The sequence below is a fragment of the Bradyrhizobium sp. 21 genome (genome assembly GCF_023073335.1).
Classification (GTDB): Bacteria; Pseudomonadota; Alphaproteobacteria; order Rhizobiales; family Xanthobacteraceae; genus Bradyrhizobium.
In genome coordinates, this window is sequence record NZ_JADPJG010000004.1 from 56,659 (window position 1) to 111,237 (window position 54,579).

At 65.3% G+C, this 54,579-nt stretch carries 52 protein-coding genes (1 of these 52 only partly in view); 28 read left to right on the top strand and 24 right to left on the bottom strand.

Going from position 1 to position 54,579, the window contains the following annotated elements; genetic code table 11:
- From IVB31_RS07700 to mdlC, 3 genes are all read left to right on the top strand, one after another.
- Window positions 1-381 carry the end of a CaiB/BaiF CoA-transferase family protein gene (locus IVB31_RS07700; protein WP_247320475.1) on the top strand. The gene continues 723 nt to the left of window position 1, outside the view, so 381 of the gene's 1,104 nt are visible here — the last part of the coding sequence; the start codon falls outside the window, past its left edge; it ends in the stop codon at window positions 379-381.
- Between the two features lie 12 nt (window positions 382-393).
- The gene (locus tag IVB31_RS07705; protein ID WP_247320477.1) at window positions 394-1,239 is read left to right on the top strand and encodes a MaoC family dehydratase N-terminal domain-containing protein; all 846 of its coding nucleotides are present in this window, start codon (window positions 394-396) and stop codon (window positions 1,237-1,239) included.
- 181 nt (window positions 1,240-1,420) lie between these two features.
- Window positions 1,421-3,043: a benzoylformate decarboxylase gene (gene mdlC / locus IVB31_RS07710; protein WP_247320479.1), complete on the top strand. Its 1,623-nt coding sequence runs from the start codon at window positions 1,421-1,423 to the stop codon at window positions 3,041-3,043.
- A gap of 153 nt (window positions 3,044-3,196) precedes the next feature.
- On the opposite strand, the gene IVB31_RS07715 is transcribed toward mdlC, so the two are convergent.
- On the bottom strand, window positions 3,197-3,973 hold the full coding sequence (locus IVB31_RS07715; RefSeq protein ID WP_247320482.1) for a glucose 1-dehydrogenase: 777 nt from the start codon (window positions 3,971-3,973) through the stop codon (window positions 3,197-3,199).
- Between the two features lie 72 nt (window positions 3,974-4,045).
- On the opposite strand from IVB31_RS07715, the gene IVB31_RS07720 reads away from it, so the two are divergent.
- Window positions 4,046-4,501, top strand: a complete 456-nt coding sequence (locus tag IVB31_RS07720; protein WP_247320484.1) for a MarR family transcriptional regulator — start codon at window positions 4,046-4,048, stop codon at window positions 4,499-4,501.
- A gap of 141 nt (window positions 4,502-4,642) precedes the next feature.
- Here the strand turns inward: IVB31_RS07720 and IVB31_RS07725 are convergent, their stop codons facing one another.
- Window positions 4,643-5,437 carry an SDR family oxidoreductase gene (locus IVB31_RS07725; protein ID WP_247320485.1) on the bottom strand — a complete coding sequence of 265 codons (795 nt, stop codon included), beginning with the start codon at window positions 5,435-5,437 and terminating at the stop codon, window positions 4,643-4,645.
- 73 nt (window positions 5,438-5,510) lie between these two features.
- Entirely contained in the window at window positions 5,511-6,206 is a 696-nt protein-coding gene (locus IVB31_RS07730; RefSeq protein ID WP_247320487.1) for a hemolysin III family protein, read from the bottom strand.
- A 179-nt stretch (window positions 6,207-6,385) separates the two neighbouring features.
- Between IVB31_RS07730 and IVB31_RS07735 the strand changes: the two genes are divergently transcribed.
- The gene (locus IVB31_RS07735) at window positions 6,386-7,855 is read left to right on the top strand and encodes a YcjX family protein (protein ID WP_247320489.1); all 1,470 of its coding nucleotides are present in this window, start codon (window positions 6,386-6,388) and stop codon (window positions 7,853-7,855) included.
- Complete coding sequence (locus IVB31_RS07740) at window positions 7,852-8,880, top strand: TIGR01620 family protein (protein ID WP_247320491.1); 1,029 nt, start codon at window positions 7,852-7,854, stop codon at window positions 8,878-8,880. The genes IVB31_RS07735 and IVB31_RS07740 overlap by 4 nt, the downstream gene beginning before the upstream one ends.
- 11 nt (window positions 8,881-8,891) lie before the next feature.
- On the opposite strand, the gene IVB31_RS07745 is transcribed toward IVB31_RS07740, so the two are convergent.
- The gene (locus tag IVB31_RS07745; RefSeq protein WP_247320886.1) at window positions 8,892-10,421 is read right to left on the bottom strand and encodes a glycosyltransferase family 39 protein; all 1,530 of its coding nucleotides are present in this window, start codon (window positions 10,419-10,421) and stop codon (window positions 8,892-8,894) included.
- A 371-nt stretch (window positions 10,422-10,792) separates the two neighbouring features.
- Between IVB31_RS07745 and IVB31_RS07750 the strand changes: the two genes are divergently transcribed.
- From IVB31_RS07750 to IVB31_RS07765, 4 genes are all read left to right on the top strand, one after another.
- On the top strand, window positions 10,793-12,529 hold the full coding sequence (locus IVB31_RS07750) for an adenylate/guanylate cyclase domain-containing protein (protein ID WP_247320493.1): 1,737 nt from the start codon (window positions 10,793-10,795) through the stop codon (window positions 12,527-12,529).
- A 325-nt stretch (window positions 12,530-12,854) separates the two neighbouring features.
- Window positions 12,855-14,054 (top strand): molybdopterin-dependent oxidoreductase, encoded by a 1,200-nt coding sequence (locus tag IVB31_RS07755; RefSeq protein ID WP_247320494.1) that lies wholly within the window; start codon window positions 12,855-12,857, stop codon window positions 14,052-14,054.
- An 11-nt stretch (window positions 14,055-14,065) separates the two neighbouring features.
- On the top strand, window positions 14,066-14,374 hold the full coding sequence (locus IVB31_RS07760) for a cytochrome c (RefSeq protein ID WP_247320497.1): 309 nt from the start codon (window positions 14,066-14,068) through the stop codon (window positions 14,372-14,374).
- Window positions 14,375-14,581: 207 nt separating this feature from the next.
- Complete coding sequence (locus tag IVB31_RS07765; protein WP_007596519.1) at window positions 14,582-14,782, top strand: cold shock domain-containing protein; 201 nt, start codon at window positions 14,582-14,584, stop codon at window positions 14,780-14,782.
- A gap of 171 nt (window positions 14,783-14,953) precedes the next feature.
- Here the strand turns inward: IVB31_RS07765 and IVB31_RS07770 are convergent, their stop codons facing one another.
- The gene (locus tag IVB31_RS07770; RefSeq protein WP_247320498.1) at window positions 14,954-15,415 is read right to left on the bottom strand and encodes an Lrp/AsnC ligand binding domain-containing protein; all 462 of its coding nucleotides are present in this window, start codon (window positions 15,413-15,415) and stop codon (window positions 14,954-14,956) included.
- A 114-nt stretch (window positions 15,416-15,529) separates the two neighbouring features.
- Between IVB31_RS07770 and putA the strand changes: the two genes are divergently transcribed.
- The 3 genes from putA (at window position 15,530) to IVB31_RS07785 (ending at window position 20,725) form a co-directional block, all read left to right on the top strand.
- Window positions 15,530-18,529: a bifunctional proline dehydrogenase/L-glutamate gamma-semialdehyde dehydrogenase PutA gene (gene putA, locus IVB31_RS07775; protein WP_247320501.1), complete on the top strand. Its 3,000-nt coding sequence runs from the start codon at window positions 15,530-15,532 to the stop codon at window positions 18,527-18,529.
- Between the two features lie 111 nt (window positions 18,530-18,640).
- On the top strand, window positions 18,641-19,846 hold the full coding sequence (locus tag IVB31_RS07780; protein ID WP_247320503.1) for a CoA transferase: 1,206 nt from the start codon (window positions 18,641-18,643) through the stop codon (window positions 19,844-19,846).
- A gap of 231 nt (window positions 19,847-20,077) precedes the next feature.
- Entirely contained in the window at window positions 20,078-20,725 is a 648-nt protein-coding gene (locus IVB31_RS07785) for a glutathione S-transferase family protein (RefSeq protein ID WP_247320504.1), read from the top strand.
- Between the two features lie 9 nt (window positions 20,726-20,734).
- On the opposite strand, the gene IVB31_RS07790 is transcribed toward IVB31_RS07785, so the two are convergent.
- The 3 genes from IVB31_RS07790 to IVB31_RS07800 form a co-directional block, all read right to left on the bottom strand.
- Window positions 20,735-20,899, bottom strand: a complete 165-nt coding sequence (locus IVB31_RS07790) for a hypothetical protein (protein ID WP_247320506.1) — start codon at window positions 20,897-20,899, stop codon at window positions 20,735-20,737.
- A gap of 27 nt (window positions 20,900-20,926) precedes the next feature.
- Entirely contained in the window at window positions 20,927-22,486 is a 1,560-nt protein-coding gene (locus tag IVB31_RS07795; RefSeq protein WP_247320507.1) for a hypothetical protein, read from the bottom strand.
- 93 nt (window positions 22,487-22,579) lie between these two features.
- On the bottom strand, window positions 22,580-23,575 hold the full coding sequence (locus IVB31_RS07800) for a hypothetical protein (protein WP_247320888.1): 996 nt from the start codon (window positions 23,573-23,575) through the stop codon (window positions 22,580-22,582).
- Window positions 23,576-23,867: 292 nt separating this feature from the next.
- Here IVB31_RS07800 and IVB31_RS07805 point away from each other — a divergent pair, with 292 nt between their 5' ends.
- Both IVB31_RS07805 and IVB31_RS07810 read left to right on the top strand, forming a co-directional pair.
- Window positions 23,868-24,239 (top strand): Crp/Fnr family transcriptional regulator, encoded by a 372-nt coding sequence (locus IVB31_RS07805; RefSeq protein WP_247320509.1) that lies wholly within the window; start codon window positions 23,868-23,870, stop codon window positions 24,237-24,239.
- Window positions 24,236-25,048, top strand: coding sequence for an MBL fold metallo-hydrolase (locus IVB31_RS07810; protein WP_247320511.1), 813 nt, complete (start codon window positions 24,236-24,238; stop codon window positions 25,046-25,048). The genes IVB31_RS07805 and IVB31_RS07810 overlap by 4 nt, the downstream gene beginning before the upstream one ends.
- A 187-nt stretch (window positions 25,049-25,235) precedes the next feature.
- Here IVB31_RS07810 and IVB31_RS07815 read toward each other — a convergent pair whose 3' ends face one another.
- The 3 genes from IVB31_RS07815 to IVB31_RS07825 all read right to left on the bottom strand — a co-directional run bounded on the left by IVB31_RS07815 (window position 25,236) and on the right by IVB31_RS07825 (window position 27,368).
- Window positions 25,236-25,733: a TPM domain-containing protein gene (locus IVB31_RS07815; RefSeq protein WP_247320513.1), complete on the bottom strand. Its 498-nt coding sequence runs from the start codon at window positions 25,731-25,733 to the stop codon at window positions 25,236-25,238.
- A 3-nt stretch (window positions 25,734-25,736) separates the two neighbouring features.
- Window positions 25,737-26,621 (bottom strand): YgcG family protein, encoded by an 885-nt coding sequence (locus tag IVB31_RS07820; protein WP_247320515.1) that lies wholly within the window; start codon window positions 26,619-26,621, stop codon window positions 25,737-25,739.
- Between the two features lie 138 nt (window positions 26,622-26,759).
- A complete protein-coding gene (locus IVB31_RS07825; protein WP_247320516.1) occupies window positions 26,760-27,368 on the bottom strand; it encodes a LemA family protein in 609 nt (202 codons plus the stop codon).
- Between the two features lie 184 nt (window positions 27,369-27,552).
- Here IVB31_RS07825 and IVB31_RS07830 point away from each other — a divergent pair, with 184 nt between their 5' ends.
- The 3 genes from IVB31_RS07830 to IVB31_RS07840 are packed head-to-tail and all read left to right on the top strand — an operon-like array spanning window position 27,553 to window position 30,770.
- Window positions 27,553-28,407, top strand: a complete 855-nt coding sequence (locus tag IVB31_RS07830) for an enoyl-CoA hydratase (protein ID WP_247320518.1) — start codon at window positions 27,553-27,555, stop codon at window positions 28,405-28,407.
- Window positions 28,408-28,412: 5 nt separating this feature from the next.
- The gene (locus tag IVB31_RS07835; protein ID WP_247320519.1) at window positions 28,413-29,561 is read left to right on the top strand and encodes an acyl-CoA dehydrogenase; all 1,149 of its coding nucleotides are present in this window, start codon (window positions 28,413-28,415) and stop codon (window positions 29,559-29,561) included.
- Between the two features lie 12 nt (window positions 29,562-29,573).
- The gene (locus IVB31_RS07840) at window positions 29,574-30,770 is read left to right on the top strand and encodes an acyl-CoA dehydrogenase family protein (RefSeq protein ID WP_247320521.1); all 1,197 of its coding nucleotides are present in this window, start codon (window positions 29,574-29,576) and stop codon (window positions 30,768-30,770) included.
- 177 nt (window positions 30,771-30,947) lie between these two features.
- Here the strand turns inward: IVB31_RS07840 and IVB31_RS07845 are convergent, their stop codons facing one another.
- Together IVB31_RS07845 and IVB31_RS07850 are read right to left on the bottom strand one after the other, a co-directional pair.
- On the bottom strand, window positions 30,948-33,272 hold the full coding sequence (locus IVB31_RS07845) for a xanthine dehydrogenase family protein molybdopterin-binding subunit (protein WP_247320522.1): 2,325 nt from the start codon (window positions 33,270-33,272) through the stop codon (window positions 30,948-30,950).
- Window positions 33,273-33,386: 114 nt separating this feature from the next.
- On the bottom strand, window positions 33,387-34,262 hold the full coding sequence (locus IVB31_RS07850; RefSeq protein ID WP_247320525.1) for a dihydrodipicolinate synthase family protein: 876 nt from the start codon (window positions 34,260-34,262) through the stop codon (window positions 33,387-33,389).
- A gap of 280 nt (window positions 34,263-34,542) precedes the next feature.
- Between IVB31_RS07850 and IVB31_RS07855 the strand changes: the two genes are divergently transcribed.
- Window positions 34,543-34,818, top strand: coding sequence for a hypothetical protein (locus IVB31_RS07855; RefSeq protein WP_247320530.1), 276 nt, complete (start codon window positions 34,543-34,545; stop codon window positions 34,816-34,818).
- 49 nt (window positions 34,819-34,867) lie between these two features.
- Here IVB31_RS07855 and IVB31_RS07860 read toward each other — a convergent pair whose 3' ends face one another.
- Complete coding sequence (locus tag IVB31_RS07860) at window positions 34,868-35,833, bottom strand: VOC family protein (protein WP_247320532.1); 966 nt, start codon at window positions 35,831-35,833, stop codon at window positions 34,868-34,870.
- Window positions 35,834-36,061: 228 nt separating this feature from the next.
- Here IVB31_RS07860 and IVB31_RS07865 point away from each other — a divergent pair, with 228 nt between their 5' ends.
- A complete protein-coding gene (locus IVB31_RS07865) occupies window positions 36,062-36,928 on the top strand; it encodes a S1C family serine protease (RefSeq protein WP_247320534.1) in 867 nt (288 codons plus the stop codon).
- Window positions 36,925-37,296 (top strand): helix-turn-helix transcriptional regulator, encoded by a 372-nt coding sequence (locus tag IVB31_RS07870; protein ID WP_247320536.1) that lies wholly within the window; start codon window positions 36,925-36,927, stop codon window positions 37,294-37,296. Before IVB31_RS07865 ends, IVB31_RS07870 begins: the two co-directional genes overlap by 4 nt.
- Here the strand turns inward: IVB31_RS07870 and IVB31_RS07875 are convergent.
- The 4 genes from IVB31_RS07875 to IVB31_RS07890 all read right to left on the bottom strand — a co-directional run bounded on the left by IVB31_RS07875 (window position 37,291) and on the right by IVB31_RS07890 (window position 42,111).
- On the bottom strand, window positions 37,291-38,361 hold the full coding sequence (locus IVB31_RS07875; protein ID WP_247320539.1) for an ATP-binding protein: 1,071 nt from the start codon (window positions 38,359-38,361) through the stop codon (window positions 37,291-37,293). The two genes, IVB31_RS07870 and IVB31_RS07875, sit on opposite strands and share 6 nt — an antisense overlap.
- The gene (locus IVB31_RS07880) at window positions 38,348-39,040 is read right to left on the bottom strand and encodes a response regulator transcription factor (RefSeq protein WP_247320541.1); all 693 of its coding nucleotides are present in this window, start codon (window positions 39,038-39,040) and stop codon (window positions 38,348-38,350) included. The genes IVB31_RS07875 and IVB31_RS07880 overlap by 14 nt, the downstream gene beginning before the upstream one ends.
- Before the next feature lie 100 nt (window positions 39,041-39,140).
- Window positions 39,141-39,605: a hypothetical protein gene (locus tag IVB31_RS07885; RefSeq protein ID WP_247320543.1), complete on the bottom strand. Its 465-nt coding sequence runs from the start codon at window positions 39,603-39,605 to the stop codon at window positions 39,141-39,143.
- Between the two features lie 169 nt (window positions 39,606-39,774).
- Complete coding sequence (locus tag IVB31_RS07890) at window positions 39,775-42,111, bottom strand: Tex family protein (RefSeq protein WP_247320545.1); 2,337 nt, start codon at window positions 42,109-42,111, stop codon at window positions 39,775-39,777.
- 245 nt (window positions 42,112-42,356) lie between these two features.
- Here IVB31_RS07890 and IVB31_RS07895 point away from each other — a divergent pair, with 245 nt between their 5' ends.
- On the top strand, window positions 42,357-43,469 hold the full coding sequence (locus IVB31_RS07895; protein ID WP_247320547.1) for a ring-opening amidohydrolase: 1,113 nt from the start codon (window positions 42,357-42,359) through the stop codon (window positions 43,467-43,469).
- 125 nt (window positions 43,470-43,594) lie between these two features.
- Window positions 43,595-45,064: an amidase gene (locus IVB31_RS07900; RefSeq protein ID WP_247320549.1), complete on the top strand. Its 1,470-nt coding sequence runs from the start codon at window positions 43,595-43,597 to the stop codon at window positions 45,062-45,064.
- Window positions 45,065-45,224: 160 nt separating this feature from the next.
- Here the strand turns inward: IVB31_RS07900 and IVB31_RS07905 are convergent, their stop codons facing one another.
- Window positions 45,225-45,545, bottom strand: coding sequence for a hypothetical protein (locus IVB31_RS07905; RefSeq protein ID WP_247320551.1), 321 nt, complete (start codon window positions 45,543-45,545; stop codon window positions 45,225-45,227).
- Between the two features lie 145 nt (window positions 45,546-45,690).
- On the opposite strand from IVB31_RS07905, the gene IVB31_RS07910 reads away from it, so the two are divergent.
- Together IVB31_RS07910 and IVB31_RS07915 are read left to right on the top strand one after the other, a co-directional pair.
- The gene (locus IVB31_RS07910; RefSeq protein WP_247320553.1) at window positions 45,691-46,599 is read left to right on the top strand and encodes a PaaI family thioesterase; all 909 of its coding nucleotides are present in this window, start codon (window positions 45,691-45,693) and stop codon (window positions 46,597-46,599) included.
- A 67-nt stretch (window positions 46,600-46,666) separates the two neighbouring features.
- Window positions 46,667-47,032, top strand: coding sequence for a hypothetical protein (locus IVB31_RS07915; RefSeq protein WP_247320555.1), 366 nt, complete (start codon window positions 46,667-46,669; stop codon window positions 47,030-47,032).
- On the opposite strand, the gene poxB is transcribed toward IVB31_RS07915, so the two are convergent.
- The 3 genes from poxB to IVB31_RS07930 all read right to left on the bottom strand — a co-directional run bounded on the left by poxB (window position 47,029) and on the right by IVB31_RS07930 (window position 50,407).
- Complete coding sequence (poxB, locus tag IVB31_RS07920) at window positions 47,029-48,765, bottom strand: ubiquinone-dependent pyruvate dehydrogenase (RefSeq protein ID WP_247320558.1); 1,737 nt, start codon at window positions 48,763-48,765, stop codon at window positions 47,029-47,031. The two genes, IVB31_RS07915 and poxB, sit on opposite strands and share 4 nt — an antisense overlap.
- Window positions 48,766-48,845: 80 nt before the next feature.
- The gene (locus IVB31_RS07925) at window positions 48,846-49,478 is read right to left on the bottom strand and encodes a 2-dehydro-3-deoxy-6-phosphogalactonate aldolase (protein WP_247320559.1); all 633 of its coding nucleotides are present in this window, start codon (window positions 49,476-49,478) and stop codon (window positions 48,846-48,848) included.
- Window positions 49,479-49,492: 14 nt separating this feature from the next.
- Window positions 49,493-50,407 (bottom strand): 2-dehydro-3-deoxygalactonokinase, encoded by a 915-nt coding sequence (locus IVB31_RS07930; RefSeq protein WP_247320561.1) that lies wholly within the window; start codon window positions 50,405-50,407, stop codon window positions 49,493-49,495.
- A 217-nt stretch (window positions 50,408-50,624) separates the two neighbouring features.
- On the opposite strand from IVB31_RS07930, the gene IVB31_RS07935 reads away from it, so the two are divergent.
- A complete protein-coding gene (locus IVB31_RS07935) occupies window positions 50,625-51,722 on the top strand; it encodes an LLM class flavin-dependent oxidoreductase (protein WP_247320890.1) in 1,098 nt (365 codons plus the stop codon).
- Window positions 51,723-51,778: 56 nt separating this feature from the next.
- Complete coding sequence (locus IVB31_RS07940; protein WP_247320562.1) at window positions 51,779-52,333, top strand: flavin reductase family protein; 555 nt, start codon at window positions 51,779-51,781, stop codon at window positions 52,331-52,333.
- A 48-nt stretch (window positions 52,334-52,381) separates the two neighbouring features.
- Here IVB31_RS07940 and IVB31_RS07945 read toward each other — a convergent pair whose 3' ends face one another.
- On the bottom strand, window positions 52,382-52,882 hold the full coding sequence (locus IVB31_RS07945) for a hypothetical protein (protein ID WP_247320565.1): 501 nt from the start codon (window positions 52,880-52,882) through the stop codon (window positions 52,382-52,384).
- A 216-nt stretch (window positions 52,883-53,098) separates the two neighbouring features.
- On the opposite strand from IVB31_RS07945, the gene IVB31_RS07950 reads away from it, so the two are divergent.
- The gene (locus tag IVB31_RS07950; RefSeq protein WP_247320567.1) at window positions 53,099-53,605 is read left to right on the top strand and encodes a PAS domain-containing protein; all 507 of its coding nucleotides are present in this window, start codon (window positions 53,099-53,101) and stop codon (window positions 53,603-53,605) included.
- A gap of 17 nt (window positions 53,606-53,622) precedes the next feature.
- Here IVB31_RS07950 and IVB31_RS07955 read toward each other — a convergent pair.
- Window positions 53,623-54,579: sigma 54-interacting transcriptional regulator (locus tag IVB31_RS07955; protein WP_247320569.1), on the bottom strand; the 957-nt coding region annotated here is incomplete at its 5' end.

A 54,579-nucleotide genomic window follows, 5' to 3' on the forward strand; every position in this document is an offset into this window, starting at 1 on the left:
CTGATCTCGATCCAGAGCGAGCGCGAGTGGAAGACACTTTGCGCAAAAGTGCTGGACCAGCCGGATCTGCCCGCCGATCCCCGCGTCGCCAACATGGTGGAGCGCGTGCGCAACCGCGACTTCACCGACAAGACGGTCGCCGATAGTTTTGGCGGCATGACGCGGGACGAACTGCTCAAGCGGCTGTCCGATGCCGATATCGCCTTTGCCGAGGTCAACACCATGGCCGACCTCACCAACCATCCGCATCTGCGCCGGATCGAGGTCGACACGCCGCGGGGACGCGTCAGCTATCCCGCGCCGGCGCCGATCATCGTCGGCGAGACGCGCAGCTATGGTGCCGTGCCCGGCATCGGCGAGAATCCCCAATCCAGGAAGTAAGAGAGCAAGGTCATGACCGGGAAGCTCGACATCGATCACATGCGACAATGGATCGGCCGCAGCACGGAGGCCACCGACATCGTCACCGCGCAGCTCGTCATGGGCTTGCGCGCAACGCTGTTCCAGGAGATCGGTGAACCCAAGACGGGTGACGCCGCGCCGTTCACCGTGCACTGGTGCCTGGCCCAGCCGGTGTTTCCGATGTCGATGCTCGGCCCCGACGGCCACCCCACCCGCGGCGGCTTCCTGCCGCCGGTGCCGCTGCCGCGCCGGATGTGGGCCGGCGGCGAGATCGAGTTCCTGCAGCCCCTGCGCGTCGGTGATAAATCGACGCGCACCTCGCGCATCGCCGACGTGCAGGTGAAGACGGGATCGACCGGCACGCTGTGCTTCGTCTCGGTCGAGCACAGCATCTCGTCGCCGCGCGGCATCGCCATCCGCGAGCGCCAGGACATCGTCTATCGCGAGATGACGGGCGGTGCGCCCGCAACAGCAAAGGTCCCGCCGCCGAAGGCGCAGCACCGCGAAACGCATGTGTCGGATCCCGTGCTGCTGTTCCGCTATTCCGCACTGACCTTCAACGGCCACCGCATCCATTACGACCGCGACTATGTCACCAGAGTCGAAGGCTATCCGGGCCTGATCTTCCATGGGCCGTTGCAGGCGACGTTCATCATCGAGATGGCGGCAAAGCTGCACGGCGGCAAGGCGCCGAAGAAGTTTACCTATCGTGGCGTGCAGCCGCTGTTCGAGGGCACGGAGTTCTCCGTCAACGCCAACGAGACCGAGGCCGGCATGGAGCTGTGGACCGCGAATGCGGAGGGACAGCCGACGATGAAGGGCACGGCGGTGTGGTGAGCACCACTGCTGCCTCGTCGTCATTGCGAGCGCAGCAGCAATGTAGGAACCTAGACCCTCACCCTGAGGAGCGCGCCCTTCGCGCGCGTCTCGAAGGGCGAGGCCACTAGCCGGGCCTTCATCCTTCGAGACGCGCGAAGACGCGCTCCTCAGGATGAGGAATTAAAAGGGGACGGAAACCATGGCCAAGAACGGCAAGACCGGCAATAAGTCAGTCACCGTCAAGCAGGCGACCCTCAACCTGCTGCGCTCGTTCGGCATCAAAAAGGTGTTCGGCAATCCCGGCTCGACCGAATTGCCGTTCCTGAGCGACTGGCCCGACGACATCGACTACGTGCTGGCACTGCAGGAGGCAAGCGCCGTCGGCATGGCCGATGGTTACGCGCAGGCAACGCGCAATGCCGGCTTCGTCAATCTGCATTCTGCAGCCGGCGTCGGCAATGCGCTCGGCAATATCTACACCGCGCATCGCAACCAGACGCCGCTGGTGATCACCGCCGGCCAGCAGGCGCGCTCGATCCTGCCGCTGCAGGCGTTCCTCTATGCCGAGCGCGCGTCCGAATTCCCGCGGCCTTATGTGAAGTACAGCGTCGAGCCGGCGCGGTCCGAGGACGTGCCGGCCGCGATCGCGCGCGCCTATTACACCGCGATGCAGCCGCCCTGCGGGCCGACCTTCGTGTCGATCCCCGTCGACGACTGGGCGCATGCGGCTGCTCCAATCGAAGCGCGCAAGGTCAGCCGCGAAATAGGTCCCGAGCCTGACGCGATGAAGGCGCTGGTCGCCGCACTCGGTGCGAGCAAGCACCCCGCCCTCATCGTCGGCCCCGGAATCGACCGCGCCGGCGCGGTCGATCTGATGGTGCGCGTCGCCGAGAAGGCGAAGGCGAGCGTCTGGGTCAGCCCCTTCTCGGCGCGCTGCTCGTTCCCCGAGCGGCATCCGCAATTCGCCGGCTTCCTTCATGCCTCGCCCGCGCAACTCTCGGACGCGCTGCGCGAGCACGATCTCGTCGTCGTCATCGGTGCGCCGGTGTTCACCTTCCATGTCGAAGGCCACGCTGCGATCTTCGACGGCGGCGCCACCATCTTCCAGATCACCGACGACCCCGACGCCGCCGCGGTGACGCCAGTCGGCACCAGCATCATCGCCACGATGAAGCCCGCGCTTAGCGCGCTGCTCGACCTCCTGCCGGAGAGCAAACGCGCGCCACCGAAGGGCCGCACGCTGCCGCCGGCTCCGCAAGCCGCCGAACCGTTGCCGGTCGAATTCCTGCTGCATTCGCTGGCGCAGGCGATGCCGGACGGCGCGTCCCTGGTCGAGGAAGTCCCCTCGCACCGGCCGGCGATGCAAAAATTCATGCCGATGCGCGGCCAGGACAGTTTCTACACCATGGCGAGCGGCGGCCTCGGCTATTCGCTGCCCGCCGCGGTCGGCATGGCGTTGGGTAAGCCGACGAGCCGCACCGTGTGCCTGATCGGCGACGGCTCCGCGATGTATTCGATCCAGGCGCTGTGGACCGCCGCGCAACGCAAGCTGCCGCTGACCATCGTGGTCATCAACAATTCCGGCTACGGCGCGATGCGCTCGTTCAGCCAGGTGATGCAGGTGCGCAACGTGCCGGGGCTCGAGCTGCCGGGGATCGATTTCGTGCGGCTTGCCGAGGGCATGGGCTGCCATGCGGTGCGTGTGACGAAGGCTGCGGAGTTGGGTGAGGCGCTCGAGCGCGGGCTGGCGTTCGAGGGGACGAGCCTCGTCGAGGTCGCCGTGGATTCGGCGGTGCCGGTATTGTACGGGCAGAAGCATTAGTTAGTCGTCCCGGCGAAGGCCGGGTCTCATTCCCCCAGGGAGAAGTTTGGCGAAGACCCGTGGTGGTGGGCGACTTTGCACCACAACAGCTTCCTGTGGTTATGGGTCCCGGCCTTCGCCGGGACGACATTGAATATGTGGGTCGACCGCACACTACGAAGCCAGAAATCCCCCATCCGCCGCCAGCACATGCCCGACGACGTACGACGACGCGTCGGACGACAGCCACACCACGGCCTCCGCGACCTCCTCCGGGCTCCCCATGCGCCGCAACGGCAGGCCTGCGCTGACGGTCGCGATATCGCCGACGCCGGCGCGCAGCATCATGTCGGTGACGACGCGGCCGGGTGCGATGGCATTGATGCGGATGCCGCGCGGGGCGTTTTCCATTGCCGCCGAACGCATCAGCGAGATCGCGGCGGCCTTCGAGGCCGAGTAGAGCGAGAAGCCGGGATTTGGATTGCGCACGCCGCTGACTGAGGCGTTGACGACGATGCTGCCGCCCCCCTGCGCCAGCATCACCGGCAGTTGATGGCGCAGGCACAAAAACAGCGCGCGGACATTGGTGTCGAACACGCTGTCGTAGACGTCCATGCCCTGCTCTTCCAGCGGCGCGCGACGTTCCTGGAAACCGGCATTGTTGAAGGCGACATCGAGCCGGCCGCAACGCTCAATGGCCGTGCACACGAGACGTTCGACCTCGTCTTCCCGCGTGATGTCGGCCTTGAGCGCGATCGCGTTCGCACCGAGTTCGCGGCAGGCAACAGCGGCAGCCTCGATCTCCGCTCCGCGCCGGCCAGCCACGACAATCGCTTCCGCACCTTCGGATGCCATCCGCAGCGCCGTGGCGCGGCCGATGCCGCTGCCGCCGCCCGTCACCAGGCAGACCTTGCCCTTCATCCGCATCCCGGCCGGCAAAGTTCCGCTCATGGTCCACTCCGAGACGCTTGCGCGCGCCGCTGCGCGCATATAGTTGTATGGTACAACTATACTGGAGTCAAGATGGCCGAGCTTTCGCTGATCGACGACATCCGCGCCGCCTCGCGCCAGATGGTGCGCGAGCTCGGCTTTATGGAGGCGACGGTGGCGGCGACGAACTATCCGCCATCGGCGGTGCACACCATTCTGGAGATCGGCATCCGCGGCCCGATGACTTCAGGCGAACTCGGCGATTTCCTGCGGCTGGAGAAATCCAGCGTCAGCCGCCTGGTGCGCAAGCTGATCGATTGCGGCGAGCTGCGGGAGACGCAGGATGAGCTTGATGCACGCAGCAAGCGGTTGTCGCTGACGGCAAAGGGCCGGCGCACACTGGAGGCGCTGCATGCCTTTGGCCGGCAGCAGGTGAGTGGCGCACTGGCGGCGCTGACTGAGGCCGAGCAGCACACGGTGCGCGAGGGGATGATGCTGTATGCGCAGGCGTTGCGGCAGAGCCGGGTGGAGGATGAGGGGGCTGCGTAGCTCCACTCTCGGTGTCATCGCCCGGCTTGACCGGGCGATCCAGTACTCCGAGACAGTCGTGGTTCGATCGACAGGCCGCGGCGCACTGGATGCCCCGACTTCGCGGGGCTTGACAGCGTCAATTGAGGCAACAGCCTCGCCCTACGTCCCGAATTCGTCCCGCATCCTGGCCTGGATCTTGGCCATGCCGCCGATCCAGCGGTCGTAATTCTCGGTCTTCTTGCGCATGTAGCCGAGCACCTGGGGGTGGGGCAGGATCAGAAACGTTTCCTGATCGAGGCCGGCGAGCACGTCTTTCGCGACCTGCTCCGGCGTCAGATCGCCGTCGCCGGATTGCGGACCCTTCGGGATCGCGCGCAGCATGTTGGTGTCGACGCCCTGCGGGCAGAGGATCGAGACACGGATGTTGTGCGCCTTGTGCGAGATCGCGAGGTTTTCGGCAAAGCCGACCGCGGCATGCTTGGTGGTGGAGTAAGCCGGGCTGCCGACCTGCGACAACAGGCCCGCGGCCGAGATCGTGTTGAGGAAATAGCCGCCGCCGCGCGCCTTCATGCGCGGGATCAAATGCCGCGCCGCATAGACATGCGCCATGACGTGGATCGCCCAGCTCCGCTGCCACGGCTCATCCGAGGCGCCGCCGGCGTTGACCGACATCGGATCGAAGCCGCCGCCGATGCCGGCATTGGAGCAGAACAATTCGATCGGGCCGAACTGCCGCTCGGTCTCCTCGATAACGTGCGAGACGTCCTTTTCCTGCGCGACGTCGCATTTGAAGGCTGCGCCATCCACCGTGGCGGCGACCGTCCTCGCGTTGTCGGCGTCCATGTCCGCGACGACGACCTTCGTCGCGCCGGCCTTGTGAAACGCCTCGCACAGCGCCTTGCCGATGCCGTTGGCGCCGCCCGTGACGACCACGACCTTGCCGGTCACCTGCATGCGACGTCTCCTCTCTTTTTGTACAGCGCTTCGCTTGTATGCCGCGCCGCTTATACCGCCTCGCGGAGCTTGCTCAGCTCAACACGAGGTCGAGCACCGCGGTATAATGGCACGCCGCGCCGGCCAAGACAAAGCTGTGCCAGATCGCGTTCTGGAAGCGCAGCCGTCGCCAGGCGTGGAAGATCACGCCGAGGCTGTAGAGTACGCCACCCGCAAGGATGAAGCCCAGCACCAGCGCAGGCAGCGCCTTGACCACGGCATCGTAGAGCATCACGCCGCTCCAGCCCATGGCGAGGTAGATGCCGACCGCGACGCGGTCGAACCGGCCGGGGTAGAGAAGTTTCAGCACGATGCCGAGGATCGCGACGCACCAGACGCCGGCGAGCAGCACAAGCGCGAACACGCTGTCCTTCACCTCGAGGATGAACGGCGTGTAGGTCGCCGCGATTAGCAGATAGATCGCGGAATGGTCGAACCGCCGCAGCAGCCATTTGGCTGGCGAGACCGGCCAGAGATTATACGTCGCCGACAACACCAGCATCGAGAGCAGGCCGGCGACATAGATCGAGACCCCGACGATGTCGGTGGCGTCGGCATAGAGCGCCGTCAGCACCACCAGCACGGTCGCGGCGATGATGCCGCAGAGCACTCCGATCGCGTGGATGATGCCGTCGGCGATCAACTCGGCGCGGTCGTAATTCCAGCCGACCGCATCGGCGGCGGCGTGGACGGAAGTGGATGCGAGCTGTTTGAGCTGGAAGACGGTCATGGCAATCCGCAAAAGTGAGACAATGTCCTCTTGTATGGGTCTTTCGGGCTCGGCGCGTCGTTCAAACGGCTGATTTGCCGACAAAGGCGGTGGAAGTATGAAGCTTGATTTTTTTCACACAATTGCCATTTCTGTGAACGATCGCACATTTCCGGCCGCCCGGGATTCCCAACGTTCATATGGCATTTAGTTTCCAGGATATGGTCGAAGAGGCGCGCCTGTCGGCGAGGGCGCTGATCGACTATGGCGAGCACTTCTTCAACCCGACGGTGCGGTTAGGCGTTACCGGCCTTTCGCGGGCCGGCAAGACCGTGTTCATCACCGCGCTGATCCATGGTCTCACCCGCGGCGGGCGGTTTCCGGTGTTCGAGGCCTATGCCTCGGGGCGGATCGCGCGGGCGCATCTGGCGCCGCAGCCCGACGACGCCGTGCCGCGCTTTGCCTATGAGAGCCATCTGCGCGCGCTGATCGAGGAGCGGCTCTGGCCGAGCTCGACGGTCGACATCAGCGAGCTCAGGCTCGTCATCGACTACCAGCGCCACAACGGCGCGGATCGCACGCTGACGCTCGACATCGTCGACTATCCCGGCGAATGGCTGCTCGATCTGCCGCTGCTGCAGAAGAGTTTCGAGCAATGGTCGGCCGAAAGCCTCGCGCTGTCGCGCGAGGCGCCGCGGGCGCATCTGGCCGCGGACTGGCACGCCCATCTTGCAACGCTCAAGCCCGAGGCGAGCGAGGACGAGCAGGCGACGCTGACGGCCGCAAAGCTCTTCAGGGGCTATTTGCAAGGCTGCCGCGACGAACGCTTTGCGATGAGCCTGCTGCCACCCGGCCGCTTCCTGATGCCCGGCAATCTCGCCGACACACCGGCGCTGACCTTCGCGCCGCTCGACCTGCCCGCAGGCAGAGAGGCGCCGGAGGGATCGCTGTGGGCGATGATGGTGCGCCGCTATGAGGCCTACAAGGACGTCGTGGTGCGCCCGTTCTTTCGCGATCACTTTGCCCGGCTCGATCGCCAGATCGTGCTGGCCGATGCGCTCGCCGCGTTCAACTCCGGGCCGGAAGCGCTGCACGATCTCGAAGCCGCCCTCGCCGGCATTCTCGATTGCTTCCGCATCGGCCGCAGCACGTTCCTGTCCGGCCTGTTCCGGCCGCGCATCGACCGCATTCTGTTCGCGGCAACCAAGGCCGATCATCTGCATCATTCCAGCCACGACCGGCTCGAGGCCGTGCTGCGCCGCGCGGTCACCCGCGCCGTGGCGCGCGCGGAAAACACCGGCGCGCAGATCGACGTCGTCGCGCTCGCCGCCGTCCGCGCCACCCGCGAAGCGCAGGTCGCGCATGGCCGTGACAAATTGCCGTCGATTTTGGGAACGCCGGCCGCGGGCGAAAGCGCGGGCGGCGAATTCTTCGACGGTAACACGGAAGTGGCGACCTTTCCGGGCGACCTGCCGCTCGATCCCGAGCCGTTGTTCAACGGCATCGATGCGTTCCGCGGGCTCTCGACCGAGGCCGCCGAGAAAAGCGATTTCCGTTTCCTGCGTTTCCGTCCGCCGAAGCTCGAGCGCGAGGGTTCCGACGCGCCGGCGCTGCCTCACATCCGCCTCGACCGTGCCTTGCAGTTCCTGATCGGAGACAAGCTGTCATGAACGACCGATCGAAGCCACGGCGGCCGGCGACGTTCCGGCTCGACGATCCCGGCGTCGTCGTGACCGAAGCGGACGAGACGGCGCGGCTCGGCCGCACCACCATCCAGATCACGCCGGAGCCCGATCCGGCGACATTGCCGGTGCCGATCGAAGTCGCGCTTCCGGCGCGACGCGGCTTTCCCTGGGGCACACTGTTCTGGTCGGGCGTTGCCGGGCTGACGCTGCTCGGCGCCGGGCTCGGCGTGGTCCATCTGATCGAGGATTTGTTTGCGCGCAGCGAAAGCCTCGGCTTTGTCGGACTGGCTCTTGCCTTCGTCACCGCGCTTGCGCTCGCGGTGGTGATCGGACGCGAGGCGTTCGGGCTTGCCCGTCTGGCAACGATCGAGAAGCTGCATCAGCGCGCGGCCGCTGTCCTTGCCAGCGACGATCGCAAGGAGAGCCGAATCATCGTGCAGGATCTACTCAAGATCGCGCACCAGAACCCGCAGCTCGCGCGCGCCCGCGCCACGCTGGAAAGCCATTCCGGCGAGATCATCGACGGCGCCGACATGATCCGGCTCGCCGAGCGCGAATTGATGTCGCCGCTGGACATTGAGGCGCGGCGGCTGGTGTCGTCAGCCGCGCAAAAAGTCTCGATCGTCACGGCGGTCTCGCCGCGCGCGCTGATCGACGTGCTGTTCGTGTTCGTGGCGTCGCTGCGCCTGATCCGCCAGCTTGCCCGGCTCTATGGCGGCCGTCCCGGCGCGCTCGGCATGATCCGCCTGCTCCGCCACGTCATCGCCCATCTCGCCATCACCGGCGGCATGGCCGCGAGCGACAGCTTGGTGCAGCAGATGCTCGGCCACGGCATTGCGGCGAAGCTGTCGCAGCGACTCGGCGAAGGCATGCTGAACGGACTGCTGACGGCGCGGCTGGGCTTGGCCGCGATCGACGTGACAAGGCCGCTGCCGTTTGCGGCGCTGCCGCCACCGAAGTTGTCGGACCTCGCGACGGATCTGCTGCGGAAGAAGGACGAGGAAGAATAACGCGCGCCACGTTAGCCGAAGACGCGCTTTTCGAATTCCCCGGCCAGCACGCGCCACTGGAATAGCGGCGAATCCTTTGGCGGCGAGAGCTCAGGAGTCCAGCCGGTGAGCTTTTCAAGCACATAGGTGTCAGTCAGAACGCCGCGCCAGCGGCGCGCGACCTGACCGAGCTGCTCGCGCTTGGCCGGGATCGAATCCCACAGCGATGCGCGGTTGTCCGGCTCTCGCCCGACATAGATGCCCGCGTGTCCTATGATCCGGTCCATGCCGGGATCGCGGAAATCCTGGAAGCGGCCGCGCTCGTTGATCTCGACCACGGGCACGCGGCCCCTGAACATCCAGCGCATCATGGCATAGGTGCGGTAGTCCGTGGTTGCGATCCAGGTCGCGCCGGTCTCATCCAGCGCGGCCTGCGCGCGTGCCGCGACCTGCTCATAGCCAAACTCGGCACCGTTCGGATCGATCTTGCCGAGAAAATTCCAGGGCGCGGCAACATAATATAAGAACACGATGACGACGAAAGCGATGCCCGAGACCACCGCCGCGTTGGCCCAGAACAGCGACGATCTGATCATCCGCGCCGACCATTTCTCACGCGACAGCATGGTGAGGTTGACAGCGGCGGCGGCGAAGCCGACCGGCCACAGGAACATCGGCCAGGTGTCGCCGACCCGGAGGGTCAGCGATTTTGCGAAAAAATAGAGAAACGGCACCAGTACCGCGGTCGACAGCAGAATCGCGACCGGCTCGCGCGTGCGATAACCGCGCCATGCCGTCAGCACCACCCCCGTCAGCACCACCGGCAGCATGACGAAGCCGACGAGGCCGAATTGCAGGCCGATGTAATCGCCGACAGTGCGCCATGAGACGCCGTAATTGGTGGTAGCGCGCACGCCCTGGAAGCGGATCGAGGCCCAATCGTGCTGCACATTCCAGATCAGAACCGGCGAGAACACCGCGATTGCGATCAGGACCGCGAGATAGGGATAGGGACTGCGCAGCCAGCGCCAACGCCAATCAGGCACCAGGACAAACGCGGCAACCGCCGGCGCGAACATGATCACGGTGAATTTCGACAGCATCGCCAGCCCGGCGAACAGGCCGGCCGCAAGCCACCAGCGGCCGTCGCCGCCCTGCGCAAGCCGCACCAGGGACCACATCATCGCCACCGCAAACGGGATCATGGCGACGTCGGGCGCGACCTTGGCCATCAGCAGGCCGTAATAGAGTGCGGCCTCCGGCATCAGCACCGCGAGCACGACGGCGCGCAAATCATGGGTGAGGCGGCGGACGATATCGGCGAGCAGACACTGCGTCACCAGCATCGCGACGATGCCGCCGAAGCGCACACCGAGCGTGGTGTCGCCGAAGATCGCGGTGCCGAACCGGATCAGCCAGGCAATGCCGGGGGGATGATCGAGGAAGCTGAGCGCTGCCTCCTGCGACCAGGTCCAGTAATAGGCCTCATCCGTGCGCAGCTCGATTGCGAAGGCGTAGACGATGCGCAGCAGCGTCATCGCGGCGATGATCGCCGCGGCCATGACGAGGGGCCGGCGCGCGGCGCCATGGAGGGGCACGGTGATGTCTGGGGCTGTCGTCACGGCCGCGCTTTTCGCCAACCTGGGAGGGGGAGTCAATGTTGGAGGCGGGCCACAAATGCCGGTGTCGTCCCGGGCAAGCGAAGCGCAGACCCGGGATCCATAATCCCAGGGAGGGGTGTAGCGCGGAGCTGGCAACTCTGAGGCTTCGCCAAATATCTTCCTGGGGGTATGGATCCCGTCTCGGCGCGCGCTTGGGGCGCGCTTGTGCGGGACGACGGAAAGTTGCCGCGTATGTGATCCCGCAAGCTGTCGTCCCCCGGAATTAAACGCGACACTGGCTGTTCTCCTTCAGGAACTGATACAACCGAATCATGGCCGCGACCGCACCCTCACGATTTTCCGGGCTTTCCCGCAGCATCAGCGCGCGGCAGGTGCGGCTGGTTTGCGGCGTCATCCTGTTCGCCTACGTCGTCAGCCATCTCCTCAACCATGCGCTCGGCAACATCTCGGTCGATGCCATGGAGGTCGGGGTCTACTACCACATGGCGTTCTGGCAGTTCCTCCCCGTAGCGATCGTGTTCTACACAGCGGCGTTTACGCATATGGGGCTCGGCATCTACGCGCTATATCAGCGCCGACAGTTCCGCTGGCGGACGATCGAGCCACTGCAACTCGTGCTGGGCTTGAGCATCCCCGCTCTGGTCATGGCGCATGTGATCGGCGTGCGGCTCGGCCAGACACTGTACGGCCATGAGAAGCTCTATCCGCAGGAGCTCTATTTGTTCTTCGTCGGATCGCCGGAGCGGATCTGGACGATGACGATCCTGCTCATCATCGCCTGGATACACGGCTGCATCGGCATCTTTTTCTGGCTCCGCCTCAAGCCGTTATTCACACGCGCCGCGCCCTATCTGCTCGCGGCAGCCGTACTGATCCCGACGCTGGCGCTGCTCGGCGTCTATCAGGGCGGCCGCAGCATCGTGGTCGAGGCTGACGACGGGGAATGGCGCACGCACAATCTTGCCCGCCGCCAGCTTGGCACGATCGCCGAAGCCGCGACGCTCGACCGCATCACCGGCGGCCTCACCGCCGGTTATCTCGGACTGCTGGGGCTGGCGCTGCTGGCGCGCGGCGTGCGCGCGGTGCGCGAACGGCGCCGTGGCATGATCGCGCTGTCCTATGGCAACGGCAAGACGGTGCGCGTGCCCAAGGGTCTTTCCGTGCTGGAAGCGAGCCTGCGCCACAGCGTGCCGCATGCCAGCGTCTGCGGCGGCCGCGCCCGCTGTTCGACCTGCCGCATCCGCATCATCGGCGACCACGCTGTCTTGCCTGAGCCATCGCAGCGCGAAGCTTTCGTCCTCGCCCGCGTCGGCACCACCGATCCGTCGATCCGCCTCGCCTGCCAGTTGCGACCGATCTCCGATCTGTCTTTCTTCCAGCTCTTCACGCCGCACACGCTGTCGGCCAACGCGCACACCTCGACGCCCGCCAGAATCGGCCAGGAGCGCTATCTCGTCAGCCTGTTCGTGGACATGCGCGGCTCGACGCAACTCGCCGAGAAGCGGCTGCCGTTCGACACGGTCTTCATCGTCAACCGCTTCCTCGGCGCGGTCTCGCAGGCCGTGATCGAGAATGGCGGCCAACCGAACCAGTTCGTCGGCGACGGCATGCTGGCGCTGTTCGGGCTGACCGCCGATCCGCAAGAAGCCTGCCGGCAGGCGCTGAAGGCCGCCGCCGGGATCGCGACGAATATCGACGAACTGAACCAACTCTTGAGCCACGATCTGCGCCAGCCGATCCGCTTCGGCATCGGCATCCACGGCGGCGAGGTCATCATCGGCGACATCGGCTATCGCGATCACATCGTCTTCACCGCGTTGGGTGATGCCGTCAACGTCGCGGCCCGCCTCCAGGACATGACCAAGACACTGGCCTGCGAAGCGATCGTCTCGGAGGAAGTCCGCCGCGCCGCCGGCCTTGCCGACGATGCACTGCCGCAGCAGGAGGTCGCGATCCGCGGCCGCGACGAGCCGATGGCCGTACGCGTCGTCGCGGACGCAAGGGGGCTGTCGGCGCTCGTCGATCGAAGCGAGCGCGTGGCGGCGTGAGGCAGCCACGAAGGCGGTGCGCTCCCTCTCCCGCTTGCGGGAGAGGGTTGGGGAGAGGGTGCTTCCGCAATGGGACAATCCCCAAGAGGAGAAAACCCTCACCCGCGCCTTCGGCGCGACCTCTCCCGCAAGCGGGCGAGGTGCACCGTCGTCGCGGCTACGGCTCGGCTCAATCTCTTTACAAGCGTAACACCGGTCTGCTGCAACGCAGCGGCATGGGCCTGCTGCGAAAGCACGAATTGACTTCATCCGAGTCGTCGCGACAGATGAGCCCGGGATCGCGGTGATGACCGCGGTCCAACGAAAAGCTCCGGGAGGAGACCACATGTTCGATCGACGCGACCTGCTCAAGGGAGCGGGACTTGCCGCTCTTGCGGCCACGATGAATTCGACCAAAGCGCTGGCGCTCGAGACCGTCACGCTGCCATTCGTCAATGGCGAACGGCCGCTGGTGAAATATCCGCAGAAGCGGCCGATGATTGGGCTAACCAGCCGGCCGCCACAGCTCGAGACGCCGTTCGCGATCTTCAACGACGGCCCGATCACGCCGAATAACGCGTTCTTCGTGCGCTATCACCTCTCCGACCTGCCCTACAATCTCGACCCCGACAAGTTCACGATCGAGGTCAAGGGCAAGGTCGACAGGCCGCTGAAACTATCGCTCAAGGACATCCGGAAGATGAAGGCGACCGAGATCGTCGCCGTCAACCAGTGCTCGGGCAACAGCCGCGGCCTCGTAGAGCCGCGCGTCGCCGGCGGCCAGCTCGCCAACGGCGCGATGGGCAATGCGCGCTGGCGCGGCGTGCCGCTGAAGGCCGTGCTGGACATGGCGGGCGTGCAGAGCGGCGCCAGGCAGGTCACCTTCAATGGGATGGACGGCCCCGTCAGCGACAAGACGCCCGATTTCGTCAAGGCGCTCGATATCGATCACGCCACCGATGGCGAGGTGATGCTGGCCTATGGCATGAACGGCGAGGATTTGCCGTTCCTCAACGGCTTTCCGCTGCGCCTGATCGTGCCCGGCTATTACGGCACCTACTGGGTCAAGCACCTCAACGAGATCACCGTCATCGACAATGTCTATGACGGCTTCTGGATGAAGTCGGCCTATCGCATCCCGGACACCCCGAACAATGCGATCGAACCGGGCACCGCGCCGAAGGCGACGATCCCGATCAACCGCTTCACCATTCGCTCCTTCATCACCAGCGTCCCCGATGGTGCCAAGCTGAAAGCAGGCGGCACGACGCTGCGCGGCATCGCCTTCGACGGCGGCAAGGGCATCAAGGAGATCCAGGTCTCCACCGACGGCGGCAAGACCTGGACCAGCGCGAAGCTCGGCAAGGATCTTGGCAAATACTCGTTCCGTGAATGGAAGCTGCCGGTGAAGCTCGTGGCCGGCACCGTTGAGCTCAAGGTGCGCGCCACCGGCAATGGCGGCGAAACCCAGCCGGATACGCCGCGCTGGAATCCGGCGGGTTATCTGCGCAACGTCGTCGAAACCGTCCGCGTCACCGTGGCCTGAGGGGAATGATCATGCAGCGCACCGCTCTTCTCGCCATCTCGCTCGCCGTCGCCGCATTGGTGGGTTCGGCACTTGCAGCGCCGGTTAATTACAAGACCCCCGATGAGGTCGCGGCGTTCAAGCCCGGGCCCAATCTCGAAATCGTGCAGGGCAATTGCAGCGCCTGCCACTCGGCGGACTACATCAACACGCAGCCGCCGATGAAGGACAGGAAAGGTTTTTGGCAGGCCGAGGTGACCAAGATGATCAAGGTCTATGGCGCCCCCATCGACGATGCCGATGTCGGCAAGATCGTCGATTATCTGGCTGCGACTTATTGACGGATGGCGCGCGGCGTGCGGACCAATTGACCGCGAAACGGGCAAAACCGGTAAAAACGCCGCGAAGTTGAGCGGAATTCGGCGATAGGCCGATGTGGTTTGAGCTACCAAGCCGGCCACATTCCGCGTATCTTATTAGGACCGAACCGGCCGGTTGGCGGGGACTGGCGGTTCGAGATCTCGGAGGAAGACCCGCGGAGAGACGTGATGGCTAAAGGTACGGTCAAGTGGTTCAACCCGACGAAGGGTTATGGATTTATCCAGCCTGCATCGGGCGGCAAGGATGTGTTCGTGCATATCTCAGCAGTGCAGAAAGCCGGTCTGTCGTCCCTGAACGAAGGACAGACGGTGGAATATGAAGAGATCGCAAACCGAGGCAAAAGCTCCGCAGAGAACCTCAAAGTATAAGCCCGCTAGCTTTTGCTAACTCCCGGACAGATCCGGGAGCCGGGCCAAGAAAATTTCAGAAGACGGTCAGTGCATTCGACGACGGGCGTTGCGATTGCACACGGAGAACTATTTTCCCCGCGAAGGCCGCTCGTTCGACGCCACGGCAATGACAATCGCGACAGCACTTCGTTAGTCCACCGGCAATGGTGCGTCGCGCTTGATCTCTTCCATCACCGCATAGGTCCGCGTCTCGCGCACGCCCGGCATCGACAGCAGGGTTTCGCCGAGGAAGCGTCGATAGGCGGTCATGTCTGCCAGCCGCGCCTTCACAAGATAGTCGAAGCCGCCGGCAACCATGTGACACTCCAGCACTTCGGGCGCGAGTTTCACCGCGCGCGCAAAGCGCTCGAAATTGTCCGGCGTGGTCTTGTCGAGCAGCACCTCGACGAACACCAGGAGCCCGAGGCCGAGCCGGTGCGGGTTGAGCCGCGCGCCATAGCCTTCGATAAAGCCCTCGCGCTGTAACCGCTTCAGCCGCTCGCCGGCCGAGGTCGGAGACAGCCCGATGCGTTCGGCGAGCTCGACATTGGCGATGCGCCCGTCCTGCTGCAAAATCGAGAGGATTTTCCGGTCGATTCGATCGAGTTCCATATTTTCTGAGGTCAAATTACCAAGAGCCTTCAATTTCTAAGGCAAACCGGTTAATTTGTCTATCGAACTACGGTAGCGCGGGGATTATCCTGGATTTCAGCCACAGGACACGCCATGCCGAACATTCCGCCTCCCTTCACCGCTCCCTACGCGCCGGATGATTCCGATATCGCCGCGCGCCTTTTGCCGGCGTCACATCTCGGCCCGCCACAGGAGGCGCGGATCGATCGCACCGCGACGCGGCTGATCGAGGCGATCCGCAAGCGCGACGACCGGCTTGGTGGGGTCGAGGACATGCTGCGGGAGTTCGCGCTCTCGACCAAGGAAGGACTCGCCTTGATGGTGCTGGCCGAGGCGCTGCTGCGCGTGCCCGACGCGCGCACCGCCGACCAGTTCATCGAGGACAAGCTCGGCGAGGGCGACTTCATCCACCACGAGACCAAGTCCACGGCGTTCCTGGTCAACGCCTCGGCCTGGGCGCTCGGCCTGTCGGCACGGGTGATCCAGCCCGGCGAGACGACCGACGGCACCATCGGCCGTCTGGTGAAGCGGCTCGGCGCACCGGCCGTGCGCACCGCCACGCGCCAGGCGATGCGGCTGATGGGCAATCATTTCGTGCTTGGTGAGACCATCGCGCAGGCGCTGGAGCGGGGCCGGCCGCGCTCCGGCCAAAAAACGCGCTACTCCTTCGACATGCTCGGCGAAGGTGCGCGCACGGCCGCGGATGCCAGGCGCTATTTCGACGCCTATGCCAGCGCGATCGAGACCATCGGCAAGGCGGCGGGCCCCCATCCCCTGCCCGACCGCCCCGGCATTTCCGTCAAGCTCTCGGCGCTGCATCCGCGCTTCGAGGCGATCAGCCGCGACCGCGTGATGGCTGAGTTGGTGCCGCAACTCCTGGACCTCGCGCAGCGCGCCAAGGCCCATGATCTCAACTTCACCGTGGACGCCGAGGAAGCCGACCGGCTGGAGCTGTCGCTCGACGTGATCGCGGCGACACTCGCCGATCCCTCGCTTGCCGGTTGGGAGGGGTTCGGGCTGGCGATCCAGGCCTATCAGAAGCGCGCGAGCGCGGTGATCGACTATGTCGATGCGCTCGCCCACGCGCATGACCGCAAGCTGATGGTGCGGCTGGTCAAGGGCGCCTATTGGGACACCGAGATCAAGCGCGCGCAGGAGCGCGGGCTCGACGGCTATCCCGTGTTCACGCGCAAGGCGATGACGGATCTGAACTACGTCACCTGCGCGCAGAAGCTTTTGAGTCTGCGGCCGCGCATCTTCCCGCAATTCGCCACCCACAACGCGCTCAGCGTCGCGGCCGTGCTGGAGCTTGCCGGCGAGAACGGCGGCTTCGAATTCCAGCGCCTGCACGGCATGGGCGAAGCGCTGTACGAGCAATTGGCCAAGGATCACCCTGACATCGCCTACCGCACCTACGCCCCGGTCGGCAGCCATCGCGACCTGCTCGCCTATCTGGTGCGGCGGCTGTTGGAGAACGGTGCCAATTCCTCCTTCGTGGCGCAGGCCGCCGATTATCGCGTGCCGCTCCCGGCGCTGTTGCAGCGTCCGACGGATGCCATCGTGCGGCCGCAGCAGGCGCCCCATTCCAAGATTCCGCTCCCCTGCGATCTCTTCGCCCCCGAGCGGCGGAATTCGCGCGGCGTCGAATTCGGCGCGCGCGCCGCGCTCGATCGGCTGCTGACGGCGGTCAAGGCCGAGACCGCCGATCTCAAGCCGATCGCGGATGCAACGGCAGATCAGGCCAATGTGACGGTGACTGCTGCGCGCGCCGGTTTTGCCGCCTGGAGCCGGACGCCGGCAGGCACGCGCGCGGCGGCGCTGGAGCAGGCCGCGCATCTGCTTGAGAACCGCGCGCCCCATTTCATCGCGCTGCTGCAAGCCGAGGGCGGCAAGACGCTCGACGATGCGCTCTCAGAGCTGCGCGAGGCCGCCGACTTCTGCCGCTACTATGCCGCGCAGGGACGAAAGTCGTTCGGCAACGATGTGGCGATGCCCGGCCCGACCGGCGAGAGCAACGCACTCGTCATGCGCGGCCGCGGGGTCTTCGTGGCGATCTCGCCGTGGAATTTTCCGCTGGCGATCTTCCTCGGCCAGGTCACGGCGGCGCTGGTGGCCGGCAACAGCGTGGTGGCCAAGCCCGCAGAGCAGACGCCGCGCATCGCGCGCGAGGCCGTAGCCCTGCTGCATGAGGCCGGCGTCCCCAAGAGCGCGCTGCACCTCGTCACCGGCGACGGCCGGATCGGCGCGGTGCTGACCGCTCATGCTGATATTGCCGGTGTGGTCTTTACCGGCTCGACCGAGGTTGCACGGCTGATCAACCGGACGCTCGCCGCCAAGGACGGGCCGATCGTGCCGCTGATCGCGGAGACCGGCGGCATCAACGCCATGATCGCGGATGCCACCGCGCTGCCCGAGCAGGTCGCCGACGACGTCGTCACCTCCGCGTTCCGTTCCGCCGGCCAGCGCTGCTCGGCGCTGCGGCTGCTGTTCGTGCAGGAGGATGTTGCCGACCGCATGATCGAGATGATCGCGGGCGCGGCGCGCGAGTTGAAGATCGGCGATCCCTCTGACGTCGCCACCCATATCGGCCCGGTGATCGACGCCGATGCCAAGCAACGCCTCGATGCGCATATCACACGGATGAAGACCGAGGCGCGGCTGCACTTTGCGGGCACCGCGCCAAAAGGCTGCTTCGTCGCGCCGCATATTTTCGAGCTCAAGGACGCCGGCCAGCTCACCGAGGAGGTCTTTGGTCCGATCCTCCACATCGTGCGCTACCCTGCCGAGAAACTCGAACGCGTCCTGCAAGCGATCGAGCGCACCGGCTACGGCCTCACCCTCGGCATCCATTCGCGCATCGACGACACGGTCGAGGCCATCATCGACCGCGTCCAGATCGGCAACATCTACGTCAACCGCAACATGATCGGCGCCGTGGTCGGCGTGCAGCCGTTCGGCGGCCATGGCCTGTCCGGAACCGGCCCCAAGGCCGGTGGCCCGCATTACCTGACGCGCTTTGCGACCGAGCAGACCGTGACGATCAACACGGCGGCGGCCGGCGGCAACGCTGCCCTGCTCGCAGGGGAGGAGTAAGCCCGGAAGCAGCGTTGCATCCCACCGAAACATCGGTCTAATGCTGCCATGACTTGGCCCACGCCAATTCCAGCGCGCGGGAAACAACAAGAGCGAGGGAGCAGCGCCGCGATGGAAAAGGGCATTTTTGCAGGGCTCAAGGTTCTGGACTGCGCGAGCTTCATCGCAGCGCCCGCGGCCGCGACCGTGCTGTCGGATTTCGGCGCCGACGTCGTCAAGATCGAGCCGCCCGGCGCCGGCGATCCCTATCGCAATCTGCCGAACCTGCCGGGCTATCCGAGCAGCGAGCACAATTTCGCCTGGTTGCTGGAGGCCCGCAACAAGAAGAGCCTCGCGCTCGACCTCGTAAAGCCCGAGGCGCAGGCCGTGCTCTACAAGCTCGTCGCGGAGACCGACGTCTTCATCACCAACATGCCGCCGCCGGTGCGTGCCAAGCTCGGCATCACCTATGATCACCTCGCCCATCTCAACGACCGGCTGATCTACGCCTCCTTCACCGGCTATGGCGAGAAAGGCGAGGAGGCCAACAAGCCCGGCTTCGACAGTAACGCCTATTGGGCGCGCTCCGGCCTGATGGACCTGGTCCGCGCCGACACTGACACCACGCCGGCCCGCTCGGTCGCCGGCATGGGCGACCATCCTTGCGCCATGGCGTTGTACAGCGCGATCGTCACCGCGCTCTATCAACGCGAAAAGACCGGCAAGGGCTCGCATGTCGCCTCCAATCTGATGGCGAACGGCGTGTGGGCGGCGAGCGTGCTGGCGCAGGCCAAGCTCTGCGGGGCCAAGTTCAGCGAACGGCGGCCGCGTGAACGCGCGCCGAATGCGGTGGGCAACCACTACCAGTGCAAGGACGGCCGCTGGCTGATCCTATCGCTGCTCAACGAGGATAAGCAGTGGCCGACGCTTGCCCGCTGCATCGGGCGCGAGGACCTGATCGCCGATCCGCGCTTTGCCACCAAGCCCGATCGCCACGCCCGCTCGGCCGAGCTGATCAAGGTCCTGGACGAAACCTTTGCGACCAAAGATCTCGCCGAATGGCGCAAGATCCTGGACGGCAACGGCCTGGTGTTCGGCGTCGTCGGCATTCTCGACGACATCCCGAACGACAAGCAGATGCTCGACAACGAGGTGCTGGTGCCGTTCCAGAACGACACCATGCTGACCATCTCCAGCCCGATCTGGATCGACGGCACCAAGAAAGTGCAGCCACGCAAGCCGCCCGGCGTCGGCGAGCACAGTGACGAGATATTGCGTGGCGCGGGATACGACGAGGCCGCGATCAAGCAGCTGCGCGGGTCGGGGGCGGTGGGGTAGGCCCGACGGCTCGCTGCATCTCCTATGTCGTCCCGGCGAAGGCCGGGACCCATAACCACGGGGAGAGGTTTGGCGAAGACCCGTAGTTCGGTACGCCTACCAACCGCAATCGATGGATTCCGCGGTATGGGTCCCGGCCCTCGCCGGGACGACGTTGGGAAGGTATCGTGCCCCAAGACGCTTCGGTATGATCGATACAACTTCACCAGTACATTCACCTCGTGAGGTCCCATGCCCAACTACCGCCTGCATTACTTCCCCGAATCCGGCAACAGCTACAAGCTGGCGCTGATGCTGACGCTTTGCGGCGAGACATTCGAGCCGGTATGGACTGATTTTGGCGGCGGCGTCACGCGCACGGCGGAATGGCGCAAGGCCGTGAACGAGATGGGCGAGATTCCCGTGCTCGAGGTCGACGGCGTGAAGATGACCCAGACGGCGCCCCTCCTCTTGAGGCTTGCCGAGCAATATGGCCGCTTCGGCGCCGAGACGGCGGAGGAAAAGTTCGAGCTGTTGCGCTGGCTGTTCTGGGACAACCACAAGCTCACCGGCTACATGGCAACCTATCGCTTCATGCGCGCCTTCACCCAAAACAACGATCCGCAGGTGCTGAAGCACTTTCGACGGCGGCTCGAGGACTTCCTCGGCATTCTCGAGGGCCATCTCCAGCACAATGCCTTCGCGATCGGCACGAGGCCAACGGTCGCCGATATCTCGATGATGGCCTATCTGCACTATCCGAGCGACGAGCACGGCTTCGATTTCGCGACCAGCCATCCTGCCATCCACGCCTGGCTTGGCCGCATGGCCGCCCTGCCCGCTTGGAAGCCGGCCTACGAACTTCTGCCCGGCAAGCGGATGACGAATTATGCGAAGTGAGAGCGTCGATTACTTCAGCGCCAGCCAGCCGAGTGTGAACAGGATTCCGCCGATGATGACGACCGCTACGATGGCCGAGATGCTGACGCGAACGCTGCCGGTAACCTGCTTGGCCTCTTCATTCTGCGCGATCTCGCGATTGCGCTCCTTGTTGGCTTCGCTGGAGTCCGTCATAGGTCATCCAAACCGGTTCGAGACAGCTTAACGCGTCTTGATGAAGCACATGCCGATGCGGCGCGATGCCGAAGCAGCCTGGCAGGCCAGTCCTTTAGCACAGCTCCATGACGTAAAACTCCTGTCAGCCGATCCAGATCCCGCAGTTTCCAGGGAACAATGCGCGCCCCAGCCGTCCTGATACTCGGTGCCGGCCAGCTCATCGCTGCCGCGGGTCTGCGGCCGGCTGGCAAATCCGCGTGAGAAATCAGGGCGTTTCCCCGCCGCGAATGCGGTCATGATGTCGCGGCGGCGGACCTGATCGCCGAGAAAATGCGGCGAAGCCGGCACGATGGCGGAGTTGGCCGGCTTATCCCCGAGCCAATCGACGCCCGGGAAATGGAAGCCGCCGATGCCGCGGGTCTGGTGGCAGCCGGCGCAGGTGACGTCGTTGAGGCGGCGCTGGAAACCTGCGACCGAGCGGATGTTCTGCATGTCACCGCGCGCGGCAGCCTGTTTCAACGCACCGACCACGTCGTCGTTGGTGAAGAGGGGATCGCCCTTGTTGTTGTCCTTGTTGTTGTCCTTGCCTTCCCCCTGCATCATGCCGAACTCCGGCAGCAGCGGGGAAGCATCGAGGCCGGCCGGCGTCGGCACCACCGCGGCCATGGCCAGGAATTTTTCCGGGATCAGCACCGTGCCGCGATCGAACGCGCGAAGATGGTCGGGCGCGAGCAGCCAGGTCTTGAAGTCGCGACGGAGATCATCGTCAGCCAGGATCCGATCGCGGTCGATCTGGTTCTCCAGCGTCGATTCCTCGAACGTCTTCATCGCGGCGTCGTATTTGAACACCTTGAGCAGATAGTCCGAGCGGAAATCGTGCAGCGGCGATTTCGCGGCGATGGAGATCTGGATGTTGGTCTCGATGCGGTCGAGCATGGCATCGTAGGGATAGAAGGGGCTGCCGATCAGCCCCTGCCAGTCGCCATTGTCGAGCCACCGCCTCGCGATCTCGGCACAGGTGACCGGCTTGCCGTTCGCATCCATCTGGCGGGCATCGCGCGCCTTCATCACCAGATTGAACGTCATCGGCAGGCGCGTCGCGGTCTTGCTGCCGTCCGGCTTGCTGTCGAAATGTGCGAGACGGTAGATCAGCCTGATCTCGCCGCAAGAGTCGTCCGCGACATAGGCGCGATCCATGCGGTTGACGATGCCGGCCAGCACGAAACGCGTGTCGCGGGACTTTAGATTGGCCCGATCGAACAATTGCACGTCAAAGCCTTCGCCGACGCCGATGGTCTCGGTCGGATATGCCGCCTTCTGCCGGGCGATGTAACGATCAAACTCCGCGTCGATCGCGGGCGGAATGTCCTTGAGCTGCGACAACCACGAAAACATCAGGTCGGTCGTCAGCGGAAAGTTCGCGTTCCGCTCCGGCCACAACAGGCGTGAGATCGTCAGCGCGTCGTGCTGGTCGAGCTCGCGCAGGAGATCCGGATCGGTGATCGCCGTGCCGCGCGTGAATGGCACGGTCTCCGCGGCTGATAACGACAAGACGCCACCGAGAAATACGGCGGCAGCAACGAGAATTCGCAACGCGCGGCTCATGCCTTAGGTAACACCGCGCGGCGAGAGCTATTCAAGCAAAAAGGCGCTTCACATGGTGGTGAAGCGCCTCCTCGGCAGTCAGGTATCGGCCGCTCAGCGCGCGACGATCAGCCCCTTGCTGGTGACGACCACCCAGCGGCCGTCCTGGCGGCGGATCGCATCGACACGGCCGACCCCCGGGATGGGGTCACCGGCATAGACCTCGTAGAGGCCACCGCGGCCCTGGACCAGCGCACCGCCATTGGAGACGTCGCGCAGCACCCAGCCTTCGACCGTCGGAAGCCGGCCGATTTCGGTCTTGGGCACGGCGGGCGCCGGGGCAGTTGCGGCGGGCGCCGGCGCAGCTGCGGCGGTCGCAACCGGGGTCGGCGCGATCGAGCCGGTGGTCTCTTTGGCGGGCACGGCGGCTGCGGCCTGTGCGGGCACCGCGGGCGGGGTGGCACGGAGCTTGTCGACGCTCTCGGACAGCTTGGCGATTTTGGCCATCGGCTCGGCCTGCGCCTTCTCGAGCTTGTCGAGGCGGTCGTTGGTCCGGTTGAACTGACCGAGGCCGGTCTTGGATGTGTGCTCGACATTGGCCTTGAGCGCGACGACATCGGCGTCGATCCGGGCGACCGAGGATTCCAGCGCGCTGGTATCGGCGACCTGCGCCGGCGCGGGGGCTGCGAAGTGCATCATGCCGGCGGTCGCGAGCGCGCCGCTGATGGCGCCGACACTGGCCGCGATCGCCACCACCGCGGCCATCGCCGACAGGCGGCGCTTGCCGCCGGCCTCGCGCGGCTCGTCCGCCTTCACATGCGGCGCAAAGTCCTCGCGGTCCCAGGAATGCGCGGGTGCCATGACAATGAGCTTGCCGGGCTTCGGCTCGGGCTTGCTCTCGGGCTTGGTCTCAGCTTTGGCTTCGAGCTTCGGCATCTCGATCTTCGATGCCTCGATTTTTGGCGGCTCGACCTTGACCGGATCGGGCTTGGGCGGCGTCTCATGGTCGGGGGCAATCGAGGGGGCCTCGATCGCGGCAGCCTTGATGGCCGGCGGCGCGGTCGCTGCGGCTTCAACGGCGCCAGTATCCTGGACGGCCTGCTCGGGCATTGTTTCGCTCACGGCTCAAATACTCCAGTCTTGGTTGACCTTTTGGTAACTTTCATTGCTTGCGAAATCCTTACCTCCTGCCCCGCTTACGGAAATTTTAGGAAGTCATCCGGGGCCGAATTTGGCCGGGAAAGTGGAACCGGTGTGACGGCGTGCAACAAATTGTAATCGGATGCTGCCCTGCGGGAGGCCGCCAGCTGGCCTAACGCCTTGTTGCCGGAATTAATTCCCCGGTTAACATGACCCGACCGTATCCCATCGGCCAGAAGGCCGTGGGTGCCAGGGAGGCACAATGACGATCGAGAAGTGCATCAACGCGTTTGGTGTCGATGACGTCATATTCGAGGAGGGATCGACAGGCCGCGAACTCTTCGTCGTACTCGACGGTGAAGTCGAGATCGCCAAGATCAACGGTGCCAGCAAGACCAGCATCATCAAGCTCGGAAAGGGCGAATTCTTCGGCGAGATGGCCGTGATCGACGGCTCGGCGCGCTCGGCGACCGCGATCGCGGCGGCACCGAACACCAAGGTGATGAGGATCAACCACGCCCGCTTCGTCTATCTCGTCAGCCAGCAGCCGGCGTTCGCACTGATGGTGATGGACGCGCTCTCCAAGCGCCTGCGCGCATCCAACGATGTCACCTACCGGGCGGCACAGTCATGAGCGAGCGCAAGCCGACGGCCTTTCCGATCCTGATGAAAAACGACACCTGTTCGCTGATCCAGGCTGCGGACAACGTCTTCCAACTCCGCTTCTCCAACCGTGCCGCCAACGCTTACCTTGTACGCGGCTCGGCGCGCACCATCCTGATCGATGTCGGCCTGTCCTCGAATTATCCGGCGATGGTGGAATGCCTGAACTTCGCCGAGTGCCCGCCCGAGAAGATCGACATGGTGGTGCTGAGCCACGAGCATCTCGACCACATCGGCGCCGCCTGGCACTTCAACGAGCGCCGCACCTTCGTCGCAGCCCATCGGCTTGCCGCCAACAAGATCATGCTGCGCGACGATTTCTCGATGCTGCGCAAGATGTTCAACGAGCCGAACGTGCCGATCAATGTCGACATCTGGCTCGAGGAAGGCAATCTGATCGACCTCGGCAATTTCCGTCTCAACGTGATGTACACGCCCGGCCACACCTCGGCCTGCATCACGTTGTTCGACCAGGACAAGGGCCTGCTGTTCGCCGCCGATACCCTGATGCCCGGCGGCGTGATGGGCGGCGTGTTCGGTTCTGGCAGCATCTCCGACTACATCCAGTCGCTGGAGCGCATCAAGGGGCTGGATACCAAGATCCTGTTGTCGGGACATGGCCGCTTGTCCGATACGCCGCAGGAGGACGTCCGCATTGCGATCGCGCGGTCGCATGGCCTGCTGGACGATACGGCGCAATTGTTCGACGCGCTGGACGCGCGCTCGAACTTCGAGCCGATCATGCAGTCGGTGAGGGATCTGAACAAGCTGGATGATTAGGGGGGCTTTCGCCAGAACGTGCATTCGCGAGGCAAGCACGACACCACCGCAATGTCGTCCCGGCGAAGGCCGGGACCCATAACCACAGGAAGTGGTTTGGCGAAGACTCGCCGTCTGGGACTCACACCGTCCGCGATCGATAGACCTCGCGGTATGGGTCCCGGCCTTCGCCGGGACGACACTGGAGTCACATCACCACCGGCGCATCCGGCAATTCGTTGCGATGCGGTCCGCCCGGCGGGAAATGCCGCGCCAGCTCCCGCGACACCGCCTCGATGCCGCCGATCACGCCGTGCTCGAACCGGCCAGACCCGAACTCGGCTTCCATCGCACGGCAGATGCTCTCCCAACGCTCTCCACCAACCTTCGAATCGATGCCGCGATCGGCGACGATCTCGACGTCGCGGTCGGCGAGCAGGAGATAGATCAGGACGCCATTGTTGTGCGCGGTATCCCAGATCCGCAAATGCGAGAACACGTCGATCGCGCGCTCGCGCGCTGGCTGGTTGCGAAAAAGTGACGCGCCGTCGAGCGCGCCTTCGACCACGAAGCGGATTTGGCCGGAATGACCGGCTTCGCCGCGCCTGATCGCCTGCTCGATGCGGTCGAGCACGCCTTTCGGAAACACCTGCTTGGCCCGCCAATGGTGCTGGAGCAGATGCCGGGTGATGCGCTTGATGCTCATGACCTACCAGCTCCCCGAGGCGCCGCCGCCGCCAAAACTGCCGCCACCGCCGCTGAAGCCGCCGCTCGACGACGATCCGCCGCTCCAGCCGCCGGATGAGGAGCCGCTCGACCATGAGCCGCCGCGCGACGATCCCGTGCCCGTCCCCGTGAACAGATCGGCGATGAAGGTCAGGATCGAGCCGAGCATGGCGACGCCCAATCCGATGACCGCAGAGCCGATCACCAACCAGGCCAGCCCGCCGACGACCGCGCCGGTCACCAACGAACCGAGCAGCCGCCCGAATAGGCGCCGCAGGATGCCGCCGATGACCAGCGGGCCGAACAGCACGAAGTAAAAAAGCGGCTCGATCTCGTTCCAATTGCCGAAATTCACGCTACGCGAGGGCGTCGGCAACGGCTCGCCGTCGATGACGCGGATCATGCGATCGACGCCAGCGACGATGCCGCCGGCGAAATCGCCGCTCCTGAATTTCGGCGTGATGTCTTCGTCGATGATCCTTCGCGAGGTGACGTCGGTGAGCGCGCCCTCGAGGCCGTAACCGACCTCGATGCGCAAATGCCGGTCGTTCTTGGCGACCACCAGGACCGCGCCGTCGTCGATCTTCTTGCGCCCGATCTTCCAGGCCTCCGCGACGCGGATCGAGAATTGCTCGATCGTCTCCGGATCGGTCGTCGGCACGATCAGGACAGCGACCTGACTACCCTTGCGCGTCTCGAAATCCTGCAGCTTTTGCGACAGCCCGGCGATGTCGCCGCTGGAGAGCGTGCCGGTCTGATCGACCACGCGGCCGGTCAGCTGGGGTATGGCGACGTCTGCCGAGGCGGGGAATGCTGAGCCAAGCAACAGCGAGAATACGACTATCGTGCGCCACAACTTCGCTGTCATCGCCCGGCTCGACCGGGCGATCCAGTATTCCAGAGACGACAGCGGGATACGGTGATGCCGCGGCGTACTGGATTCCCCGCTATCGCGGGGAATGCCGGCGGTGGGTGGGGCGAAACGCATGCGCAAGACGGTGCGCGCTTACTTCGACGGCGCTGGCGCGGGGTTGAAATCGACCTTCGGTGCGGTCGAGATCTCCTTCTCGTTCGCGACCGAGAAGTTCGGCTTCTCCTTGTAGCCGAACATCATCGCGGTAACGTTGCTCGGGAACGAGCGGATGGTGACGTTATAGTCCTGCACCGCCTTGATGTAGCGGTTGCGCGCCACCGTGATCCGGTTTTCGGTGCCTTCGAGCTGTGACATCAAATCCTTGAACAGCGCATCCGACTTGAGCTGCGGGTAATTCTCGGTGACCACGAGCAGCCGCGACAGCGCGCTGGAGAGCTCGCCCTGGGCGGCCTGGAACTTTTGGAACGTGGCGGGATCATTCAACACCTCGGGCGTCGCCTGGATGCTGCCGACCTTGGCGCGGGCATTAGTGACGCCAAGCAGCACGTCCTTCTCCTGCTGCGCAAAACCTTTCACCGAGTTGACGAGGTTGGGCACGAGATCGGCGCGGCGCTGATACTGGTTCACGACCTCGGACCAGTTGGCCTTGATCTGCTCGTCCTCGCTCTGGATCGCGTTATAGCCGCAATTGGTGAGGCTCAACGAGGCCAGCGCCGCCAGCACGGTCAGGATCTTGCGCATCAAATTTCTCCCGGTGGAATCGGGCGCAAGCTACCAGATTGCGCGCGCGAGATGCCAGACATCTTGCGTCCCAGCCGTGGCCTGTGAAAAGCAGCCGATGTACGCAAGCCTCTTGCTTAATCCCGGCTGTAATAGTCAACTTGAGGGAACAATAATGCCAGGTCGGGAACGCCAGGGGAACGCGATGAGCTCGTTCGAGACCATCCTCGTGGAGAGGCCGGAGCCGGCGATTGTCCGGGTCGTGATGAACCGGCCCGACGCGCGCAACGCGCAGAACCTGCAAATGACCTACGATCTCAACGCCGCCTTCGATCAGGCGGTGCAGGACGACGCGGTCAAGGTGATCATTCTCGCCGGCAATGGTCCGCACTTCTCCTCAGGCCATGACCTGCGACCCGGCAGCAAGAATGAAGCGGGCGTGGATTTTCCGCCGATCGGAAATTGGGGCGGCTTCGCCGAAGCAAACGCTCATGGCCGCTACGCGCGCGAGCAGGAGATCTATCTCCAGATCACGCGGCGCTGGCGCAACCTCGCCAAGCCGACCATTGCAGAGGTGCACGGCAAGTGCATCGCCGGCGGGCTGATGCTGGCCTGGGCCTGCGATCTCATCATCGCCAGCGACGATGCGCAGTTCTGCGATCCCGTGGTCACCATGGGTGTCTGCGGCGTCGAATGGTTCGTGCATCCCTGGGAGCTCGGCCCGCGCAAGGCCAAGGAATTTCTGTTCACGGCCGATAGCTGGAGCGCGCAGGAGGCGCATCAACTCGGGATGGTCAACCGGGTCGTGCCGCGCGCAGAGCTGTCATCCGCCGTGCTGGCGCTGGCGCGCAAAATCGCGTCAAAACCGTCCTTTGCGCTGAAGCTGACCAAGGAGGCGGTGAATCGTTCGGTCGACGTCATGGGCCAGCCGGCCGCGATCGACCAGGCCTTTGCGCTGCATCAGCTCTGTCACGCGCATAATCTTCAGGAGTTCGGCATGATCGTCGATCCATCCGGCCTGCATCCCTCCGTGCGCAAGCCGCCTGCGGCCGCGGAGTAGACGCGATGGATCTCAATCCCAGTGACGAGCAACGCCTGCTGCGCGAAAGCGCGGAGCGCTTCGTGGCCGGAAGCTACGATGCCGATCACCGCCGCAAGTTGGCGAACGACCCTCTCGGCTTCAGCCCGGCGGTCTGGAAGCAGTTCGCCGAGCTCGGCTGGCTGGCGTTGCCGATCGCGGAAGAGTTCGGCGGGCTCGGCGGCGGCGCGGTCGAGATCGGCATTTTGATGGAAGCCTTTGGCCGCGGGCTGGTGTCGGAGCCGTATATCGCGACGGTCGTGCTCGGGGCTGCGTTGATCGAGAAATGCGGCAGCGCGCCGCAAAAGCAGGCGAGACTGCCGAAGGTCGCGGACGGATCGCTCAAACTCGCGTTTGCGCATTCCGAGCGCGCGGCGCGGTTCGATCTCGCCAAGGTCGCGACCGTCGCCCACAAGACGGCGCAGGGCTGGCGCCTTGCCGGCAGCAAGATCGCGGTCCTCGACGGCCATGCTGCCGACGAGATCATCGTCTCCGCCCATATCCATGATCATCAGGGACCGTCGGGACGGATCGGCCTGTTCCTGGTGCCGGCGAAAACGCCGGGCGTTGCCGTCAACGACCATGAGCGCCTCGGCGGCGGGCGCGCCTGCAACATCGAGCTGTCCGATGTGCAACTGCCGGAGGATGCCCTCCTCGGGGACCGCAGCGATGCGCTGCCGGCGATCGCATGGGCCGTCGACCGCGCCATGGCCGCGCTCGGCGCGGAGGCCGTCGGCATCATGCAAGTGCTCCTGGACACCACGCTGGAATACACCAAAGTCCGAAAGCAGTTCGGCCGGCCGCTCTCGGCCAACCAGGTGATCCGCCACCGCCTCGCCGACATGGCGATGCAGGTCGACGAGGCGCGCTCGATGGCGCTGCGCGCGGCGCTGAAGGTCGATGCGGAGCCGGTCGAGCGCGCACGGGCCGCCTCAGGGGCGAAGGCGAAGATCGGCAGATGCGCGCGCTTCGTCGGCGAGCAGTCGATCCAGCTTCACGGCGGCATGGGCGTCACCGAGGAGCTCGAGGTCGGCGCCTATTTCAAGCGGCTGGTCGCCTTCGACACGCTCTTCGGCGGCAGCGCGCACCATTATGGCCGTCACGCCCAGCTCGGCCGCACCGCCGTGCCGGCCTGACAAGGAGGCATCATGGATCTGTCGTTCACCACCGCGGAGCGCGCCTTTCAGGACGAGGTGCGCAGCTTCATTGCCAAAAATCTCACCGAGGAGATGAAGCGCGCGACCGCGCTGACGCCCTCGGTATTCTCGGACCCCGATATCGGCATGGCTTGGCAGCGCACCCTGCACAAGCAGGGCTGGGGCGCGCCGGGCTGGCCGATCGAACATGGCGGGCCGGACTGGACGCCGGCGCAGCGCTGGATCTTCGAGACGGAATCCGCGCGCGCCGGTGTACCGAACGTCAACGTGATGGGCGTGAAGATGGTCGGCCCCGTCATTATCGGCTTCGGCAGCCCCGAGCAGAAGAATTTTTACCTGCCACGCATTCTCTCCGGCGAGGATTATTGGTGCCAGGGCTATTCCGAGCCGGGCTCCGGATCCGACCTCTCCTCGCTGAAGACGCGCGCGGTGCGCGATGGCGACGACTACATCATCAACGGCACCAAGATCTGGACCACGCATGCCCATCACGCCAACCGCATGTTCGCGCTGGTGCGCACCAGCGACGGCCCGCGCCAGCAGGATGGCATCAGTTTTGTCCTGATCGACATGAAGACGCCGGGCATCACGACGCGCCCGATTCTCACCATTGGCGGCGACCACGAGGTCAACCAGGTCTTCTTCGACGATGTACGCGTGCCCGTCGCCAACCGCGTCGGCGAGGAAGGCAAGGGCTGGACCTACGGCAAATATCTGCTCGAGTTCGAGCGCGGCTCCGGCATTGCGTCGGCAAAGCTGCGCGAGGGACTGAAGGCGATCGCGGAGCTCGCCGAGTCCGACCTGACGGGACGCGCGATCGACAGTCCCGATATTGCGACACGCATCTCGGAGGTCGAGGTCGATATCGACGCATTGGAAATGACCGAGCTGCGCTTGCTCTCGGCGTTGCAGACCGGACAAAATCCCGGTGCAGTGTCGTCGATCCTGAAGCTGCGCAACAGCGAGATCCGGCAAGCCGTGACGCGGTTAGGCGTCGACGTCATCGGTCACGACGCGCTCGCGGTCGAGCCGATGCGCCCGCTCTACAAGCTCAACCACGCGCCGGCGCTGCCGGAGGAGATGCTGACAATGGTGCCGGAATATCTCAACGGCCGGGCGTATACGATCTTCGGCGGCACCTCGGAGATCCAGCGCGATATCATTGCGAAGATGATGCTGGGGATTTAGCCTGAGCTGCGCAACACTCCGCCGTCGTCCCGGCGCAGGCCGGGACCCATAACCCCAGGGAGGCGTGTGGCGCGAGCTGCTAACCACGAGCCTTCGCCAAACTCCGCTGGGAGGCTATGGGTCCCGGCCTGCGCCGGGACGACGAGTTGAGATTGGCGCTGCAGCCGGTGCAATAAGCTATTCGCCCACCTTCGCGTCCCGGATCGCCTGCCAGATCTTCTGCGGCGTCAGCGGCGTGTTGAGCTGGGTGATGCCGAGCTCGGCGAGCGCGTCCATCACGCCGTTGGTGACGCAAGGGGGGCCGCCGATGGCGCCGGATTCGCCGCAGCCCTTGGCGCCGAGCGGATTGGTGCGGCAGGGCGCGGAATCGTCCAGCGTCACCACGATCGGCGGAACGTCGTCGGCGCGCGGGATGCAGTAGTCCTGATAGCTCGCGGTGAGGAGCTGGCCATCCTCATCGTATGACACGCCTTCATATAGCGCCTGGCCGATGCCCTGCGCGACACCGCCATGGATCTGCCCCGTCACCAGCATCGGATTGACGGCGACGCCGACATCGTCGACGGTGGTGTAGCGCACGACCTTGGAGACGCCGGTCTCCGGATCGATCTCGACCTCGCAGATATGCGTGCCGTTCGGCCAGCTCGGCCCGTCGACCTCGCCTTCGGAATCGACGCTGAGTTTTGCGCCGCCTTCCTTCTCGGCAAGATCGAACAGGCTGATGCGGCGGTCGGTGCCGACCACGGTGAGCATGCCGCCTTGATACTCGATGTCCTCCACCGAGGTCTCCAGCACGTTCGCGGCCTTCTCGCGCGCCTTCTGGATCAGATCGTTGGAGGAGACCGCGACCGCCGTGCCGCCGACGAACAGCGAACGCGAGCCGACGCTGCCGAAGCCGGTCGCCAAGTCGGTGTCGCCCTGGACCACGTCGATCTTGTCCATGGGGATACCGAGCGAGTCGGAGATCATCTGGGTGTAGGTGGTCTGCAACCCCTGCCCCATCGCCATGGTGCCGGAATGCAGGATAACGCGGCCCTGCGAGGTCGCGTGCAGGCTGACTTTCTCGGTATGGGCGCGGCCGCCGGTCCATTCGATGTAGGAGGTGAGCCCGCGGCCGTAGAGCAGGCCCTTCTTCTTCGCGGCCTTCTTGCGCGCGGCAAAACCGTCCCAGTCGGCAAGCTTGACGGCGCGATCGAGCATGTGCGCGAAGGCGCCGGAATCGTAAACCTGCCCGGCTGCGTTGGTGTAGGGCAGCTGCGCCGGCTTGATGTAGTTCGCCTTGCGGATCGCGCGCGGATCCATGCCGATTTTTCGCGCGGCGGCGTCGAACAGGCGCTCGACGATGAAGACCGCCTCGGGACGCCCCGCGCCGCGATAGGCCCCGACCGGCGCGGTGTGGGTCATCACCGACTTCACCTCGAAATGCACCAGCGGCAAATCATAGACACCGGTCTGGACGAACGGTCCGAGCACCAGCGGGATGATGTTCGCCGCACCCGAGGAGTAGGCACCGGTGCAGCCGATCGACTTGACGCGATAGGCCAGCACCTTGCCCTTCTCGTCGAGCGCGAACGAGGCCGTCGAGGTCAGATCGCGGCCGTGGGTGCCGCCGACGAATTCGTCGGTGCGGTCGCCGCGCCAGCGGATTTTCTTGCCCAGCTTGGTCGCGGCATAAGCGACGATGCCGTCCTCCGGATAGAGGTTGGTCTTCTGGCCAAAGCCGCCGCCGATGTCGCCGACCAGCACGCGCACGCTGTCCTTGGGGCGCTTGAGCACGGCTTCCGCCAGCACGTCGCGGGTCGAAGCCGGCGTCTGCGACTGCACATGCAGGAGGAGCCGCCCGGACGTCTTGTCGATCTCGGCGATGGTCGAGCGCGGCTCCATGGCCGACGGCACCAGGCGCTGGCTGACGAGATCGAGCTCGACGGTATGCGCCGCCCTGGCAAAAGCCTCGTCGACCTTGGCCGCATCGCCATAGCTCATGGCGCCGACGATGTTGTCGGGCGCCTCGGGCCACACCAATGGCGCACCGGGCTTGACGGCCTCGACGGGATCGACCACCGCGGGCTGCACGTCGTATTCGACCACGATCGCTTCGGCTGCGCTCTGCGCGTCAGTGCGCGAGGAGGCGACCACGGCGACCACGGCCTCGCCGGCGTAGCGCACGATTTCATGGGCGAGCAGGCGGCGCGGCGGCACCGTCATCGGCTTGCCGTCGGGGCGCTTGAAGATGCTCAGCGTCGGGATGGTGCCGATATCGTCCTTGACGAGATCAGCACCGGTATAGATCGCGGTGACGCCGGGCATCGCGGCGGCGGCGCCGGTGTCGATCGAGACGATCTTCGCGTGGGCATGCGGCGAGCGCAGCAGGTACAACCACAGCGCGCCCTCCTCCGGCTTGTCGTCGATGAACTGTCCCTTCCCGGTGAGCAGCCTGAGGTCTTCCAAACGCTTGACGGGCTGCCCCGCTCCGAAACGCAAATTGCCGGGAAGAATGTTCATTCCGTGGGTCCCTTGATCTCTCAAATGCGGCCGCCTTTTAGCGGATCGAGGCATGCGAGACCAGCCGCGGTTTTGGGCGGCATATCCACGATTTCATCATGCCGGGTATGGCGCCTAGCCAAGCTCCCGCAAGGCCGCTTCCACGACTTTGCGCGCATCAGCGGTGAGCGCGGCCTGCGGCGGGACGGGGTCGCCGACCTCGTAGCCCTGGATGGCCAAGCCGGCCTTGATGCAGGCGGCGAGGTTGAAGCGGGCAAAGGCTTCGTTGATGCGCCACAGCCTGCGCTGCAGCGCCATGGCTTCGTCCCAGCGGCCGGCCTTGCAGAGATCGTAGAGCGCCACACTCTGGCGCGGGATGATGCAGGCAGGGCCCGCCATCCAGCCGAGCCCGCCGATCAGCATCACGGCGGCCGGGATGTGGGCGGAGGCCGAGAACACCCGCAAGGCATCGCCGCAGCGGTTCATGATCGAGAGCAGCCGGCCGGTATTGGTCGAGGCGTCCTTGATGTAGCCGATGCGCGGATGTTCGGCGAGACGCGCGATGACATCGAGCGTGAGATCGGAGCGCTGGAATTGCGGATTGGTGTAGATGACGACGGGGATGTCCACGGCATCCGCGATGCTGCGGAAATAGGATTCGACCTGGGCATCGGCGAGCGGGAAATAGGCTTCCAGGATCGCCAGAATGCCGTCGGCCCCGAGCTTCTGATACGCTTTCGCCTGCGCCATTGCGTCCGCCGTCGAGGTCGAGGCGACGCCCGCGATAACAGGCACACGTCCCTTCGCCGCCTCGATCGTGGTCTGCACGATCGCGGTACGTTGCGCAGCGTTGAGATAGGCGAACTCGCCGGTTGAGCCGAGCGGCGTCAGCCCGTGCACCCCGGCACCGATCAGATCGTCACAGAGCTTTGCAAGCACCTTCGTGCGCACCGCACCGTCGGCATCGACGGGCGAGACGAGATAAGGGAAGACGCCGCGAAAATCGGACATTGCAGGGAGTGTTCCGAAAGGTCGGGCGCCGCGCGCACCGTGATCGGTGCTAACACGCGGAAATATCGCCAGCAAGTTGCGCATTGACGACGTCTGATGGACGCCGCGCAGCCGGGTGTCGCGGGAATGCGCTGAAGTCCTCGCCCACAATCAAAAATATTTGACACGATGATATACATCCTTCCGGTGTGAACGGCTTCACACGGGGCTTTGCCATGCGGGTCTAGCGTCGCGACGCTGCGAAAGCGAGCGCAGCGATCTCTTAGCGAGGAGACAGGCTATGGAAATTTGCATTACCTTCGGTGGCAAAAAGCACTGCTTCTTCCTGCCGCTCTTTCAAATCCCGATCCACTGGGGCAAGCCCGGCCCCGACCCGCACAACTACCCCGCCCTGTTCCAGGATTCCATGATCCTGGCCGCAGTGGCCAATGTTGCAAAACAGATCACCGACGAGAATGTGCGGAAATCAGTCGAGCAAGGGATCACGGCCGGTTTCCAGGCCGCGCAGAAGCACGCTGGTCCGGACGTCACGATCAACGCCGTGGCGCGCGGCTGACCGCACGCTGATCACAATGCGCAAGATGTGAGCCGTTCATGCGAGCGGCTCACGCCTTGAGCAGCCGCACCCGCGTGCCCCAGGGATCGATCGCCTCGACGCCATTCGCAAGCGCCATGACTTGCGCGCCGCCCTTGCGCAGGCGTTCGTCCTGCGCGGCAAGCAGGTCCGGCTTCTCCGTCACCAGCGAGAACCAGGCGAGGCCCGTCGTCTGGTCATCGCGTTGACCGGCGCCCTGGCTCTGCCAGACGTTCATGCCGAGGTGATGGTGATAGCGGCCCGACGACAGGAACGCAGCGCCGTTGCGGCTGCGGGTCGGGTCGAGGCCGATCGTGCCGTGGTAAAAGCTCTGCGCCTGCGCGAGATCGCCGACGCGCAGATGCATGTGGCCGATGCGCATCCCGTCCGGCGCATGGGCATAATCAGGCACGCGCGTATTGGTCAGCGACAGCAGGTCGGGAATGTTGAGCTCGTCGGCCGCCATCTTCACGCTGCCCTCGCTCCACTGCCATTGGGAGGGATCGCGGTCGGCATAGACCTCGATGCCGTTGCCTTCGGGATCGTCGAGATAGACCGACTCGCTGACGAGGTGATCGGCGAAGCCCGACATCGGCACCCGATGCGAGGCCGCGTGCACCAGCCAGCGCGCGAGGTCCTTGCGCGTCGGCATCAGGAAGGCGGTATGGTAGAGGCCAGCGGCGTTGCGCGACTCTATCTCGGCATTAGGACGGGCCTCCAGCACCAGCAGCGTGATGCCGGCCGTGCCGAGCTTCGCGGCCGTGGCCGAACGTTCCATCACGGTGAGCCCGATGACGTCGCGGTAATAGTCCGCGACCTTGTCGAGATTCTTCACCCGCAGCGTCACCATGCCGACCCGCATCGGCGTGCGGGTGGCATAGGTCGGCCCGCCACCCTGCGGTAAGCCCTCCGCGCGCGCCGCGCCTGCGGCCGCCATTGCGAGCGAAGTGGCGCCGGCGAGTTGAAGCAAGGTGCGGCGGGTGAGATGGATGGTCATCTGTCGGGGCTCGCTGAAAATCGTTGAGGCGGCGTAATTCCCGGATTGCTACACGTTCCCGTGAGCGGCTCCCAATCACATGTTCGTCGGCCGTGGTCTTACGGACCAGCTTTCCTTGTCAGCTTTCCCTTGCCAGTTTCCTGGCCATCCGGCCAGTTTCGCAATCGGCCGCGACATCCCAGATTGGAGGCAGCTTACAGGAGCTTTGATACCCTGCAGGAGTCTTGCATGACCGACCCCACCCCCCTGTCCTCACTGTCGTCGGCGCTCGCGGACGTTGTGGCGCGCACTGCGCCGTCCGTCGTCAGCGTCCGTTCGCATCGCTCCCGCGCGACCGGGTTCGTCTGGAAACCCGGCCTGATCGTCACTGCCGACGAGGCCCTGGCCGACGAGGGCGACGTCGAGATCGGCCTCCCTGACGGCAGCACCGCGGCCGCCACGATCGCCGGGCGCGACCATACGACGGATATCGCATTGCTGCGCGCCGATACCGTGATGACGCCGGTCAAGCTGGCCGCCACGGTCCCGCCCCTCGGCGCGCTGTCGGTCGTCATCGCCACCAACCGCGAGACGCCGAGCGCAGCGCTCGGGATGGTGTCGCTGTCCGGCAAGAGCTGGCGCTCCTTGCGCGGCGGCGACATCGACGCGCGGATCGAGCTCGACGTCGGTCTGCGCTCCAGCCAGCAGGGTGGCCTTGCGGTCGATGCGTCGGGCGACGCTTTCGGCATGGCCGTGCTCGGCCCGCGGCGTGTGCTGGTGATCCCGACGACGACGATCGAGCGGGTCGCGGCCCAGTTGGAGGCGCGCGGCCGCATTGCACGCGGATATCTCGGCCTCGGGCTGCAGCCGGTCCGGCTCGACGACGGCGTCGGCGCGATGGTGATGAATGTCGACAAGGCCGGACCTTCCGCCGCGGCCGGCATTCGTCAAGGCGACGTCATCGTCGCGGTCAACGACCAGAAACTGTCCGGCGTGCGCGCGCTGTTGCGGACGCTGGGCCCGGCGAGCGTCGGTGCGGTGATCGACGTGGCCGCCCGCCGCGGCGGCGAGCCGGTGAGCTTCAAGGTCACGGTCGGCGAAAGGCCGGAGGCGTGAGCGAGGACACCACGCCCGAGATCGTGCTCGCCTTGGAGATCGACGATCCTGCGCTTGCCGACCGCCTCGCGACACTGCTCGGCAGTGTCGCGGGGCTTCGCCTTGCTGCGGCCGGCGAGACCGCTGCAGCGACTGTGGTCGCGCGCGACCCGCGCGTCATGCCGGAGGACATCGCGCTGACGCAGCGCGAGCTCGACGTGCTGGCGCTGATGGCGGAAGGCGCCTCCAACAAGATGATTGCGCGCCGGCTCGACATCTCCGTGCACACCGTGAAGTTCCATGTCGGCTCATTGCTCGACAAGCTGGATGCGACCGGCCGCACCGATGCGGTGGCGCATGCGGCACGCCGCGGCGTGATCGAGCTATGATGTCGTCGGGAAGCTGAGCCGGACCGTGAGCCCCGGCGCATTGTCATGCAGCGCAATCCCGGCGCCATGGAGGCCGGCAACGGCAGCGACCAGGCTCAAGCCCAGCCCGTTGCCCGGCGTGTAGCGGCTCTGCTCGAGCCGGTAGAAGCGCTTGAACACGCGATCGCGCTCCTCAGTGGGAATGCCCGGACCATCGTCGGCGATTGCGATCGTCGCACCACCGTCGGCCCGGCGGCAGGTGACCGTCACCCGTCCGCCTTTGCAGCCGTGCTTGATCGCGTTGTCGACGAGATTGGCGATGGCGTCGAACAGCAGGTCGCGATCGCCGGTGATCGCCACCTCGCGATCGCTGCCCAGGCTGAGCCGCGTCGCGACCTGCTCGGCGGCGGCATCGTAGAGCTCGACGACCTCGCCGGCAATTTCAGCAAGGTTCAGCGTGCGAAACGCGCTGCGGCGGGCGCGGGTCTCGATCTCGGAGATGCGGGTGATGGAGGCGAACATGCCGAGCACGGCGTCGAGATCGGAGATGGTGTCGCCGATCAGCGCCGCGTCTGCCTCGCTGTTGCGCGGGGTGTGATAGGCCTTTTCCAGCCGGCCGCGCATGCGCGTCAGCGGCGTGCGCAGATCGTGGGCGACGTTGTCGCTGACCTGCTTGACCTCGCCCATCAGTGTCTCGATGCGGTCGAGCATCTGGTTGAGGTTCTCGGCGACGCGGTCCCACTCGTCGTGGCTGCCGCGCAAGGGAATGCGCTGGTCGAGGCCGGACATCATGATGGCGCGGCTGGTGGCGTTGATCTGTTCGATCCTCCCGACCGTGCGCCGCGTCACCAGTACGGCCGCTAGCCCGGCAAGCACGAGCATGAGCACGGCAACCGCGGCCATCGCGAGCTCGATCATCGCTGTAAAGCCGCTGTGATCGCCGGCATCGCCGGCCCGGCTCTGCACATAGGCGATCGTGCCGAAATAGACATAGGCCATGATCGCCGCGACGATCAGCCCGAATGCCGCAATGGCGATCAGAGCCAAGCGGAAGGTCGAGGAGCGGAGCGTTTTAACCAGGAGCACGGAGACAATATCCGATGCCGCGGATGGTGTGGATCAGCGGATAGGCCTGGGCATCGTCGACCTTGCGGCGGACGCGCCCCACATAGACGTCGATGATGTTGGTGGAGGGATCGAAGTGCAGGTCCCAGACATGCTGGAGCAGCATCGCGCGGGAGACGACGCGCCCCTCGTTGCGGACGAGATATTCGAGCAGCTGGAATTCCCGCGGCAATAGCGGAATCTTCCGGCCGCGGCGACTCGCGTTGCGCGCGATCAGGTCGATGGCGAGGTCGCCGACCCGCAGAAGCGTTTCCTTGGCAACGGTCTCGCTGCGGCGGCCGAGCGCTTCCAGCCGCGCCAGCAACTCTGTGAAGGAGAACGGCTTGACGAGATAGTCGTCGCCGCCGGCGCGCAGGCCACGCACGCGGTCGTCGACCTCGCCGAGCGCGGAGATAATCAGGAACGGCGCGGCGATGCCGCCGTCGCGCAATTGCCGCATCACGCTGATGCCGTCGATGTCGGGCAGCATGCGGTCGATGGTGATCACGGCATAGTCGCGCGCGGCGCCGTGGCTCAGGGCTTCGCGCCCGTTAGCTGCGAGATCGACGTCGTAGCCGGAGGTCGTCAGCTCCTCGACAAGCTGGCCAGCGGTTTCCGGATCGTCCTCGACGACCAGGATGCGGCGGTGACCTCCGGTCATGACAAACTCCGCGCGACGATCGCCACCAGACTATCCCGTTCCGGGGCTGAGCGGAACCGCCCGATGGCGATCGCGACAATGGTGCGGTACGGCGATGCGACTACCAGTAGTCTCCGCACACATTGACCCATTGCCACCCATAGGGCGTCAAGCTCCTGCGCCAGCAACCGTCATTGTAGCCGGCGTAATAGTAGGGCGCGCCGAAGACGGCGAAACGCCGGAAATGATGGTGGTGGAAGAAGGCGTGGTGGCCGTGCCAGCCGGCACCCGCAAAGCGTGGTCCGATCGCGGCATGCGCGAAGCGGGCCCCGCCAAACGCTGGCCCGCCGGCATGGGCGAAGCGCGCGCCGCCCATGCCGCCGACATGCATGCCGCCGAAGCCGCCGGCGTGCATGCCACCGCCGCCAAAATGCCCGCCACCGCCAAAGCCGCCATGACCCCCGCCGCCGAAACCACCACCGTGGCCGCCGCCCCCGCCTCCACCTCGAGCTAGAACCGGTGAAGCGAGCGCCATCGCTGCGGCGATTGTCACCGCGGTGAGGCCCTTGAGAAGCCTGTTGTTCATCGAAGCATCCTCCATGCAGCGCGGCGACACGCCTGCCGCGCCAGGAGGATCAAATGAGAGGAAGGGACAGGCACCTTCAACTTACAAACGCGCCAGATTCTGACGCGGAAGTTAGGGAGGCGGTGCTCTCTCGCTCCCTCGCCCCTTTCTTACGGGGAGAGGTTAAGAGTCACGCGCGCTTGCCGCCGTTCTTCTCCGCTGCGCGGCGCAGCGCTTCGGCGAGGGCGCCGCCGGCGGAGGATTCCTGTTGGCGCGGTGCCGACGAGGTCATGCGGGCGGGTTTGCGCGAGCTGTTGTCGCGCTGCATGCCGGGCGCATCCTTGTTGGAGCCGACCTCGTCGTCGAGGCGCAGGGTCAGGGAGATGCGCTTGCGGGCGACCTCGAAGTCCAGCACCTTCACCTTGACGATGTCGCCGGGCTTCACCACCTCGCGCGGATCCTTGATGTAGGTCTTGGACATCGCCGAGATGTGCACGAGGCCGTCCTGGTGCACGCCGATGTCGACAAAGGCGCCGAAGGCGGCGACGTTGGTCACGGTGCCCTCGAGGATCATGCCCTTTTTGAGATGCTTGATCTCCTCGACGCCGTCCATGAACACCGCGGCCTTGAACGCCGGTCGCGGGTCGCGGCCGGGCTTCTCGAGCTCGCGCAGGATGTCGGTGACGGTCGGCAGACCAAACGTCTCGTCGACGAAATCCTTCGGCTTCAGCGTGCGCACGATCTCGCTGCTGCCGATCAGCGCCTTGATGTCGCTCTTGGTGGCGCTGAGAATCCGCCGCACGACGGGATAAGCTTCCGGATGCACGCCGGAGGCATCGAGCGGATCCTCGCCGCCGAGGATGCGCAGGAAGCCAGCGCACTGCTCGAACGCCTTGGGCCCGAGCCGCGGCACCTCCTTCAGCGCCTTGCGCGACTTGAACGGGCCGTTGGCGTCGCGGTGTGCCACGATGCTCTGGGCAAGGCCGGAGCCCACGCCCGACACGCGCGCCAGCAGCGGTGCGGAAGCGGTGTTGACGTCGACGCCGACGGCGTTCACGCAGTCTTCGACCACGGCGTCAAGCGATTTTGCAAGCTTGGCCTGGCCGAGGTCGTGCTGATACTGGCCGACGCCGATCGCCTTGGGCTCGATCTTGACCAGCTCGGCGAGCGGATCCTGGAGCCTCCGTGCGATCGAGACCGCGCCGCGCAGGGTGACGTCGAGGCCCGGCAATTCCTCCGAGGCGAAAGCCGAGGCCGAATAGACCGAGGCGCCCGCTTCCGACACCACGATCTTGGTCATCTTCAGCTCGGCCAGGCCCTTGACGAGATCGGCCGCGAGCTTGTCGGTCTCGCGCGAGGCGGTGCCGTTGCCGATCGCGATCAGCTCGACGCGATGTTTCAGCGCGAGCTTGCCGAGGATCGCCAGCGCCTCGTTCCACTGCCGCTGCGGCTCGTGCGGATAGATCACGGCGGTATCGACGACCTTGCCGGTCGCGTCGGTGACGGCGACCTTGACGCCGGTGCGGAAGCCGGGATCGAGCCCCATGGTGACGCGGGTGCCAGCGGGCGCGGCGAGCAGGAGGTCGCGCAAATTGGAGGCGAACACGCGCACGGCCTCGGTCTCGGCCGCATTCCACAGCCGCATCCGCAAATCGATGTTGAGATGCACCTGGATCTTGGTGCGCCAGGCCCAGCGCACGGTGTCGATCAGCCAGCGGTCGCCGGCGCGCTTGAGGTCCGCGATGCCGAACCGCTTCATGATCTTCAGTTCATAGGCGCTCGGCACACCGGGCGGCGACACCTCGATCTCGGCCTGCATTTGCAGGTCGAGGATCTCTTCCTTCTCGCCGCGGAACATCGCGAGGATACGGTGCGAGGGCAGCTTGGTCAGCGGCTCGGAGAACTCGAAATAGTCGGCGAACTTTTCGCCCTCGGTCTTCTTTCCCTCGCGCACCTTGGAGGCCATGCGCGCATTGGTCCACATCTCCTCGCGCAGGGCCCCGATCAAATCGGCGTCCTCGTCGAAACGTTCGACCAGGATGGCGCGGGCGCCGTCCAGCGCGGCAGCGGCATCGGCGACGCCTTTCTCGGCGTTGACATAGCTTTCGGCCACGACCTTGGGATCGTTCGTGGGCTCCGCCATGAGCTGATTGGCGAGCGGCTCGAGGCCGGCTTCCTTGGCAATCTCGGCCTTGGTGCGGCGCTTCGGCTTGAACGGCAGATAGATGTCTTCGAGGCGGGCTTTGCTGTCGGCGGCGAGGATGGAGGCTTCGAGTGCGGCATCGAGCTTGCCCTGCTCGCGGACCGATTCGAGGATGGCCTTGCGGCGGTCTTCGAGCTCGCGCAGGTAACCCAGGCGCTCCTCCAGGGTGCGCAATTGCGCGTCGTCGAGCGCACCGGTCGCTTCCTTGCGGTAGCGCGCGATGAAGGGAACCGTGGCGCCGCCGTCGAGCAGCGTCACCGTCGCCTCGACCTGCTCCGCTCGGACCCCAAGCTCCTGCGCAATTTTCTGGTTGATGTTTGCCACGCGAGAATCCCTCTATCCAAGCACGCACCGCGGGGCGAACCACCGGCTGCGGGACGCCGCTTATGGACCAACCGGGGTTGATTCATCAAGGTACCGCGGACGACCGTCGACAGGGGATTTTTTGTTGAAGCGATGTGATCTCGCCACATTCGTGGGGGTGTCGGCGCGTCGCTTGTGGCTTGACAGATGCCGCTGTTCCACGGCTGGTTGAGCCGCCGGACCACCGAACTGCTTATGAGGACTCAATGCGGACGACATCGGTCGGCGTCTTCAAAGTCGCCACCAAGGGCCCCGGCGACGTCTCCGGCCTCATGGCCATGATCGGCTCGGGCACGATCGATCCAAAGACGATTCTGGCCATCCTCGGCAAGACCGAGGGCAATGGCGGCGTCAACGACTTTACCCGGGAATATGCCGTCGCCGCGCTGTGCACGGCGCTGGCGCCGCAGCTCGGCCTGTCGCCGCACGAGGTCGAGCAGCGCATCGCTTTCGTCATGTCGGGCGGCACCGAGGGCGTACTCAGCCCGCACATCACCGTGTTCACGCGCCAGGACGTCCCGCAGCGGCCGGCAGGCATCGCAGGCAAGCGGCTGAGCATCGGCATGGCGCACACCCGCGATTTCCTGCCTGAAGAGCTCGGCCGCTCCGCACAGATCACGGAGACAGCCAGGGCCGTGAAGGCGGCAGTGGAGGATGCCGGTATCACCGACCCCGCCGACGTCCATTTCGTGCAGATCAAGTGCCCACTGCTCACCAGCGATCGCATCGAAGCGGCAAACGCGCGTGGCAACAAGACGGCCACGACCAGCGCTTACAGCTCGATGGCCTATTCGCGCGGCGCCTCCGCGCTCGGAGTTGCGGTCGCGCTCGGCGAGATCGCAACTGACGTCCGCGACGACGACGTATTACGGCGCTACGATTTGTTCTCGAAGGTGGCCTCGACCTCGTCCGGGATCGAGCTGATGCACAACGTCGTCATCGTGCTCGGCAACTCGGCGGCGTCAGCGAGCGAATGCGAGATCGGGCATGCCGTGATGAGCGATGCCATCGATTCCGCCGCAGTCATGTCCGCGCTGAACAGCGTTGGGCTCGGCATCGCGCCGCAGGTAACCGCGGGCCGCGAGCTCGTCAACATCTTCGCCAAGGCCGAGGCCTCGCCTGGTGGCAGCGTGCGCGGCTTCCGCCACACCATGCTGGAAGACACCGACATCAGCTCGACTCGCCACGCCCGCGCGGCGGTCGGTGGCTTGATTGCCGGCCTCGCCGGCACCGGCGCGGTCTACGTCTCCGGCGGCGCCGAGCACCAGGGCCCCGCCGGCGGCGGGCCGATCGCGGCAATCGCAAAGCTCTCGAATTGATGCGTGCGCATGCAATGCGGGATTACCTCTCCATCCGGCGCAACCCTGCCCTTCGCGCCGCCTCAGTTGATTAAAATGTTCCTGTGCGAAACTAAGGTGGCGCCGCACGAAGAGGTTTGGATCGCATGACTTTGCCGATGAGCTGGAATGAATGGGCGCAGCACGACGGCGTTGGCCTCGCGGCCCGCGTCCGCAAGGGCGAGCTGTCGGCAAAGGAATTGGCGCGGCAGGCCGCCGCCGGTGTGGCCAAGGTCAATCCGGCACTGTCGGGCGTGGTCGAGCTGTTCGAGGACGTGATCGCCGATCCGGCCAAGGACGGCGCCAATCTCGCCGGCCCGTTTGCCGGCCTCCCCTTCCTGATGAAGGACCTCGGCCCCACCATGAAGGGCCGGCTCCAGGAAATGGGCTCGCTGCTGATGCGCGGCAATCGCGCCGGCGCCGACACCTTCCTGACCGGCAAATTCCGCCAGGCCGGATTGAACCTGATCGGGCGCACCACGACGCCGGAATTCGGCGTGTGCAGCTCGGCCGACAATCCGGCCGTCTACGTCACGCGCAATCCCTGGGATACCGACTACACCACCTGCGGCTCGTCGGCAGGCAGCGCCGCGATGGTCGCGGCCGGCGTGGTGCCGATCGCACATGCGACCGACGGCGGTGGCTCGATCCGCATTCCCGCCGGCGTCAACGGCAATATCGGGCTGAAAGTCTCGCGCGGCGTGTTCTCGCTCGCGCCGCACATGTCCGACCTCACCGGCCTCGTCTCGATCCAGGGCTGCCAGTCACGCTCGGTGCGCGACACCGCAGCCTTCGTCGATCATGCAAGGGGACCCGCGCCCGGCGAGTTCATGCCGTTCTGGACCACGGCGCAGCCCTATTCCGAGATGATCAAGCGCGATCCGACAAAACTTCGCATCGCATTGTCGCACACATGGGGCGATTACACCGCGACGCCTGAGATCGCAGCCGAACTGGAGAAGGCCGGCCGCTTCCTCGAAGGCCTCGGCCATCACGTCGACTACGCCCTGCCCGAGCTCGACTTCCGCGCCGCGTTCGCGGCGCAGACCACCTGCTACATCAGCAATTTTGCCGTGGTGATCTCCAACATGCTCGCCGCGCGCGGACTGGAAAAGCCGCCGGAAGATTTGATCGAGCCCATGAACATCCGTATCTGGGAAGCCGGCCGGCACACCAGCTTTGCCGAGCGCGCGAAGATGCAAGGCGTGTTCAACACGACCTCACGCGCCTTCGGCGCCTTCTTCGAGCAGTGGGACGTGATCCTGACGCCGATCACCGCGTTGCCGACGCCGAAGGTCGGCACCAGGGAATATCTCACCATCTCCGACAACCCTGACGTGCTCGACTGGTTCGGTAATCTCTGGCGCTTCTTCGCCTTCACGCCGCTGGCCAATCTCTGCGGCATGCCGGCGATCTCGATGCCGATGGCAACCCAGGACCACGGCCTGCCGCTCGGCATCCAGGCCCTTGCCAAGCAGGCCAATGACGGCCTGCTGCTGCAACTCGCCGCCCAAATCGAGCGCGCGCTCGACGGCAAGTGGAATGATGGCAGGAAGCCGAAGGTGCATGTGAGCTAGCGACGGGCCGCACTTGCGGCCATCCTTCGAGACGCCCGCCGATGGCGGGCCCTCAGGATGAGGACTTGTTTCGCGGCAAGACATTAAACCCTCATGGTGAGGAGCGCCGCCTTGCGGCGCGTCTCGAACCATGAAGGCCCGTTCGATTATGCTGGCCGCCTCAGTTCTTCACCGCCGGAATCTCCTCCGGCCTCGGCTGCTGCTGGCCCTGCTGGTACATCGCCAGCGCCTTGTCGAGCGCTTCGCGCAGCGCCAGCGCCGCGGCCACGCTGCAGCGGAGATGCGCGGTCTGGACGACGTCGACCCTGACGGCGGCGCCGACAGGCATCAGCAGGTTCGCGGCGAGCTCGATCTGGATCGCGCCGTTGTGGTGGCCGAAGCAGGATGCACCGTCGAAATAGATGATCGGCGCCCGCTCGGAGCTCGAGCTCGAAATGATGACGGGGCCCTGGCTGGTGGCGGGCGCTTCGGGATCGACCATGGGCACTCCTTGCGGCTAGTCGGACGAACAAGGCGCTCACCATCGTTGCTTCGGCCCGCCCTGTCGAGGCCAAACCGCCCCGGCACGCCGTCCGAAGCGTATTCGGGATTTTGCGCCGCGCCCGACACTGGTCTAGAACGTCGTCATGTCCAGCTCACCGACCACACTTCCGTTCGAGGAACTTGCCGAGGCGATCAGGGGCCGCCGCTCCGATTACGGCCATATCAGCGGGCTCCAGCTCGACCGCTTTGCGCCTGGCGAGGCCTGGTCCAGCCTGCCCTACCGGCCCGTCTTCGTCGGCGACACCGAGACCGGCGTGCTGCATGGCGGCGTCGTCACCGCGATGCTGGACGAGAGCTGCGGCATGGCCGTGCAGCTTGCGCTCGACGGCACGCACGCGATCGCAACGCTCGACCTGCGCATCGACTATCAGAAGCCGGCGACGCCGGGGCTCGACATCAAGGCGCATTCGGTCTGCTACCGCACCACGCGCTCGATCGCCTTCGTGCGCTCCACCGCCTATCAGGACTCCGAGGACGATCCGGTCGCGACCGCGACCGCCTGCTTCATGATCGGCGCCAACCGCACCAACATGCTCGCGGACCGCAGGATGGATGCGCGCAACATCCCGTCGCTGGAGGCGCCGGAGGATCCGGACGGGCCGTTTGCCAACAGTCCGTTCGCGCGCTGCCTCGGCATCCGCGTCAACGCCGACGGCACGCTGACGATGCCGTTCTCGCCGAAGATCATCGGCAATCCGATCCTGCCCGCGATCCATGGCGGCATGACCGGTGCCTTCCTCGAGACCACCGCGATCTTCGGTGTGGCGCGCGAGCTTGGCGCCGCCGCATTGCCCAAGCCGATCGGACTAACCGTCAACTATCTGCGCTCCGGCCGCGCGCTCGACACCGTTGCCAATGTCTCGATCGTGAAGCAGGGCCGGCGCATCGTCGCCTTCGAGGCGCGCGCCTGGCAGGACGATGCGGACAAGCCGATCGCCACCGCCTTTGGCCATTTCATGCTGCGTCCGACGCCAGGAAACGGCGAGGAATAGGCGTATTTTACTTGACGGACACGGGCCCTGGCCACAACGATAGCACGTTCCCGCGAGAGGTATTGGGTTGCGGCATCCGCTCGACATCGTCGCCATGTTCGCCGCGCTCTGGCTGCTGGCATCAATGGTGCTCGACGCGCTGACGCCGAAGGAGCTGACGGCGGTGATGATCGGCATCGCCATCGGACCCGCCATCGTCATCACCGCCGTGTTCTACTATCTGCGCTGCCCGCGCACCGATTTCGCGGTGATGTTCGCCGCGTTGTGGCTGATCTCGGATATCGCCATGGCGTTCATCTCGCCGACACAGCTGCCGCATTTCCTGATCGCGCTCGGCTTCCTGCCGGCGCTGCTGATCGGCATCGTGCTGCACTGGCAGCGTTTCCAGAACCGCCACGAGCGGCTCCCCGCGCCGTCGGTGAAGCGGGGCTAACGCGGCAACAGATTTGTCTTGGCGAGATCGAGCACCTCGTCGCCGCGGCCGTTCATCACCGCGCGCAGGACCCAGAGGCTGAAACCCTTGATCTGCTCGGGCGTGATGGTCGGCGGCATCGACAGCTCCTGCTTGGCGGTGACGACGTCGAGCAGGGCCGGGCCGTTGTGGGCAAGCATCTCCTTCATCGCGCCGGGAAGCTCGCCGGGGTCCTCGACGCGTTTGGCAAAGATGCCCATCGCGCGCGCCATCGCCGCGAAGTCCGGATTCTCCAAATCGACATTGGTGTCGACGAAGCCCGCCGCCTTCATCTCCAGCGCGACGAAGCCGAGCACGCCGTTGTTGAAGACGACGATTTTCACCGGCAGCTTCATTTGCGTCAGCGTGATCAAATCGCCCATCAGCATGGTGAAGCCACCGTCACCGGAGAGCGAAATGATTTGGCGGCCGGGCTGCGCGGCCTGCGCGCCGATCGCTTGCGGCATGGCATTGGCCATCGAGCCGTGCACGAAGGAGCCGATCAGCCGGCGGCGGCCGTTCATGTCGAGATAGCGCGCGGCCCACACCGTCGGCGTGCCGACATCGGCGGTGAACACGGCATCGTCGGACGCATGGTCGCTGATGATCTTTGCAAGATATTGCGGATGGATCGGCTTGCTGCCCGGCTTGCCCTTGGCAAGCGAGTCCAGGCCTTCCCGCGCTTTCTTGTAGTGCGCAATGGCATCGTCGAGATGCTTGCGCTGCGTCTTGGGCTCGAGCAGGGGCAGCAGCGCCTCGATGGTGAGCCTGACGTCGCCGACGAGACCAAGATCGATCTTGCAGCGCCGCCCGAGATTTTCCGGACGGATGTCGATCTGCGCGACCTTGCAATCGGTCGGGAAGAACTGCTTGTAGGGAAAATCCGTGCCGAGCATCACCAGCGCGTCGCAGGCGTGCATGGCGGCATAGCCCGAGGAGAAGCCAATGAAGCCGGTCATGCCCACGTCGTAGGGATTGTCGTATTCGACATGCTCCTTGCCGCCCAGCGCATGCACGATCGGGCTCTTCAAGGCCTCAGCAAGCTGCATCAGCGTCGCATGCGCGCCGGCGCAGCCGCGGCCGCAGAACAGGGTGATGCGTTCGGCCCCGTTGAGCAGGTCCGCGAGCGCCTTCAGCTCACCCGCCTGCGGCACGATTTTTGGCGCCGACAGCGTAAGGCCACGCGCCGTCGACAGCGCGCGCTTGGGTGGGCTACGGAAAGCGACGTCGCCGGGCATGGCAACGACTGCAACGCCGCGCATGCCGACCGCCGCGCGGATGGCGTTTTCCAGCACGTAGGGAAGCTGGCTGGGGTCGGAGACCAACTCGCAATAATGGCTGCACTCGCGGAACAGGTTTTGCGGATGCGTCTCCTGGAAATATCCGCTGCCGATCTCGGCGGTCGGGATTTGCGCGGCGATGGCCAGCACGGGAACGCGGCTGCGATGCGCGTCGAACAGGCCGTTGATCAGATGCAGATTGCCGGGACCGCAGGAGCCCGCGCACACCGCAAGGCTGCCCGTCATCTCCGCTTCGCCGGCAGCGGCGAAGGCCGCCACTTCCTCGTGCCGGACATGGATCCATTCGATCGTGCCGCGCCGCCGCAGCGCTTCGGTCAGCGCATTCAGGCTGTCGCCGACGATGCCGTAGATGCGCTTGACGCCGGCCTGTTCGAGCGTTGCCACGAACAGATCGGCTACATTGTTGATCGCCATGTCGGTCTCCTGATCTCACTGTCGCAGCAAGATAGGACAACGCGCGACCGTGACGGCATCACGGCTTGTTTATTGCAGGCTCAGTCTTTCGCAATCGCCCGATCATAGGCCGCGATCGTCAATTTTGCGCGAGCGGCAACGTCCGTTGCCGTCATGCCGGGCTTGTAGAGGCTGGAACCAAGCCCGAACGCCGTCACGCCGCCCTTGATGTACTCGGCAAAATTCTGGTCGGAGACGCCGCCGACCGCGGCGATCATCACGCCGGCAGGCAGCACCGCCCGGATCGCGGCAATGCCGGACGCGCCGAGCACACCCGCCGGAAAGAACTTTAGGCCCGATGCGCCGGAGCGCGTCGCGAGCAGCGCCTCGGTCGGCGAGAACACGCCCGGCAACGTCACCATGGCATACTGATGTGCACGCGTGAGCACCTGCGTATCCACATTCGGCGAGACCATCAGCTTGCCGCCGACGTCATTGAGACGATCGACATCCGCGGTGGCGAGCACCGTGCCGGCGCCGATCAGCACACCGGCCGGCGCGAGCTTCGCGGCGGTCCCGATCGAACGGAACGGATCGGGTGAGTTCAAGGGGATCTCGATCGCGGTCATGCCGGCTTCGATGAGCACGCCGACGATGGCTTCAGTCTCCTCCGGCTTGACGCCGCGCAGGATCGCGACCAGCGGACGCTTCATCGGTGGAAAGGGAACGGTCATCTCAAAAATCCTTCCTAACTCGTCCAGATCGCGGCCGCCGCCATCGCCAGGCCGCGGCGGACCGCTTCATCGGCATCGACCGGTTGCACGGTGATCGACAGCGCGTCGAAGGCGAGCCGATACAGCATCGCCAGCCGCCCCGAGGCGATCAGCGTGATGCCTGCTTTCGGCACCGCGCCGGCGAGCCCTGCCGCAAGCTCGACGCCGATCAGCGTGCCCGACAGTGTTTCGCGCGCAGCAGCCGGCGTGCCGCCGAACAGCAGTTGTCGCGAGCGCGCGCCGAACAGAAGATTGGCGGCAAAAGCCGGCGCTTCGTACGCAGCCTTCACCGCAGCCTGGAAGCTCGCGACATCTTCGGCGTCATCAGCGCCGGCGACCGCGAGCGACAGGATCGTCTCGCGCGAGACGACGCTGAACAGCTCGCCGGTCATGAAGGTGGAGAAATGTTCGACCGTGCCGTCCTTCACCCGCACCCATTTCGAATGCGTGCCAGGCATGCAGACCAGCGCTTCGCCCGCGGCATCCAGACCGAGCGCGCCGAGCAATTGCGTTTCCTCGCCGCGCATCACGTCCGGCGCCTTGGCGTCACGCTGCGCGATGCCCGGAAGGATGCGGATATCGCGCGTCTCTCCCGGCACACGCGCGGCCTGCTTCAGAACGGCAGAGAGCGGCGCCGGCGTGTCGACATAGCCGGCCTCGACCCAGCCGGTACGCGCACCGGCCATGCCACAGACGAGGACCGGCAGATGACTGGGCGACTCGACCGCCGCAAGGTGCGATTGCAGCACGGCGGGGAAACCGGCCTTGGCCGCCGCCAGCATGCCCTCATCGCTGCGCCGCTCAGTCAGCACCTGGCCGGCGGGGTCGATCAGCCACAGCCGAAAACTGCTGGTGCCCCAGTCCACCGCGACATAGGCGGGTTCGGTCATCTCGAATCGTGTCCTCGTCTCACGGTCAAGACGCCGTCTCGCGACAATGAGACGGCGCTTGGCAAATCTGCCCCGGGATATCGGCTATTGCCACCCCAAACCAGCCTTTTCTCGCAGGTCTGGGGCGCTGTCTGCGCTGGCACACCGCTTGCTAAAACTGTCGTGTTCAAGTCCAGCAACGCGCAACAAGACGCGTCAACATCAGATGAGGAAACCCATGGAGATCGGCTATTTCACGATGCCTTCGCACCCGCCGGAGTGCGGCCTGAAGGAAGGGAACGACTGGGACCTGCAAGTCATGCGCTGGCTCGACGAGCTCGGCTATCAGGAGGCCTGGGTCGGCGAGCACCACACCGCGCCCTGGGAACCCAATCCCACGCCGGATCTATTGATCGCGCAGGCGCTGATGCAGACCAAGAACATCCGCATCGGACCGGGCGGATTCCTGCTGCCCTATCACCACCCGGCCGAGCTCGCCAACCGCGTGGCGATGCTCGACCATCTCTCCGAGGGCCGGCTCAATTTCGGCGTCGCTGCCTCAGGCCTGCCGAGCGACTGGGCGATGTTCAACGTCGACGGCATGAGCGGACAGAACCGCGACATGACCCGCGAGGCGCTGGAGATCATCCTGAAGCTGTGGAGCGATCCAGCGCCCTTCACCTACAAGGGCAAGTTCTGGACGGTGACCAAGCCGGACACGATGTTCGACTTCCTCAAGCCCCATATCAAGCCGCTGCAGGCGCCGCATCCGCCGATCGGCGTCGCCGGGCTGTCGAAGAACTCGGACACGCTGAAGCTCGCGGGCGAGCGCGGCTTCATTCCGATGAGCCTCAACCTCAACCCGGCCTATGTCGGCAGCCATTGGGACTCAGTTGTTGCAGGCGCCGCCAAGACCGGGCGCAAGCCGAACCGCGCGGATTGGCGGCTGGTGCGCGAGGTGTTCGTCGCCGACACCGACGAGGAGGCCTGGAAGCTCTCGACCGGCGACATGATGGGCCGGATGATGGGCGAGTACTTCCTGCCGCTGCTCGGCCATTTCGGCTTCAAGGACTATCTGAAGCACGCGCCCGAGGTGCCCGATAGCGACGTCACCGTCGAATATTGCGCCAAGCGGAACTGGATAGTCGGCTCGCCGGCGACCGTCGCCGAGAAAATCGAGAAGATCTACGACGAGGTCGGCGGCTTCGGCGTGCTGCTGGTGTTCGGCTTCGACTACAAGCACAAGGCGGAGGCCTGGCACCACTCGCTCTCGCTGCTCAGGAACGAGGTGATGCCGCGTTTGAAGCATCTCGGCTCCGCGCAGAAGGCAGCTTGACCTGAGGCGGGTGCGGCGCGAACGTACCGCACCCGCTTTTTTCGGGAGATCATCGCGTGAGCGTGGACGCAAAGGATTTCAAGCAGGCGATGCGACAGTGCGCCGGCGCGGTTGCACTGGTGACGGTGGGCGCCGAGCATGGCAAGCGGACGGGGCTGACGGTGACGTCGGCCTGCTCACTGTCGGACAATCCGCCGTCCCTGATCGTCTGCGTCAACCGCAACGCCAGCGCGCATGCGCGCATCCGCGAGGAAGGCGCCTTCGCGATCAACTTCCTGCACGAGGATCACGCGCTGCTCGCGCTCACCTTCAGCGGCCAGAAGGGCGTCAATGGCGACGACCGTTTCGCGTTCGGTCAATGGACGCGCGGCGTGACCGGCGCGCCGGTGCTGACGGATGCGGTCGCTGCCTTCGACTGCGTGCTGGCGCAGGAGTTCGAGACGAAGACGCATTCGATCTTCGTGGGCGAGGTGCGCGGGGTGTCGCATTCGACCGCGGCCGCGCCGCTGGTGTATCTGCACAGCAGCTTCCACACCCCGCGCGAGATCCGCGACACCGTGACCGTCGGCGATCTCGACTCCCGCCATCTGAGCTGGAGCGACTTTTCGTGATGTGAGCTGGCCGGGAGTTCGCGAAGAGAGGCTCGTTCAACGCGATTTCTAGCGGGGATGCGATCGCTTCGGGCCGTTCCTCCCCGCCGGCCTTGGCAGTCGCGCCTTCTGGGCGACGGACTTGCCCCGCGGCTGGAGGAGATCGTCGGGCCCGGTGACCCCTGCAGCCCGGAGGTCGCGTAGCAGCTTCCGTACCAGCAACATGTTGGTCATCTGGAGTTCGTGATTGTTGCCGAAGCCGTAAGCGTTGCCTTCTGCGACGATCAGCCCGGAGCTGGTCTCGGTTAAAATCTCGAGTCGCTTCAGTCCGGTGACGCGGCGTCGGATCGTCTCCAGGGGCACATTCAGGAATCGCGACAGCGCGGCCCGCGACACGCCGCGCTTGATTGCATCGGGCTCGACAGCATCGATCCCTGAAAACCTTTCATTCAGGTTCACGTCGCTCATGACGTTCGTCACATTGGCGTTGAGGATGCCGTGGATGATGAGCAGGTCCATGGCAGCGAAGTCGCCGTAGTGCCGGAACATCTCGCTGACCGAGCACAGCATGTAGGACAGCGTGTGCCGCGAAACCGCGCGTGTGACGTCTGAGCTCTTTGCCATGGCACCGACACGCTTGGTTTGTGAAGATTTAGCACACTTCCGGCCGCGCGACTGCCTTACCTACCCGGAATGGGTACGTCCAGTCTGGACAATGCAGGGGCTGATCCCTCATCTACCGGGACGCCATGGTTGACATTCGGCCGCGCGCAGGGACCACCGCACATGAAGCATGCCGGTCGCCTCATCGACCAGGGGATGTTGTCGGTCTTCCAGATACGTCTCGCCAGGATGTGGGAGCGCACCAAGGGGACGCAGCCCCTGCCCGAATTCCAGGCGTTCGATTTCGACAGCATTCGGGACCTGCTCGAGAACCTCATGATCTGCGACGTGGACGGATCGAAGCATCCCCTCGAATTCATCGTCAGATCGCAGGGAAAAGTCGTCACCGAACTTTACGGCGGGGATCGTTCCGGCCGCATGATCGACGAGATCACACCAGCTTCGCTGCGGCCCGGCGCTCGGGAAGACTATACGGCCGCCGCCCGACGCATGGTGCCGATGTTCAGGCGGAAGGCGATGACCGACTGCGCCGGGCGGCCCGTGAGCTTCGAGCTGTTGCTGTTGCCATTTACGGTCTCGCGGCAAGGCACCGACCGGATCATCTCGGCGGTCTACCTCTTCGCCGAGGGAAACGGATTCAATCGCCGCATGCTCCTCGCGGAGCGATAGCGTTCGCTCGGCCAGCGTCATCGGTTGGATGAGACGGGGCCGATCCGGAACTGCTTGATCTTCCGATACAACGTCGCGCGGCTGAGCTTCAGCGCGCCCGCAGCTTCAGTCACGCGGCCGCCGTGCTTGCGCAGGGCCTCGACAATCGTCGCACGCTCAGCCGTCGCGAGATCCGGCTCGCCGGTTCTCCCGCCGAACGGCGGCAGATCGAGGTCGGAGTCAGTGATGACGCCGTCCTCCGCCGTGCAGCCGGCAAGCCGCAGCACGTGGCGGAGCTGGCGCATGTTGCCGGGATAGGGATAGGCCGAGAGCAGCGACCAGGCCTCGTCCGTGAGGCGGCAGTTCGGCGCCTCCTCGCGCGCGATCTGGCGGATGACGTCGTCGCGGTCGGCGCGCTCGCGCAAGGCAGGCAGCCGCACCTCCATGCCGCGCAGACGGAAATAGAGATCGGTGCGGAAGGCGCCCTCCTCGGCCATGCGGCCGAGATCGCGATGGGTCGCGCTAATGAGGCGAATGTCAACCGGCACGGGCTTGAGCGCGCCCAGCGGCCAGACTTCGCGGTTCTCCAGCACGCGCAAGAGGCGCGTCTGCAGCGCGATCGGCATGTCGCCAATCTCGTCGAGGAACAGCGTGCCGCCGTCGGCCTGCACGATCAGGCCCTTCGACCCGTCGCGCCGCGCGCCGGTGAAGGCGCCGGCCTCGTAGCCGAACAGCTCGGCGTCGATCAGGCTCTCCGGCATCGCCGCGCAGTTCAGCGCGACATAGTTGTGACGCGCGCGGTTGCCGGCAGCGTGAATGGCGCGGGCGAACACGTCCTTGCCGACGCCGGTCTCGCCATGCAACAGCAGCGGCAGATTGTGATCGCCGATGCTCTCGAGCCGCTTCACGCTTCTGATCAGGCCGGGATCGCGGCCGGCGAGCCGGTACAGCGCGTCGAAGCGATCGGCGGCCGCATCGCGGCGCGGCGCCAGCGG

Excerpts from the sequence above, each read along its gene's own strand:
- IVB31_RS07865 (WP_247320534.1), top strand. The coding sequence starts at position 36,062 with ATGACCGACCCCACCCCCCTGTCCTCACTGTCGTCGGCGCTCGCGGAC.
- IVB31_RS07880 (WP_247320541.1), bottom strand. The coding sequence starts at position 39,040 with ATGACCGGAGGTCACCGCCGCATCCTGGTCGTCGAGGACGATCCGGAA.
- IVB31_RS07945 (WP_247320565.1), bottom strand. The coding sequence starts at position 52,882 with ATGCTGTGCTCGGTCAGCGAGATGTTCCGGCACTACGGCGACTTCGCT.
- IVB31_RS07830 (WP_247320518.1), top strand. The coding sequence starts at position 27,553 with ATGAGCTCGTTCGAGACCATCCTCGTGGAGAGGCCGGAGCCGGCGATT.
- IVB31_RS07930 (WP_247320561.1), bottom strand. The coding sequence starts at position 50,407 with ATGACCGAACCCGCCTATGTCGCGGTGGACTGGGGCACCAGCAGTTTT.
- IVB31_RS07770 (WP_247320498.1), bottom strand. The coding sequence starts at position 15,415 with ATGGAACTCGATCGAATCGACCGGAAAATCCTCTCGATTTTGCAGCAG.
- IVB31_RS07795 (WP_247320507.1), bottom strand. The coding sequence starts at position 22,486 with ATGAGCCGCGCGTTGCGAATTCTCGTTGCTGCCGCCGTATTTCTCGGT.
- IVB31_RS07850 (WP_247320525.1), bottom strand. The coding sequence starts at position 34,262 with ATGTCCGATTTTCGCGGCGTCTTCCCTTATCTCGTCTCGCCCGTCGAT.
- IVB31_RS07855 (WP_247320530.1), top strand. The coding sequence starts at position 34,543 with ATGGAAATTTGCATTACCTTCGGTGGCAAAAAGCACTGCTTCTTCCTG.
- IVB31_RS07725 (WP_247320485.1), bottom strand. The coding sequence starts at position 5,437 with ATGCAGGTGACCGGCAAGGTCGTGGTCGTCACGGGCGGCGCCAACGGC.
- IVB31_RS07810 (WP_247320511.1), top strand. The coding sequence starts at position 24,236 with ATGAGCGAGCGCAAGCCGACGGCCTTTCCGATCCTGATGAAAAACGAC.
- IVB31_RS07730 (WP_247320487.1), bottom strand. The coding sequence starts at position 6,206 with ATGACCGTCTTCCAGCTCAAACAGCTCGCATCCACTTCCGTCCACGCC.
- IVB31_RS07715 (WP_247320482.1), bottom strand. The coding sequence starts at position 3,973 with ATGAGCGGAACTTTGCCGGCCGGGATGCGGATGAAGGGCAAGGTCTGC.
- IVB31_RS07905 (WP_247320551.1), bottom strand. The coding sequence starts at position 45,545 with ATGGTCGATCCCGAAGCGCCCGCCACCAGCCAGGGCCCCGTCATCATT.
- IVB31_RS07705 (WP_247320477.1), top strand. The coding sequence starts at position 394 with ATGACCGGGAAGCTCGACATCGATCACATGCGACAATGGATCGGCCGC.
- IVB31_RS07780 (WP_247320503.1), top strand. The coding sequence starts at position 18,641 with ATGGAAAAGGGCATTTTTGCAGGGCTCAAGGTTCTGGACTGCGCGAGC.
- IVB31_RS07925 (WP_247320559.1), bottom strand. The coding sequence starts at position 49,478 with ATGACCGTTCCCTTTCCACCGATGAAGCGTCCGCTGGTCGCGATCCTG.
- IVB31_RS07860 (WP_247320532.1), bottom strand. The coding sequence starts at position 35,833 with ATGACCATCCATCTCACCCGCCGCACCTTGCTTCAACTCGCCGGCGCC.
- IVB31_RS07720 (WP_247320484.1), top strand. The coding sequence starts at position 4,046 with ATGGCCGAGCTTTCGCTGATCGACGACATCCGCGCCGCCTCGCGCCAG.
- IVB31_RS07840 (WP_247320521.1), top strand. The coding sequence starts at position 29,574 with ATGGATCTGTCGTTCACCACCGCGGAGCGCGCCTTTCAGGACGAGGTG.
- IVB31_RS07900 (WP_247320549.1), top strand. The coding sequence starts at position 43,595 with ATGACTTTGCCGATGAGCTGGAATGAATGGGCGCAGCACGACGGCGTT.
- IVB31_RS07950 (WP_247320567.1), top strand. The coding sequence starts at position 53,099 with ATGAAGCATGCCGGTCGCCTCATCGACCAGGGGATGTTGTCGGTCTTC.
- IVB31_RS07910 (WP_247320553.1), top strand. The coding sequence starts at position 45,691 with ATGTCCAGCTCACCGACCACACTTCCGTTCGAGGAACTTGCCGAGGCG.
- IVB31_RS07760 (WP_247320497.1), top strand. The coding sequence starts at position 14,066 with ATGCAGCGCACCGCTCTTCTCGCCATCTCGCTCGCCGTCGCCGCATTG.
- IVB31_RS07825 (WP_247320516.1), bottom strand. The coding sequence starts at position 27,368 with ATGCGCAAGATCCTGACCGTGCTGGCGGCGCTGGCCTCGTTGAGCCTC.
- putA (WP_247320501.1), top strand. The coding sequence starts at position 15,530 with ATGCCGAACATTCCGCCTCCCTTCACCGCTCCCTACGCGCCGGATGAT.
- IVB31_RS07845 (WP_247320522.1), bottom strand. The coding sequence starts at position 33,272 with ATGAACATTCTTCCCGGCAATTTGCGTTTCGGAGCGGGGCAGCCCGTC.
- IVB31_RS07805 (WP_247320509.1), top strand. The coding sequence starts at position 23,868 with ATGACGATCGAGAAGTGCATCAACGCGTTTGGTGTCGATGACGTCATA.
- IVB31_RS07835 (WP_247320519.1), top strand. The coding sequence starts at position 28,413 with ATGGATCTCAATCCCAGTGACGAGCAACGCCTGCTGCGCGAAAGCGCG.
- IVB31_RS07745 (WP_247320886.1), bottom strand. The coding sequence starts at position 10,421 with ATGGCCGCGGCGATCATCGCCGCGATGACGCTGCTGCGCATCGTCTAC.
- IVB31_RS07790 (WP_247320506.1), bottom strand. The coding sequence starts at position 20,899 with ATGACGGACTCCAGCGAAGCCAACAAGGAGCGCAATCGCGAGATCGCG.
- IVB31_RS07895 (WP_247320547.1), top strand. The coding sequence starts at position 42,357 with ATGCGGACGACATCGGTCGGCGTCTTCAAAGTCGCCACCAAGGGCCCC.
- IVB31_RS07750 (WP_247320493.1), top strand. The coding sequence starts at position 10,793 with ATGGCCGCGACCGCACCCTCACGATTTTCCGGGCTTTCCCGCAGCATC.
- poxB (WP_247320558.1), bottom strand. The coding sequence starts at position 48,765 with ATGGCGATCAACAATGTAGCCGATCTGTTCGTGGCAACGCTCGAACAG.
- IVB31_RS07935 (WP_247320890.1), top strand. The coding sequence starts at position 50,625 with ATGGAGATCGGCTATTTCACGATGCCTTCGCACCCGCCGGAGTGCGGC.
- IVB31_RS07885 (WP_247320543.1), bottom strand. The coding sequence starts at position 39,605 with ATGAACAACAGGCTTCTCAAGGGCCTCACCGCGGTGACAATCGCCGCA.
- IVB31_RS07765 (WP_007596519.1), top strand. The coding sequence starts at position 14,582 with ATGGCTAAAGGTACGGTCAAGTGGTTCAACCCGACGAAGGGTTATGGA.
- IVB31_RS07755 (WP_247320494.1), top strand. The coding sequence starts at position 12,855 with ATGTTCGATCGACGCGACCTGCTCAAGGGAGCGGGACTTGCCGCTCTT.
- mdlC (WP_247320479.1), top strand. The coding sequence starts at position 1,421 with ATGGCCAAGAACGGCAAGACCGGCAATAAGTCAGTCACCGTCAAGCAG.
- IVB31_RS07740 (WP_247320491.1), top strand. The coding sequence starts at position 7,852 with ATGAACGACCGATCGAAGCCACGGCGGCCGGCGACGTTCCGGCTCGAC.
- IVB31_RS07785 (WP_247320504.1), top strand. The coding sequence starts at position 20,078 with ATGCCCAACTACCGCCTGCATTACTTCCCCGAATCCGGCAACAGCTAC.
- IVB31_RS07815 (WP_247320513.1), bottom strand. The coding sequence starts at position 25,733 with ATGAGCATCAAGCGCATCACCCGGCATCTGCTCCAGCACCATTGGCGG.
- IVB31_RS07820 (WP_247320515.1), bottom strand. The coding sequence starts at position 26,621 with ATGACAGCGAAGTTGTGGCGCACGATAGTCGTATTCTCGCTGTTGCTT.
- IVB31_RS07800 (WP_247320888.1), bottom strand. The coding sequence starts at position 23,575 with ATGCCCGAGCAGGCCGTCCAGGATACTGGCGCCGTTGAAGCCGCAGCG.
- IVB31_RS07735 (WP_247320489.1), top strand. The coding sequence starts at position 6,386 with ATGGCATTTAGTTTCCAGGATATGGTCGAAGAGGCGCGCCTGTCGGCG.